The sequence below is a fragment of the Vibrio sp. Sgm 5 genome, assembly GCF_026241575.1.
In the GTDB taxonomy this organism is placed as follows: Bacteria; Pseudomonadota; Gammaproteobacteria; order Enterobacterales; family Vibrionaceae; genus Vibrio; species Vibrio jasicida.
In genome coordinates this window covers 115,343-173,013 of record NZ_JAPHPY010000004.1, presented here as the reverse complement: position 1 = coordinate 173,013, position 57,671 = coordinate 115,343, and the positions used below count along the sequence as shown (strand labels likewise).

The window sequence follows — 57,671 nt, the reverse complement described above, 5'->3', positions numbered from 1 at the left end:
TGGAGACGCTTACTGTCGATTTGATGGAGAAAGCACAGTCTGATGGTATCAAGTTGGCAAGTGAGCGTGTGGATGACGTATTGACGTATGCTTTGTTCCCTCAAGTTGGTCTCAAATTCCTTAAGAACCGTGACAACCCAGATGCGTTTGAACCTGCTCCAACGCTAGAGTCAGCGAAACCAGCAGCTCAGGTAGCGCCAGTAGCAACCGGTGGTGTTGAGACTTATAGCGTTCGTGTGGATGGCCAAGTGTACGAAGTGGAAGTCGGCCCACAAGGACAGCTGGCGTCTGTTACTCCAAATGTTTCAGCAGCTCCAGTACAACCAAGTGCTCCCGTAGCTCCAGCAAATACTTCTGCGGAAGCAGTACCGGCACCGCTTGCCGGTAACATCTTTAAAGTGAATGTTCAGCCAGGCGCTGAAGTTTCTGAAGGGGATGTTCTGCTTATCTTAGAAGCGATGAAGATGGAAACCGAAGTTCGCGCGGCTCGTGGTGGTGTAGTGCAAGAGCTGAATGTGAAAGAAGGTGATGCCGTTACTGTTGGTTCACCGCTTCTTAGCTTAGCATAAGGGAGTATCATGGACGGATTGATGACCTTATGGTCAGAAACAGGGATCGCGAACTTTGAGTTCGGCCAAATCTGTATGATGTTGGTTGGTTGTGCACTGCTGTTTTTGGCGATCAAAAAAGGCTTTGAGCCATTGTTGCTATTGCCTATTGGTTTTGGTGCCATCTTGGCTAACATTCCAAATGCAGGCTTTACTGACCCAGGTGGCTTGCTTTACTACGTGTATTACATCGGGATCGAATCAGGTGTCTTCCCACTATTGATCTTCATGGGTGTCGGTGCGATGACGGACTTTGGTGCCTTAATTGCGAACCCGAAAACGTTGTGGTTAGGGGCCGCTGCTCAGTTTGGTATTTTTGCGACACTATTTGGCGCGATTTTACTTAACTACGTTCCTGGTATGGAATTCTCCATGGCTGATGCATCGTCTATCGCCATCATTGGTGGTGCAGATGGACCTACGGCGATTTTCTTAGCAAGTAAACTGTCTCCGGACTTACTTGGTGCGATCGCCGTTGCGGCATACAGCTACATGGCGTTGGTGCCGATTATTCAGCCTCCGATCATGAAAGCACTTACGACCAAAGAAGAGCGTCAAATTAAAATGGCTCAACTGCGTCATGTCGGTAAGTGGGAAAAAGTACTGTTCCCACTTGCTGTGTTGCTGATGACAATTCTATTCCTGCCATCGGCTACACCTTTGGTTGGTATGTTCTGTTTAGGCAATTTGATGCGCGAAGCGGGTGTAGTGGATCGTTTATCCAAAACCGCTCAAAACGAGCTGATCAACATCGTGACCATCTTCTTAGGTCTTGGTGTCGGCTCTAAACTGCAAGCTGAACAGTTTTTGAATCTAGAAACACTTGGCATTCTGGGTTTAGGCGCAGTGGCATTCAGTATAGGTACTGGTGCAGGTGTTCTGATGGCAAAGCTTCTCAACAAGTTCTCGAAAGAAGACATCAACCCACTTATCGGTGCTGCGGGTGTTTCAGCGGTACCAATGGCAGCTCGTGTTGTGAACAAAGTTGGCTTAGAAGCGAACCCACAAAACTTCCTGTTGATGCATGCGATGGGGCCAAACGTAGCCGGTGTACTTGGTTCCGCAGTCGCGGCTGGTATCTTGTTAGCGCTAGTAGGCTAATCGTCTTGTTCGATTTTTGGTGGATACGCTACGACATAGAATTATCCACCAATTTACAAATTGACGATTAACTTCGGTAAACAAAATGGTTTATAGTCAAAGGGATGCTTTCGCATCCCTTTTTGTTTTCTCGCAGGGAATGGGCTATGGAACACAAACAGATAGTGATTACTAAGTTTGGCGATGCAGACGTTCTCGCCATTCAAACCGCACCAACACCCTCACCTCAAAAGGGTGAAATCCTCATAAAAGTCGCCTATTCAGGCATTAATCCTATCGACGTGAAAACGCGCGCGGGGTTAGGTTGGGCGGCCGCACAAAATAAAGATAACCTTCCTTGGGTTCCGGGGTATGACGTTTCTGGCAAAGTGGCGTCTTGTGGGGAAGGGACATCACGTTTTGAAGTCGGGGACGAGGTTGCTGGTTTCATTGGATTTCCAGCTCGTGGTGGTGGTTACAGCCAATACCTTTGTGTTCCTGAGTCAGCTCTCAGCCGTATTCCCAATTCAATAACTTTAGAAGCTGCGGCTGCACTTCCTCTGGCAGGGCAAACGGCGGCTCAAGCATTAAGAACGGCTAATGTTACTGAAGGCGACCGAGTGTTGATTCTCGCTGGTGCAGGTGGTGTTGGCCACATAGCGGTACAAATCGCCGTAGCAACCAAAGCCGAAGTCTTTACCACCTGCAGTGAGCGGAATTTAAACTACCTCGCGACGCTGGGAGCACATGCAGTGAACTATCAATTTGCGCCAGTGTCAGAACGTGTTGAAGATGTGGATGTGTTGATCGATCTTGTCGGTGGTGACGCCGCTTTAGATGCTCTGAAATGTTTGACTGATAACGCCCGAGTGATCACCGTTCCGACCATAACGGCTGAGTTGATTTGTGAGAAAGCAAAACTGCTTGGTTTTGATGCCAGTGGCATGCTGGTGGAGCCGGATCGTGAGCAGCTCGACACCTTACTTTATATGGTGGGGGTTGGTCTGCTAAAAACAGAAATTCAACATGTTTATCCGATGAACGAGGTTGTGGATGCCCACCGACAAGTTGAATCCGGACGGACACGAGGCAAGGTATTGCTTGATATGACATGCTAGAGGCATTTAATGCAGCCTTTGAAAATTTAGCACTATGGTTTTCTGACTCCGCATTATGGGTGTTGTTCATTACTGGATTTCTTAGCGCTACCCTCTTACCGGGGGGCTCTGAAGCTGGATTGATCGCGACCCTCTCGTTAAACCAGTATTCCGCTACTTCCATCATTATTGTCGCCACGATTGGTAACACGCTTGGTGGATTGACCAACTATTGGCTTGGGCTTTGGATTCCAAATAAGACAAAAGATGAAAAACACGGCCATACGGCACTTAAATGGCTGTCCAAGTATGGATATTGGGGATTGTTCTTTAGCTGGTTACCAGTGATTGGTGACCCGCTATGTTTAGCGGCAGGATGGTTAAGGATGAAATTTCTGCCGTGTATGGTTTTGATATTTTTAGGCAAAGCAGCAAGGTACTCCTTGTTAGCCGCCATCTATCTCGGTTTATTTTAAGGAAAGCGCATGAGAATGTTTTGGGTAAGCGCGTGCTCACTGTTGGTGATCACGGGCTGTGCATCAAACGCCCCAGTATCATCATTGCCTGATGGGGTTACTTTCGTCGAAGCGTCGAAAGCAGAAGAAGGCAAAGTTAAAATTCCATACCAGAAGTATCAACTAGACAACGGTTTAACGGTGATTCTGGCACCAGAGGATTCCGATCCACTTGTGCACGTTGATGTGACATACCATGTTGGTTCTGCACGAGAAGAAATTGGTAAATCTGGTTTTGCTCACTTCTTCGAACACATGATGTTTCAAGGTTCAGAGAACGTTGGTGACCAGCAACACTTTAAGATCATTACTGAAGCGGGTGGTACTTTAAATGGTACAACTAACCGTGATCGCACTAACTACTTTGAAACTGTCCCAGCTAACCAACTTGAGAAAATGCTGTGGTTAGAATCGGACCGCATGGGCTTTTTGCTTGATGCCGTTTCGCAACACAAGTTCGAGATCCAGCGCTCAACAGTAAAAAATGAACGAGCCCAGCGCTACGACAACCGTCCGTATGGTTTGATTTGGGAGCGTATGGCTGAAGCGCTTTATCCTGAAGGTCATCCATATTCATGGCAAACCATTGGCTATGTGGAAGATCTCGATCGTGTTGACGTGAACGATCTGAAAGCCTTCTTCTTGCGTTGGTACGGTCCAAACAATGCTGTGGTGACTATTGGTGGCGATATTGATGTTGAACAGACGCTTGAGTGGGTGAACAAATACTTTGGCTCTATCCCTCGCGGCCCTGAGGTCGATAATGCGCCGAAACAACCAGCGAAGCTGGCAGAGAGTAAGTTCATCACGCTGGAGGACCGAATCCAACAGCCAATGGTAATGATTGCTTGGCCAACCACTTACAGCGGTGAAGCAAGCCAAACTTCGTTAGACACACTTTCTAGCGTATTAGGCAGCGGCACCAACAGTGTGCTCTACCAAGATTTAGTGAAGACACAAAAAGCAGTGGATGCGGGTGCATTCCATGATTGTGCTGAGCTGTCTTGTAACTTCTATGTTTACGCGATGGGCGATTCTGGTGACAAAGGGGACCTGTCAAAGCTTTATGATGAATTAATGGTATCGCTGAACAAGTTTGCGAAAGATGGCGTGACAAAAGACCGTCTTGACCAACTAAAAGGTCAAGAAGAAGCGAATGCGATCTTTGCACTGGAAAGCGTTAAAGGCAAGGTGACGCAACTTGCTTCCAACCAAACGTTCTTTGGCCAGCCTGATTTGATTGAGAAACAGCTTGAGCAGATCCGTGCAGTAACACCAGAATCAGTAGAGAAAGCTTACAGTGACTTTATCCAAGGGAAGAACAAAGTTACTTTGAGTGTGGTGCCAAGAGGGAAAACAGAATTGGCAGTGAAACCTGCTACATTTGTCACCCCAAAACGCACATTACCTGAATACCAAAAGATCACGGATGACCAGTTAGCCTACCGTCGTGCGACTGACAACTTCGATCGTTCTGTTCAGCCTCCGGTTGGTGCTCCAGTCGAAGCAACCATGCCCAAGCTTTACGACATCCATTTCAATAATGGTTCAGAGTTACTTGGTACGGTGAGCAATGAAACGCCAACCATGATGATGCAGTTCAGTCTCCCGGCAGGGACGCGTTTTGTTGAAGAAGGCAAGGAAGGTCTGGCACAGCTGACCGCTGCGATGCTGCAAGAAGGCACAACGCAACACAGTGTGGAAGAGATTCAAGCTGAGCTTGATAAATTAGGTAGTGTTATCTCTGTTGATGCGACGGGCTATACGACTGACATCAGTGTGTCCACACTAGAGAAAAACCTAGCACCAACGCTCAAGATTGTTGAAGAGATGTTGTTGTCGCCTGCATTTAAAGAAGAAGACTTTGAACGAGTGAAAATGCAAGCGTTAGAAGGCTTAGTTTACGAACATCAAAAACCAAGCTGGATGGCCGCGCAAGCCAGCCGCCAAGTTTTGTACGGTGATTCAACTTTTGCTCGTCCAAAAGAAGGCACCAAGGCCGGAGTAAAGGCGCTAACACTAGACGATGTTCGAGACTTCTATGCGAAGCACTATACACCGCAAGGAGCGCAGATCATTGCGGTGGGCGATATCGATAAAGCAGACGTAGAAAAACAACTGACGTTTTGGTCTAACTGGAAAGCAGAAGCTGCACCGTTGTATTCTCCGCAAAAAGTAAACCCTTTGGGTAAGCAACAAATTCACCTAGTGGATAAGCCTGGAGCGCCACAAAGTGTCGTGATGCTCGTACGCCAAGGTATGCCTTACGATGCGACTGGTGATTTTTACCTAGGTCAGCTAGCGAACTTTAATCTGGCGGGTAACTTCAATAGCCGTATCAACCAAAACCTTCGTGAAGACAAAGGCTACACTTATGGTGCTTATGGTTATTTCTCCGGTAATGCGGAGACTGGCTCGGTTGTTTTCACTGCACAAGTGCGTGCGGATTCAACGGTTGCGTCTATTATCGAGATGGAGAATGAGTTGAACGAGTTCTCACAATCGGGCATGACTGACGATGAATTGAAATTTATGCGCCAAGCGGTCGGTCAAAAAGATGCGCTGAAATATGAGACGCCAACACAGAAAGCGAAACTCATCAGTGATATTTTGAAATACGACTTAGATAAAGACTATTTACAGCAACGAAACGCTATTGTTGAGAAAGTTGATAAGCAGACTCTCAACGCTCTAGCCGAAAAATGGTTTGACCCGAACGACTATCAAATCGTGGTTGTCGGGGATGCAAAATCCCTTCGCCCTCAACTAGAAAAGTTAGGGAAAGACGTGGAAGAGCTTGAAATCATTCGATAGAGTACACATTTAATAGCGGAGAGGAGACTCTCCGCTATTCGTTTCTAACTAGATAAATGACTTTTTGATGGGTTATTTATCTAGATGGATTATATATCAATAACTTAGCTTTCACTTGCCACGCTTGGCGAGTGTCCTGCTCCCAATATAAGCGAACCTCATTTTGACTGATTTTGCTGCGCGACTAAAACAAGTTGCATCAAACCCAGAAGTATTTAAGCAGTTTGGACGCGGTGTTGAGCGAGAAACTTTGCGCTATCGTCAGGATGGACACCTAGCAACAACACCTCATCCAGAGGGTTTGGGCTCAGCGTTCACAAACAAATGGATCACGACAGACTTTTCAGAATCTCTACTGGAATTCATTACGCCTGTATCACATGATATCCCTGAATTGATCGGGCAGTTGAAAGACATCCATCACTTCACTCAAACCAAAATGGGTGAAGAGAAAATGTGGCCACTTTCGATGCCATGTTATGTAGGCACTGAAGATGATATTCAGCTAGCTCAATATGGCTCATCAAACTCAGCAAAAATGAAAACGCTTTACCGTGAAGGTTTAAAACGCCGCTACGGTAGCTTAATGCAAATTATCTCGGGGGTGCACTTCAACTTCTCTTTCCCTGAATCGTTCTGGGATGCACTACATGGAGAGCAAGATGAAGAAGCTCGCCAAGAAACGAAATCCGCAGCGTACTTTGCTCTAATCCGTAACTACTACCGTTTTGGTTGGATGATCCCGTACTTCTTTGGAGCGTCACCAGCATTGTGTGGCTCGTTCATTCAAGGACGTGAAACTGATCTGCCATTTGAGAAAATTGGCGGGACGCTTTTCTTACCAAAAGCAACCTCTCTGCGTCTGAGTGATCTCGGTTACACCAACAGCGCGCAAAGCGTGCTTAAGATTGGCTTTAACAGCATTGAACAGTATCTTGAAGGCTTAAGTGACGCTATTCGTCGTCCATCGGATGAGTTTGCAGAGATTGGTGTGAAAGTGGATGGCGAATACCGTCAATTGAACTCAAACATTCTGCAAATTGAGAATGAGCTATACGCTCCAATTCGCCCTAAGCGTGTAACGCAAAGTGGTGAAAAACCATCTGAAGCTCTGACACGAGCGGGTGTTGAATACATTGAAGTCCGTTCTTTAGACGTAAACCCATTCAGTGCGGTTGGCGTGAGTGAGGAACAAGTTCGATTCTTGGACCTATTCCTAACATGGGCAGCGCTTTCTGACTCTGACCCTATGGATAACTGCGAGCTTGAATGCTGGCGTGATAACTGGAACAAAGTTATTGTTTCTGGTCGTGAGAAAGGTTTGATGCTGCAAATTGGTTGCCAAGGCGAACGTTTATCTCTGCAAGATTGGGCGCACAGTGTATTCGCTGATCTTCGTCAGATTGCGGTTGAAATGGACACCGCGACTGGTGGTAATGCGTACCAAGCGGTTTGCGACAAACTGGAGTCTTGGATTGACGAGCCTGAGCTTACTATCTCTGGTCAATTGCTTGAGCTGACCAAAGAGCACGGCGGTTTGGGTAAAGTGGGTTGTGCGCTTGGTATGAAGTTCCGCGAAGAAAATCTAGCACATAGCTATGAGCAATACTCGGCAGATGCGATGGAAACTGAAGTCGCGACATCGGTAGAGAAACAAAAACAAGCAGAGCAAAGTGACACGTTATCCTTTGATGACTTCTTAGAAGATTACTTTGCTTATCTAAAACAATAATCAGCAGTAAGGGCAGGGATTGGACATTAAGCCGTTAGTGGTGTCTGTGCTTGGAAGCGTAATGTTAGCCGGTTGTGCGACAGCGCCCCCAAAGCAACAAGACAACCTATGTGAAATATTCCGAGAAAAATCTGGTTGGTATGAAGATGCCAAAGACATGGAAGAAGAGTGGGGTACGCCGATAAACGTGGCGATGGCGATCATCAAGCAAGAAAGTAGCTTTCGTCATGACGCTCGACCACCAAAGGATTACGTTCTCGGCTTTATTCCATGGGGGCGCGTAAGTAGCGCTTACGGTTATGCTCAAGCTCAAGACCCTGCTTGGGAAGATTTTCAAGATGCGACGGGTCAAGGTGGTTCACGTACTAACTTCGACGACTCAATGATGTTTGTCGGTTGGTATACCCATGAGACTCGTCGTCAATTAGGCATCTCATTGTGGGATCCTTACAAGCAGTACCTTGCTTATCATGAAGGACGTGGTGGATATAAGCGCGGAACCTATAATAGCAAGCCAAGCTTGTTAAAGGTTGCAAGACGCGTTGAGCAAACCGCAAAGACTTATGGCTGGCAGCTGAAGCAATGTCGTCAGGAACTAGAAGACAACAGCAGCTGGTTCTTTTAACCCCCTAACGAATTCATTTGGACTGGGGGAATGAATAGAAATCAATGCCAATACTCTTGAGTATTGGTCGTTACAATCAGGAGAGATGTAATGCCTTTATTAGACAGTTTTACCGTAGACCACACTCGCATGAATGCACCTGCAGTACGAGTGGCTAAAACGATGCAAACCCCTAAAGGGGATACCATCACGGTATTCGACTTGCGCTTTACTGCCCCGAACAAAGACATCCTTTCTGAGCGAGGAATTCACACGCTAGAGCACCTGTATGCGGGCTTTATGCGCAATCATCTAAATGGTGAAAGTGTTGAGATTATTGATATTTCACCAATGGGCTGTCGTACAGGTTTTTACATGAGTCTAATCGGTACGCCTTCAGAGCAGCAAGTGGCTGACGCTTGGATTGCAGCAATGGAAGACGTATTGAAAGTAGAAAACCAAAACAAGATCCCTGAGCTGAACGAGTACCAATGTGGTACAGCTGCAATGCACTCTCTGGATGAAGCGAAGCAAATTGCAAAGAACATTCTAGAAGCGGGGGTTGCGGTGAATAAGAATGATGAGCTGGCACTACCAGAATCAATGCTGAAAGAGCTACGTATCGACTAACTTAGCTTTTCGTTCAGATAGCTGAAAACATAAGAGCCTGACAGTGTCAGGCTCTTTTTCTTTGCGATTTAAGGCGTGATATTTTGTTCACACTTAGCTGTTTTTCTTCAGCTTTGGATACACTTTTACAAGCTTGATACGGTTCTCTTCTACTTGAACAATTTCCATTGGGTGCCCAGAAACTTGCACACTCAAATGGCTTTGAGGAATATCTTCCAGGTGTTCAAGGATCAAGCCATTGAGGGTTCTTGGTCCGTCAGTTGGCAGTTTCCACTTCAAACCTTTGTTGATGTCTCGAATATTTGCACTGCCCTCAATTAAGAAGCTCCCATCACCTTGCGGTGTGATCTCCTCGGACAAGCTCGGTGCGATTGATGTGGTAAACTCACCGACGATCTCTTCCAGAATATCTTCTAACGTCACTAGTCCGTTAATGTCGCCATACTCATCGACAATCAAACCGATACGCTGTTTATTACGTTGAAACTTCAACATCTGTACGTTCAGTGGCGTGCCTTCAGGAATGTAGTACACCTCATCGGCTGCGCGTAGCAGTGTCTCTTTGTTGAACTCGTTCTTCTCTAGCATTAAGCGATAAGCTTCACGCAGACGCAGCATACCAACCACTTCATCAATCTGGTCACGGTACAGCACAATACGGCCATGAGGAGAGTGAGTCAGCTGACGAACGATAGATTTCCAATCGTCATTGATGTCGATGCCAGTGATCTCATTACGAGGCACCATGATGTCATTCACTGTGACGTGCTCTAGGTCCAAAATAGACACCAGCATGTCTTGGTGACGACGAGGAATGAGGCCGCCAGCTTCATTTACCACGGTACGCAACTCTTCTGAGCTAAGGTGGTCTTCTGTGGTGTGATCGGCTTTTACGCCGAGTAAACGGATAAAGCCGTTAGTAATAAAGTTCACCAACATGACGAGTGGTGACAGTACCTTCATTAAAATAGTAAGAAGGATGCTGCTCGCATAAGAGACGCGCTCCGGATAGAGCGATGCGATAGTTTTCGGTGTCACCTCTGCAAAAACCAGCACCACCATAGTGAGAGCACCAGTTGCAATTGCGACCCCTAAATCGCCATACAAACGCATACCTAAAATGGTTGCGATAGCGGAAGCGAGGATATTGACGAGGTTGTTGCCGATAAGGATCAGGCCAATAAGGCGATCTGGGCGGTCGAGAAGCTTTTCGACTCGCTTCGCCCCTTTATGCCCATTATTGGCTAAGTGCTTTAAGCGGTAACGGTTCAAAGACATCATCCCTGTTTCTGAACCGGAGAAGTAACCTGATATGACGATAAGACACGCGAGTAGCGCAAATAAGATACCCGTAGATATGTCGTCCAAAACGCAGCAGTTCCTTTTATGTGTTTGGTTAATTTATGACCGAGCTAGGTCATGAAGTCAATGGAATAAGGGGTACTCTATTTTATTTGCTCGGCAATATAAAGGATAAGGAGCACAAGGCTCCTTATTAATTGCATTTAATCGATGGAAAGTATCAACTTAAGATGATCTCTTTCACGAAGCGACTGCCAAAGTACGCCAAGGTCAACAAAGTCGCACCTGCAACCGCAAACCAAGTTACTTTTTTGCCTCGCCACCCTTTACGGTAGTGACCCCAAAGCAGAATTGAGTACACAACCCAAGCGATGAAAGAAAGGATTCCCTTGTGGGCCTTACCTTGAGCAAACATGTCTTGTACAAACACAAAACCAGTAATCAGCGTTGCCGTGAGCAACAAGTTACCAATCAAGATAATTTTGAATAGCTGACGCTCTACCATCATGAGTGGCGGTAAGTTTGGATTGATTGCGAGTGATTTTTTCGTTTTAAGCTTGTGATCAAGCCAAGCTAACTGGAGTGCGTAGAGTGCACCAATGGTCAACGTGGCGTAAGAGAAGAGTGCGAACGATATGTGAATAAGTAACTTAGGATCGTTTTCTAAATGTCTAATAAATGTGCTTGGTAAAAACGTTGCTGCAGATAAATTGATAGCAGCAAAACTGTATACCACAGGCAACAAGAACCATAAGCGATTCTTAAGCATTGCCACACTCATGACCAAAGAAATAATAAAACTTATTAGCGAAGCAACATTAAGAATACTGAGGTTTTGCCCTGAGCCGTCAAATATCAGGTCACTCAGAATCCAAGCATGAAAAACAAGCGCACATGCCGCACTGGCAAATACGGTTTTGACTTTGATTCCTGACTGCTGAGAGAGTCCAGGTATGATGGTCGCTATCGCCAAAACGTAAAGTATGGCGGCCGCGATGGCAATTAAGCTATCCATGAATCCTAAGAGTTATTGTGCACGATGCTAAAAATTATACCTTGCATTACTCTTTGGGGCTACGGTAGATCCTTCATCAATCACGAGAGATGAGATATTGAAATTAACAAGTTAGCCCTCAAGTTAATGATAAGAGCAGTGTTCGGGTATGACTGTGACGTTGGCTAAGGTATACTCACACTAATTAATCGCCATTTTAGCGAAGAGACAAAGATGTTTGAGAATTTAACGGATCGATTATCCAAAACGCTGAAAAATATCAGTGGCAAAGGTCGTCTGACCGAAGACAACATTAAAGAAACCCTACGTGAAGTGCGCATGGCGCTTTTGGAAGCGGACGTTGCCCTTCCTGTTGTGCGTGAGTTTGTTAACCGCGTTAAAGAAAAAGCGGTGGGCGTAGAAGTTTCTAAATCGCTGACTCCGGGTCAGGAATTCATCAAGATCGTTCAAGCAGAGCTTGAAGGTGTAATGGGTGAATCTAACGAAGCCCTAAATCTAGCAGCGCAGCCGCCAGCCGTTCTTTTAATGGCGGGCCTACAAGGTGCGGGTAAAACCACATCGGTAGGTAAGCTTTCTAAGCTTCTAAAAGAGCGTGATAAGAAGAAAGTCTTGGTTGTGTCGGCCGACGTTTACCGTCCTGCGGCAATCAAACAGCTAGAAACTCTAGCATCAGACATCGGCGTCGACTTCTTCCCATCGTCACCAGATCAAAAACCACTTGATATTGCGAATGCCGCGGTCGACCACGCGAAGAAGAAATTCTATGACGTGCTTATTGTCGATACCGCAGGTCGTTTGGCTATCGATGAAGAAATGATGGGTGAGATTAAAGATCTTCACTCTGCAATTAACCCGGTCGAGACACTGTTCGTTGTTGATGCAATGACAGGTCAAGATGCGGCGAACACAGCGAAAGCATTCGGTGATGCGCTACCGCTAACCGGTGTGATTCTGACTAAAGTGGATGGTGATGCACGTGGTGGTGCGGCGCTATCGGTTCGTCATATCACGGGTAAGCCAATTAAATTCCTCGGTGTGGGTGAAAAGACTGACGCACTAGAACCATTCCACCCAGATCGTATTGCATCGCGTATTCTAGGCATGGGTGATGTACTGTCACTGATTGAAGACCTACAACGCAATGTCGACCAAGACAAAGCAGAAAAACTAGCGAAAAAGTTCAAAGAGAAGAAAGGTTTTGACCTTGAAGACTTCCGTGAGCAGCTAGGTCAAATGCAAAACATGGGTGGCATGATGGGCATGCTAGACAAATTGCCAGGTATGTCTCAATTGCCGTCAGACGTGAAAGACAAAGTTGATGACAAGATGTTCAAGCAAATGGAAGCGATCATCAGCTCAATGACAATGAAAGAACGTCAACGCCCGGAAATCATCAAAGGCTCACGTAAAAAACGTATCGCAGCAGGTTCGGGTGTTCAGGTACAAGACGTTAACCGTCTGCTTAAGCAGTTTACCCAAATGCAAAAGATGATGAAGAAAATGCAAAAGGGCGGCATGAAAGGCATGATGCGCAACATGCAAGGCATGATGGGCGGCGGTATGGGTGGAGGCGGTGGCTTCAATCCATTTGGTCGTTAAACGATTGCCTAGACTTTAGTTTCAGGGTGTTAGCTACATCACAAACTTGAATTTCAATTTATGTTGGTGAAAAAGTAACTAAATACCTTGCATTGCTTCGGGATAAGAGTAAAATTCCGGAGCTTTATTTTGGCACGAGACCCCAGATTGTTCAGCTTTATGGATGATTATTGGGGTTAATTTTATTTTTGAGAAAGCAAAGAGGACGACATGGTAACCATTCGTTTGGCACGTCACGGCGCTAAAAAGCGTCCATTTTATCAAATCGTAGTAGCGGACAGCCGCAACGCTGCAACTGGCCGTTTCATCGAGAAAGTTGGTTTCTTCAACCCAACTGCTAAAGGTCAAGAAGAAGGTCTACGTCTAGACCTAGACCGCGTTAACCATTGGGTTGGTCAAGGCGCGTCTCTATCTGACCGCGTTGCTAAGCTAGTTAAAGACGCTCAAAAAGCGGCTTAATTCTTTTAAGAAGTAGAAACTAGTTTATGTCGATGAAAGGTAAAGAAACGATGAGCAACGAGAAGATTGTTGTAGGCAAGTTTGGTGCTACTTACGGCATTCGTGGTTGGCTTAAAGTTTTTTCCTACACAGACAATGCTGAAAGCATTTTCGATTACAGCCCTTGGTTTGTTAACCAAAAGGGTACGTGGGTTGAGTACAAAGTAGAAAGCTGGAAGCGTCATGGTCAAGGCTATGTATGCAAGCTAGCAGGGTTGGACGTTCGCGAAGACGCGCAGCTGATGACCAACTTTGAAATTGCTATTGACCCTGCGGTACTACCTGAATTGTCAGAAGAAGAATTCTACTGGCGTGAATTGTTTGGGATGCAAGTGGTAACCACTAAAGGTTACGATCTGGGTGTCGTTAATGACATTCTAGAAACTGGCTCAAACGATGTTCTGGTTGTTAAAGCAAATCTAAAAGATGCTTTCGGGCAGAAGGAACGATTAATCCCGTTCCTTGAAGAGCAAGTGATCATTAAAGTTGATCGCACAGCTCAACGGATCGAAGTTGACTGGGATCCTGGATTCTAATCTCCAAAACTACAGAGCGAGATAAACATGTGGGTTGGCGTTATTAGCCTTTTTCCTGAAATGTTCCGTTCTGTTACTGAATTTGGAGTAACAGGTCAAGCGGTTAAAAAAGGTCTTTTGTCAATTGAGGCTTGGAATCCTCGCGATTTCACTCACGACAAACATCGCACTGTCGATGACCGACCTTACGGTGGTGGTCCTGGTATGTTAATGATGGTTCAGCCTTTGCGCGATGCCATTCATACCGCGAAAGCAGCCTCACCGGGTAAGACGAAAGTCATTTACCTTTCTCCTCAAGGTCGCAAGCTCGACCAAAAGGGAGTGGAAGAACTGGCAACGAATGAGAATTTACTTCTGATTTGTGGCCGTTACGAAGGGGTAGATGAGCGTATCATTCAATCTGAAGTCGACGAAGAATGGTCGATTGGAGATTTTGTGATGACGGGTGGTGAAATACCAGCCATGACACTGATCGATTCAGTCTCTCGGTTTGTTCCGGGTGTACTAGGCGATTTTGCGTCAGCAGAAGAAGATTCTTTTGCAAATGGTTTGTTAGATTGCCCTCACTATACGCGTCCTGAAATGTTGGATGATAAAGAAGTGCCAGCGGTACTGATGTCAGGCAACCATAAGGATATTCGTCAATGGCGACTAAAACAGTCGCTGGGCCGAACTTGGCTAAGAAGACCAGAGCTCCTGGAAAACCTAGCTCTGACTGACGAACAGGAACAATTACTTGCTGAGTTCATTACTGAACATAACGCAAAGTAACCTAATTTATTTAGTATCAGTTTATTCTAGGAATTTAAAAAATGAGTAACATCATCAAAGCTCTTGAAGAAGAGCAAATGAAATCAGACCTGCCTAAATTTGCACCAGGTGACACTGTTGTAGTTCAGGTTAAAGTTAAAGAAGGTGAGCGTGAGCGTCTACAGGCTTTCGAAGGCGTTGTAATCGCAATCCGTAACCGTGGTCTACACTCTGCTTTCACTGTACGTAAGATCTCTAACGGTGAAGGTGTTGAGCGTACGTTCCAAACACACTCTCCAATCGTTGATAGCATCGAAGTTAAACGCCGTGGTGCAGTACGTCGTGCCAAGTTGTACTACCTACGTGAGCGTTCTGGTAAGTCTGCTCGTATCAAAGAGAAACTTGCTAAGAAGTAATGCTATAACTAGCGTTCTCATAGTAAACGGAGTCCAATTGGGCTCCGTTTTTTTATGCGAGGAAAAAGATGCTGGGTTTAGGGAGTGGACGTTGTCCTTCGAGAATCGGGAACGCTACGAGATTCGAGAGCTTCTCGCTTTAGGAACCGAGAGGTGTAGCTAGTGCAAGAAGTATGGCCTCGAAAGGTTGTTGGCAGAGCTTGTCCTTAGAAAGACAAAATGAACCGAATCCCGAAAAATAAAAAGGGCTGATGTTCCACATCAACCCCTCTCTCTATTCTCGAAGTGTAGAGTTTTCGTTTCTCGACTCTAGCCTCTCAATTCTTTAGTACTGGTCTTCAGACCATCCATCGCTGTCCGACATATCCGGTGCGCCAGCAATGGCGTTTTCTTCGTCAGCCCATTCGCCAAAATCAATCATTTGGCATTTCTTGCTACAAAAAGGGCGGTGAGGGCTTTGCTCTCCCCATTCTACGTCTGCACCGCATTGTGGGCATGGCACGATAGTAATTTTAGACATGATTAAAGAGTCCCATTATGTTGAGGTGTCAAAGGGGGTATAGAAATAATAGTGTGCGTTGGTTTTAGCTACAAACCGCGAGTTCAAACTCAACGTCTTGCGTGCAAGCTTGTCCACTTTCAAACGACATAAACTTAATCGCGAAGCGGTTCTTATGGCCTGAAATCATCGGATAGACGCCATATTCCATAGGGATGTGTAAACGAAGGATATTCGCTTCATCAGCGTCGCTTTGGAAGAAGCCTGCACGAGCGATTTGTGCTTTGAAGTGGCCTGTTTCGCGAGTCAGTTTTAGCCATAAAGCGAGTGCATCGGACAACGGCTTTAAGCTCTCTTGCCATTGGGCTGCATCGTGCTTTTTGCGTTCGATAGGAAGGTGTAACCAATAATGCAAGGCTGGCAAATCAAAACAGCAAGAACCACCAGGAAGATTAAAGCGCTGGCGAATTGAGCTTAAAAAACGATCTTCTTTCAACGCTTGGCCGAAACGTTCAGCAGTCATCAGTTGGCTATGAACCACATCGATCTCTTTTAGTAGCTCACTTAACGCTTGCTGATCGACGCCTTCAACGTTCAGCCAATTTCGGTAGGCTAAACGTTGTTTCTCAAGATCTTTTGCCAACTCACTTTTCAATTGAATCTGCTCAAAGATTTCAACCATGTCGAAAAGCGCACGGAAGAACAATTGATATTGGTGATTATCGGCAAAACCAGAGGCTAGGTGAGCCTGACGCAGCAAAGACTCAACTCTCAGATAGATGCGAGTTTTCTCATTTAACGGATGTTCAAATTTGTGCGTGGTCATCGACATAAGCCTTGGTGAGTTTCATTCCTATTTTCGCAGATTTTTCTTACACATGGCTAGGTACTTTTCGTGTAAATCTGTGATTTGAAGCAAAAGATCAGGGTCGTTTGGGTTATTTCTCACCATATCATTCGCAATCGCGAGTCTTTGCGCTTGTGTTGCTTGTGAGGCTAAGATCGCACGAGCTTGATCTTCACTTACATTATCACGTTTTACCGTTCTTGCGATTTGAGTTTCCGGTTCAACATCAACCACAAGGACTCGATCACACAGGCTATCAAGCTTGTTTTCGATTAAGAGCGGAACAACCAGTAGCGCATACTCGGACTCCACTTGCTCTAAATCTTCGATCATTTTTTCGCGGATCATCGGATGTAGTAGGGCGTTTAGCCACGCTTTCTCGTCCGGATTAGAAAAAATTTGCTCTCTTAATTTTGCTCTATCAAGGCTTTGGTCTTCTCGTACAATATCAATACCAAAATGTTCAATGATCGCATTGAGTCCAGTAGAGCCCGGTTCTACGACTTCGCGGGCTACAATATCCGCGTCAACAACGTCTATTTTGAATTGCTGTTTGAATAAGTTTGCAACGGTGGTTTTACCGCTTGCAATGCCGCCTGTTAGGCCAATAACAAAAGCCATTTACACTCCTAGAATCGACGTGAAGTACCAGTTTAGAATCTGGTTACCCCAAATAAGGCTCACCCAACCTGCAATCGCAAGGTAAGGGCCAAAGGGGAACGCTTTTTCGATACCCTGTTTTTGTAAACGCAGTTGTATCAGGCCGAAAATAACGCCCACAACCGACGACAGTAAAATGATCATCGGCAGTGATTGCCAGCCTAACCATGCACCAAGGGCAGCAAGCAGTTTGAAGTCACCATAGCCCATGCCCTCTTTGCCAGTCAGAAGCTTAAATACCCAGTAAACACTCCAAAGACACAAGTAACCAGCCATCGCGCCAATGATGGCGTCTTGTAGGTTAACAGGACTAACGCCAGACAATGCAAGTGCAATACCTGCCCACATTAATGGCAGAGTTAGTTGGTCTGGTAGCAACATAGTATCGAGGTCGATAAACGTGGCGGCAATCAGTACAAAGGTAAAGAAAACCAGCGCAACAGTGAAGTAACTAAAACCGAAGTGAAACGCGATAAAACCCGAACCAAAAGAAGTAAGCAATTCGATGAGAGGGTAGCGAGCACTGATCGAGGATTTACAGTTATGGCATTTTCCTTTCAGAAGCAGCCAGCTAATGACAGGAATGTTGTCACGAATGCGGATCGGCGTTCCGCACTGTTGACAGGAAGAACGAGGGACACTTAAGGTCAGTGTTTCCTTCGGTGCTTCAATTTTGTATTCAGGGAATGATTCAGCGCACTCGCGTCGCCATTCTAGTTCCATGATCTTGGGTAAGCGGTAAATAACCACGTTGAGGAAACTACCCACGATCAAACCAAAAATTGTGGCAAATACAACGAATAGCCATGGGTAGTACTGGAATACTTCCATATCTGTCTCTTGAACGATGAATCAAATAGCAAAGTGCTGTTTTGATGGGATTAATTTGCTAAAGCAACATTCTATCCCAATACGCTCATTAAGTTAAAGATTGGTAAGTACATTGCTGTGACCAATCCGCCAACGACGACCCCAAGAAAAACAATGATCAACGGTTCTAAAATTTTACTCAGATTGTCGACGGTGTTATCCACTTCAAACTCATAGATCGCGGCAATTTTGTTGAGCATATCGTCTAAACGTCCGGATTCTTCACCGATCATTACCATTTGCAGCACCAATTCTGGGAATACGTTGCAATTGCGCATTGCGATGTACATTGGCATACCCGCAGCGGTATCTCGGTAGACCTCTTCGATGGCAAGTTGATAATGCATATTACCGGATGTTTTAGAGGTGGTTTTTAAGCTTGTCAAAATGGGGATACCGGCGGTAAAACTGGTTGCAAGAGTACGGCTGAATTTCGCAATCGCTGCTTTGGATAAGACGGGGCCGAGTATCGGAAATCTTAAGCTCGATCGAGCCAACAATAATCGGAAAGAGTCCGAACGTTTAGCCAAGATACGGGAGGAAATAAATAAGCTTAATGCACTGAGCCCAATAAAAGGCCCCCAATTTTGTGTCCATGCCGAAAGATTTAAGACCATTTGAGTAAATGCAGGCAGGTCGGCGCCAAAGCCAACAAACATCTTTTCGAACTCAGGTATCACTTTGGTGAGCATGAGGTAGGAGACCCCTAGCGCGACCAAAACTACCATCGCCGGATAGATGAGTGCTTTGATAACTTTTGCTTTTAATTGTTCGCTTTTTTCTCGGTAAGTCGCCAGACGTTCAAATACCTGAGGTAAGTTACCTGACTGCTCACCGGTTGCGATTAAATCAGTATAGAGTGGATCAAAATGCGTGCTGGCGGTTCGCATGGCTTTGGACATCGGCGTACCTGCTTCTACTGCTCGTGTTACGCTCATCAGTATTGATTTCATCTCAGCTTTTCTATGGTTTTCTGAGACAAGCTTCAGAGCTTGAACGATGGGAACGCCGGTCATTAACATGGTAGCGATTTGACGGGTAAATACCGTAATGTCTTTGCCTTTGACTCGATGACTCAGCTTCGTGATAAAAGAAATACTGCCTTTCTTAAGCTTCTTAATTTTGATGTGTTGAGCATCTAGGCGTTCTCGCACTTCAATTTCCGTCATGGCTAACACTTGTCCGGAGGTTTTCTTCCCTGAGCTGTTCGTACCTTTCCAGCGGAAACTTTTAAGTTGTGGGGCGTTAGTTTTCATAGAATCGATGACTGCCTAATAAACGTAAAGATCAGAAGTAGAGAACGCGTTGTAATTCGCTAATGCTGGTGATGCCTTGTTTAAGTTTTTCTATACCGGACATTTGTAAAGTGTGCATGCCGTTTTTGATAGCAAGTTTTTCTAACTCATGAACGGATGCGCCTTTGATTAGTGCTTCGGAAAGCGTCTCGTCAAAGCGCATCACTTCATAAATGCCGGTTCGACCAGAATAACCTTGGGTACATTCGTTACAGCCATCTGGGTTCGCTTGAAAGATGTTTTCCGTGGAGTGGATGCCAATATGTTGCAGTTGTGCATTCGGTTCTTGAGGTTGTTTGCACTGAGGGCATAGCTTTCTTGCCAAGCGTTGAGCGATGATCAAGCTCAATGATGAAGCAAGGTTAAAGCTCTCAACCCCCATATTGGATAAGCGAATCACGGTTTCAGCGGCAGAGTTGGTGTGCAGAGTAGACAGAACTAAGTGGCCAGTTTGTGAGGCTTTAATGGCGATTTCTGCCGTATCTAGATCGCGGATCTCACCCACCATGACCACATCAGGATCCTGACGTAAGAAAGAACGAAGTGCTTCAGAAAAACCAAGACCAATTTTGGGCTGGACTTGCACTTGGTTGATGCCAGGCAGGTTAATTTCAACGGGGTCTTCCGCAGTAGAGATATTGATCTCTGTTTTGTTTAGAAGACTTAACCCTGTATAGAGCGAGACGGTTTTGCCACTCCCCGTCGGGCCTGTCATTAAAATCATGCCTTGTGGCCGTTTTAGCGCATCCAGATAAAGTTGCTTCTGCTCATCGCTGTAACCCAAGCGGTCAATATTTAGTGAGGCGGAGCTGCTGTCGAGCAAACGTAATACGATTTTTTCGCCAAATAGCGTTGGTAGTGTCGATACGCGCATATCAATCGCAGTATCTTGGTTTAGCTTAAGCTTGATACGACCATCTTGCGGTAAGCGTCGTTCGGCGATATCAAGTTTGGATAAGATTTTAATACGCGCTGATAAGCGACGACTTAAATGACTCGGTGGTTGTTGGCTTTCAACGAGAATACCATCGCAACGTAAGCGCACTCGATACATGTTTTCGTAGGGTTCAAAGTGAATATCCGAAGCGCCTTTACGCACGGCATCCAACAAAATCTGATTAATGTAACGACTGACAGGCGCTTCGTCTTGGCTGAGATCTTCGATGTTGTCGATTTCATCTGCACCAATATCAACCAGACCTGCTAGTTCATCTTGGTTGATCTCTTTTAATCCGGACTTTTCCTGTCCTAGTGCTCGACCATATAAGCGCCTAATTGCCGCACTGAGTTCACGAAAATCCGCAAGAACAAGCTCAACCTGTAGTCCTGTCGCAAAACGAAAGTCATCTTCAGCTTGGAGATTAGTCGGATCAGCTACCGCCAAGATCAGAGTCGAAGAACTGCGATTGAGCGGCAGAGCATTATGGCGAGTGATCAGATCACGTAAGCCCAACGTTTGGCAAAGCGAAGCGTATTCGTACTGATTGAGAGAGGTGCAAGAAAGCCCAAAAACAGAGCTTAGGTGCTCCGTCAATTCATGGGATTGGAAAAAGCCAGAATTGAGCAAAGCCTCCGGCATCGAAATACCAGAAGCTTTAGCTTGCTCAAGCAACAGTTCTTCTTGGGAAAAGGTCAGTAATCCTGCTTGGCGAAGAACTGTTGAGAGGTTGGTTAGCACTTACGAGCAACCTTTTGGTGCATCAACCCCAGTTGGTTGTCCTGTCAAAGCACATGTCCAACCGGAACTAGTACCTCTGCTATATGTGAAAGCCGCACCAGATACAGCCCCATTGTTGTGAGTAAATACAACGGCATTGCCGCTGATAGATAGTGTTCCTAGGCTGTTGGCACCAGCAGATACTCCTAGGTCACTAGGGCTTGCACCAGATATAGCGCCATTTTCTTGTATATATAATTCGGCAGGAGTGATTACTGATTTTATGGTAGCAAAACCAGATGCTAACTCACTTTTTGATACATAATCTTTATATGCTGGGACTGCAATTGCGGACAGTACACCAATAATTGCCACCACAATCATCAATTCAATCAGCGTAAAACCTTGCTGCTTCTTCTGTTTATTCGTTTTCATTTTGTTTCCTTAAGAGAAATTTAGTTAATGCTTATGCATGGAGCAGAAGAGTAAAAAGAGTAGAAACAAGTGGAAACTAGCAAGGGGATGCCTTCCGAGTGAGGTAAAAATCTTTAGGTTGAAGTTGCATATTGCATGCAAGGTTTTGCGAGGGGTGTTATTTTTTTAGTGGATAAAAATAAAGAGCCTTGCGGCCCTCTATTTAGTGAATCAGATTACAACATGCTGACTTTTCGGAAGTTAATATTGTTGTCGGTACTCTATTTACTTAAAGCGCATCGAAAGGTCCATCGCTTTTAGGTGCTTAGTCAGAGCACCTACCGAGATGTAATTGACGCCAGTTTCTGCATATTCAGCGATGGTTTCTAGAGTGACGTTACCTGAGTTTTCTAACGCCGCACGACCAGCGTTGATCGCTACCGCTTCACGCATCATGTCGGTAGTGAAGTTGTCGAGCATGATGATGTCGGCACCCGCTTCAATCGCTTCATTTAACTCATCCAAGCTTTCGGTTTCTACTTCAACTGGTTTACCAGGGTTCAACTCTTTTGCTGTCGTGATCGCTTGAGTAATACCACCACAAGCGATGATGTGGTTTTCTTTAATAAGGTAGGCATCGAACACACCGATACGATGGTTGAAACCACCGCCACAAGCTACTGCGTATTTAAGCGCACTACGTAAACCTGGAATCGTTTTACGTGTATCTAATAGACGGCATTCAGTGTGAGCAATTTTCTCTGCGTATTCAGCGGTAATGGTCGCGCAACCTGAAAGGGTTTGAATAAAGTTCATTGCGTTGCGCTCGCCAGTGAGCAAATCACGAGCAGAACCCGTCAGTGTGCAAAGTGTTTGGTTTGGTTTAACCTTGTCGCCATCTTTTACATGCCACTCGATGGTCACTTTGCTACCTAGCTGTTTAAATACTTCATCTGCCCATGCTTGACCACAAAACACACCGTGTTCACGAGTGATGATGGTTGCCGTGTTAATAGCGTCAGCTGGGATAAGCGATGCGGTGATGTCTTTGTCTGCATCCAATGTGCCACCTAGATCTTCTTTTAGGGTATCGGCTACGGCGCGAGTGATTTCTAATGGAAGTTGTTGCTTAAGGTATTCTAGGCGTTCTTGGCTGTTGTGTGTGTTCTTCATCGCAAATCTAGTCTTGAAAGGGAGATGGCAACGAATGATACTCTCCGGTGTCAATAATTTCAGCAGTTAATTTGCAAAGTAGAGAGGTTGATATGTGCCTAAAAATCGAGAATGGTTGGTTGACGCAAGCGAAGCATGTCCCTTCGCCATTTTTTGATGCTCGTTCAGACAAAGAAGATATCTCTCTGCTGGTGGTGCACAACATCAGCTTGCCACCGGGTCAATTTGGTGGATGTTATATAGAGGACTTTTTTACCGGCAATCTTGACCCCAATGCCCATCCATTTTTTGAAGTAATTCACAAAATGGGCGTTTCGGCACATTGTTTAATTAAGCGTGATGGCGAGATTGTTCAGTTTGTTTCTTTTTTAGACAGAGCTTGGCATGCCGGACAATCTAGCTTCGCTGGCCGTGAACGTTGTAATGACTATTCAATTGGTATTGAGTTGGAAGGCACCGAGTTTGTTGCGTACACAGAAGAGCAATATCAATCACTTACTGCATTGACCCAATCCGTTATGCATTCCTACCCAAAAATTACCTTGCCGAGAATTACGGGGCATCAGTATATCGCTCCCTTGAGAAAAGCCGATCCTGGGCTAAGCTTTGACTGGGCCAAGTTCAGACAACAAGTACAAAGTTAACTTGTAGCAGAAGTGTAAATTCAAAAAACAGAAATAAATAAGGCATACACTCAGGTATGCCTTTTTTTGATACAAGAAATATGAAGGCTTGTTAAAAGTTAACGACATTTTGGGGCGTTAAAACGGTTCGTGACGAAAAAATGACCCGGTTTTTTTGTCATTTTTTGTTTTTGTTGATCAAATTTACTAGCACGAAGACTTCCCATCTGTTTTGTTTATGTAATTGGTCATACCAATTTTATTGCTGTTTTAATGGTCGATTGTTATCAAAGTGTTGGTTGTAAGTCCATTCTATGATTTAGGTCAACTTTTGGCTGGACAGTCACGTTTTAATTATGTTAATTTCTGCACCAACTTAAAATTGGTATTACCAATTACCTGCAAGAGTAGAAGAACAATAAATTATGGCTTATCAAAGGATTCGTCAGCCAAAACTCTCTGATGTTATTGAACAAGAGTTAGAAAGGTTGATTGTGGAAGGAACACTCTCTCCGGGGCAGCAATTGCCACCAGAGCGCGAACTCGCAAAGCAGTTCGATGTGTCTCGTCCATCTGTCCGTGAAGCCATTCAGCGTTTGGAAGCGAAACGTCTGCTTACTCGTCGTCAAGGCGGTGGCACATTCGTAAGTGAAAACATCTGGAAGAGTTTCTCAGACCCTTTGCTGAATTTGTTATCTACCCACTCAGAGACGCAATTGGACTTGCTTGAATCGCGCCATGCGATGGAAGGCATTTCAGCGTACTTTGCAGCATTACGTGGTACCGATGAAGATTTTGCTCGTATTCAGGCATGCTTGAATCAAATCAGCGAAGAGCAAAAAGGCGGCAACGTTGAAGCAGAAGCGGCAGCAGTAATGCAATTTTTGATTGCATTAACCGAAGCAGCGCACAACGTCGTTCTCCTTCATATTGTTCGTAGCCTTGCGCCTTTGCTTGAGCAGAATGTTCTACAGAATCTAAAGCTCTTACATCGCCGCGATGAAGTGGTCGATAAAGTAAGTAAACACAGAGCTAATATCGTGGATGCGATTGTTTCTGGTCAGCCTGAAAAGGCGCGTGAAATGTCTCACTCACATTTAGCTTATATCGAAGAAACATTGTTGGATTTGACTCGAGAAGAGTCTCGACGAGAGCGTTCTCTGCGTCGAATTCAGCAAGGTAACGATTCTTAATACAAGAACCGCTTACTTAAATAAGTAGATCCAACCAACAGAAGGATAGATCGCCATGTCTGACATGAAGCATGACGTAGATGCACTGGAAACTCAAGATTGGCTACAAGCCCTTGAATCAGTTGTTCGTGAAGAAGGTGTAGAACGTGCACAGTTTCTACTAGAAACCGTTCTAGAAAAAGCACGTCTAGACGGCGTTGATATGCCAACTGGCATCAACACAAACTACATCAACACTATTCCAGCAGCACAAGAACCAGCTTACCCTGGTGATGTAACTCTTGAGCGTCGTATTCGTTCGATTATTCGCTGGAACGCAATCATGATCGTATTGCGTGCTTCTAAGAAAGACCTAGACCTTGGTGGTCACATGGCTTCTTACCAGTCAGCAGCAGCGTTCTACGAAGTTTGTTTCAACCACTTCTTCCGTGCTCCAAACGAGACGGACGGTGGCGATCTAGTTTACTACCAAGGCCACATCTCACCGGGTATCTACTCTCGTGCGTTCGTTGAAGGCCGTCTAACTGAAGAGCAGCTAGACAACTTCCGTCAAGAAGTAGACGGTAAAGGTGTACCTTCATACCCACACCCTAAGTTGATGCCTGAGTTCTGGCAGTTCCCAACAGTATCTATGGGTCTTGGTCCTATCTCTGCTATTTACCAAGCACGTTTCCTTAAGTACCTAAACGGCCGTGGCCTTAAAGATACTTCTGCTCAACGTGTATACGCTTTCCTAGGCGACGGTGAGATGGATGAGCCAGAATCACGTGGTGCAATTTCTTTCGCTGCGCGTGAGAAGCTAGACAACCTATGTTTCCTAATCAACTGTAACCTTCAGCGTCTAGATGGCCCTGTAATGGGTAACGGTAAGATCATTCAAGAACTTGAAGGTCTATTCAAAGGTGCAGGTTGGAACGTAGTTAAAGTTATCTGGGGTAACAACTGGGATGCACTACTAGCTAAAGATACGACTGGTAAGCTACTACAGCTTATGAACGAAACGATCGATGGCGACTACCAAACATTCAAATCTAAAGATGGCGCATACGTACGTGAGCACTTCTTTGGTAAGTACCCTGAGACTGCTGCACTAGTTGCAGACATGACTGATGACCAAATCTTCGAACTGAAGCGTGGTGGTCACGATTCTTCTAAACTGTTTGCTGCATTCAACAATGCAAAAGAGACAGGTGGTAAGCCAACGGTAATCCTAGCTAAGACTGTTAAAGGTTACGGCATGGGTGAAGCGGCTGAAGGTAAGAACATCGCTCACGGTGTTAAGAAGATGGACATGACTCACGTACAATACCTACGTGATCGTCTAGGTCTACAAGACATCCTTTCTGATGAGAAAGTAGCTGAACTGCCTTACCTAAAACTGGAAGAAGGTTCTGCTGAGTACGAATACCTACATGCTCGTCGTAAAGCACTGAAAGGTTACACGCCACAGCGTCTACCTAAGTTCACACAAGAGTTCAAAGTACCAGAGCTAGAAGAGTTTGCTCCTCTACTTGGTGCTCAGAAGCGTGAAATCTCAACGACTATGGCTTACGTACGTACGTTGAACATCCTGCTTAAAGACAAGAACATCGGTAAGAACATCGTTCCTATCATCTGTGATGAAGCGCGTACGTTCGGTATGGAAGGTCTATTCCGTCAAGTGGGTATCTACAACCCAGACGGTCAAGAATACACACCTGAAGATAAAGGCATCGTTTCTTACTACAAAGAAGCAACGTCAGGTCAAGTTCTTCAAGAAGGTATCAACGAACTAGGTTCAATGGCATCTTGGGTTGCTGCTGCTACTTCTTACAGCACAAACGATCTGCCAATGATCCCGTTCTACATCTACTACTCAATGTTCGGTTTCCAACGTATTGGTGACATGGCATGGCTAGCAGGTGACCAACAAGCTCGTGGCTTCCTACTAGGTGCTACAGCTGGTCGTACAACACTAAACGGTGAAGGTCTACAGCACGAAGATGGTCACTCGCACATTCAAGCGAACACTATCCCGAACTGTATCTCTTACGACCCAACATTCGCTTACGAGCTAGCAGTAATCATGCAAGATGGTATCCGTCGTATGTACGGTCCTGAGCAAGAAAACATTTACTACTACCTAACAGTAATGAATGAAAACTACTCAATGCCAGCAATGCCAGAAGGCGCTGAAGAAGGCATCCGTAAAGGTATTTACAAGCTTGAGTCTCACGAAGGTGCTAAGGGTAAAGTTCAGCTAATGAGCTCTGGTACTATCATGAACGAAGTACGTAAAGCAGCGACTATCCTAAGTGAAGAGTACGGCGTAGCATCTGACGTGTTCTCTGTAACTTCATTCAACGAGCTAACTCGTGATGGTCAAAATGCAGAGCGTTACAACATGCTTCACCCAGAAGCTGAAGCGAAAGTGCCTTACATCACTACTGTTCTTGGTAACGAACCAGCAATCGCTGCGACGGATTACATGAAGAACTACGCTGAGCAAGTACGTGCATTCATGCCAACTGAGTCTTACAAAGTTCTTGGTACTGACGGCTTCGGTCGCTCAGACAGCCGTGAGAACCTACGTCGTCACTTCGAAGTTAATGCAGGCTACGTGGTAGTTGCAGCACTAACTGAACTAGCGAAACGTGGTGATGTTGAGAAGTCTGTTGTTTCTGAAGCAATTGCTAAGTTCAACATCGACACTGAAAAAACAAACCCACTTTACGCTTAATACAGCGCTTAACTAGAAGGTAAATAAGCAATGGCAATCGAAATTAATGTACCTGACATCGGTGCGGATGAGGTTGAAGTTACTGAGATTCTTGTAAGCGTTGGCGACAAGGTTGAAGAAGAACAGTCTCTGATCACTGTAGAAGGCGACAAAGCTTCTATGGAAGTTCCAGCGTCTCAAGCAGGTATCGTAAAAGAAATCAAAGTTGCAGAAGGCGATTCAGTAACAACTGGTTCTCTTATCATGATTTTCGAAGCCGAGGGTGCAGCTGACGCTGCACCTGCTCCTGCGGCTGAAGCGGCTCCAGCAGCAGCTCCAGCTCCAGCAGCAGCGGCTGCGGCAGCAGAACTAAAAGAAGTTCACGTTCCTGATATCGGTGGCGACGAAGTAGAAGTTACTGAGATCATGGTTAAAGTTGGCGATGCAGTAGAAGAAGAGCAATCACTTCTAACTGTAGAAGGCGACAAAGCTTCTATGGAAGTACCAGCACCATTTGCAGGTACGGTTAAAGAGATCAAGATTGCTGAAGGCGATTCAGTAACAACTGGCTCTCTTGTGATGGTATTTGAGGTGGCTGGCTCAGGCGCAGCGGCTCCAGCTCCTGCTGCGGTTGAAGCGCCAGCAGCACCTGCTGCGGCTCCTGCGGTAGCTGCGGACAAAGAAGTTAACGTTCCAGATATCGGTGGTGACGAAGTAGAAGTTACTGAGATCATGGTTAAAGTTGGCGATACAGTAGAAGAAGAGCAATCTCTAATTACTGTAGAAGGCGACAAAGCTTCTATGGAAGTACCTGCACCATTCGCAGGTACAGTTAAAGAGATCAAGATTGCTGAAGGCGACAAAGTAACGACTGGCTCTCTAATCATGACTTTCGTTGTTGAAGGCGCAGCACCTGCTCAAGCGGCAGCACCTGCTCAAGCGGCAGCACCTGCTCCAGCAGCAGCTCCTGCACCAAAAGCTGAAGCTCCAGCGGCGGCACCTGCAGCGAACGATTTCCAAGAAAACAACGAATACGCGCATGCGTCTCCAGTTGTTCGTCGTCTAGCTCGTGAGTTTGGCGTAAACCTATCTAAGGTTAAAGGTTCTGGTCGTAAGAGCCGTATCCTAAAAGAAGACGTTCAAAACTACGTGAAAGATGCGCTTAAGCGTCTTGAGTCTGGCGCAGGTGCAGCAGCATCTGGCAAAGGCGACGGTGCAGCACTTGGTCTACTACCTTGGCCAAAAGTTGACTTCAGCAAGTTCGGCGAAACTGAAGTTCAGAAGCTGTCTAAGATCAAGAAGATCTCTGGTGCAAACCTACACCGTAACTGGGTAATGATCCCTCACGTTACACAGTGGGATAACGCAGACATCACTGAGCTAGAAGCATTCCGTAAAGAACAGAACGCAATCGAAGCGAAGAAAGACACTGGTATGAAGATCACTCCTCTTGTGTTCATCATGAAAGCGGTAGCGAAAGCACTAGAAGCATTCCCAGCGTTTAACTCTTCACTTTCTGAAGATGGCGAAAGCATCATTCTTAAGAAGTACGTGAACGTAGGTATCGCAGTCGATACGCCAAACGGCCTTGTTGTTCCTGTATTTAAAGACGTGAACAAGAAAGGCATCTACGAGCTATCTGAAGAATTGATGGTAGTATCGAAGAAAGCACGTGCTGGTAAGCTAACTGCAGCTGATATGCAAGGCGGTTGTTTCACAATCTCTAGCCTTGGCGGTATCGGTGGTACAGCATTTACGCCAATCGTAAATGCTCCAGAAGTTGGTATCCTAGGTGTATCTAAATCTGAAATGAAGCCAGTGTGGAACGGTAAAGAGTTCGAACCACGTCTACAGCTTCCACTGTCTCTATCGTACGATCACCGTGTGATTGATGGTGCGGAAGGTGCGCGCTTCATTACTTTCCTAAACGGTGCACTATCAGACATTCGTCGTCTAGTACTGTAATTGAGAAAGTAATAGTTAAGGTGACTTTCGGGTCACCTTAATTCTTTATATAAAAGACTATTTTTAGACGACAATTTCTTCCATCGTTCAGAAACTGAAAGATGAATTGTTGTCTAGCTCACAGGCTAACTTAAAGCTGCTTTCACACTGTTAACATCTCTGTAAAATATTGACCGTTTGAAAGCCTAATAATTTAAGAACATCTACTCAGCCTGTTAGGGATAATGACTACAAGAGGTCACAATGAGCAAAGAAATTAAAGCCCAAGTTGTTGTACTTGGTTCTGGTCCTGCTGGTTACTCAGCTGCATTCCGTTGTGCGGATTTAGGTCTAGAAACAGTACTAGTTGAACGTTACAGCACTCTTGGCGGTGTATGTCTAAACGTTGGTTGTATTCCATCTAAAGCACTTCTTCACGTTTCAAAAGTTATCGAAGAAGCGAAAGCGATGGCTGAGCACGGTGTTGTGTTTGGCGAACCACAAACAGACATCAGCAAAATCCGTATCTGGAAAGAGAAAGTTGTAAACCAACTGACAGGTGGTCTTAGCGGTATGGCTAAGATGCGTAACGTAACGGTTGTTAACGGTTTCGGTAAGTTCACTGGTCCTAACAGCATCCTAGTTGAGGGCGAAGGTGAAGCAACAACAGTTAACTTCGACAACGCAATCATCGCTGCGGGTTCTCGTCCAATCAAACTACCATTCATCCCTCATGAAGACCCACGTATTTGGGATTCAACGGATGCGCTAGAGCTGAAAGAAGTACCAGAAAAACTGCTTATCATGGGCGGTGGTATCATCGGTCTAGAAATGGGTACGGTTTACCACTCTCTAGGTTCTAAAGTAGACGTAGTAGAGATGTTTGACCAAGTTATCCCAGCGGCGGATAAAGACATCGTTAAAGTCTTCACTAAGCGTATTAAAGACAAGTTCAAGCTAATGCTTGAGACGAAAGTAACTGCAGTTGAAGCGAAAGAAGACGGTATCTACGTTTCAATGGAAGGCAAAAAAGCACCAGCAGAAGCTGAGCGCTACGATGCCGTTCTTGTTGCTATCGGTCGTGTACCAAACGGTGCTCTTATCGATGCTGAAAAAGCGGGTATTGAAGTGGACGAGCGTGGCTTTATCAACGTTGATAAGCAAATGCGTACTAACGTTCCTCATATCCACGCGATCGGTGATGTTGTTGGTCAACCAATGCTTGCTCACAAAGGTGTGCATGAAGGCCACGTAGCCGCAGAAGTTATCTCTGGTAAGAAGCACTACTTCGATCCTAAAGTTATTCCTTCAATCGCTTACACTGAGCCAGAAGTTGCATGGGTTGGTAAGACAGAGAAAGAAGCGAAAGCAGAAGGCATCAACTACGAAGTGGCAACATTCCCATGGGCAGCATCAGGTCGTGCAATCGCGTCTGACTGTGCAGACGGTATGACTAAGCTAATCTTCGATAAAGAAACTCACCGCGTAATCGGTGGTGCTATCGTTGGTACTAACGGTGGTGAACTACTTGGTGAAATCGGCCTAGCGATCGAGATGGGTTGTGATGCGGAAGATATCGCACTTACTATCCACGCTCACCCAACTCTACACGAGTCTGTGGGTCTAGCTGCTGAAGTATTTGAAGGTTCAATCACTGACCTGCCAAACAAAAAAGCAGTTAAAAAGAAAAAGTAATTTTTCTTGAACGTTGAATGATAAAAACCGCTGATTCGTCAGCGGTTTTTTTGTGCGCGGAGCTTGAGAGGTGTTCGTTAGAAGGTTAGTCGAAGACAATTGGCTCTAAACCGAGTTGGCAGAGTTTGTTCCCAGAAAGATAAAATATTTCCCGTTTCCCGAAAACAAAAAAGGCCAATACCTAAGTATCAGCCTTTGCTTTTTTAAGCCTAATTATTTTTTAGTGATGTTCACGGTTGTAGATGCATAGCATATCTAAATATGCGCTTACTAGGTTCGTTAGCTCTGCTTCGCTCTTAGAGCGGTTTGCTTGAACGAAAATAGAGTAACAAATACCGTGGAACAGATTCGCCAAGTGTTCCGGTTCATGTTGGTCACAAACTTCCCCACGTTCAATTGCTTTAATGAACATGTTTTGCACCAACAGTTGGTTAGTGCGGTTAGTTGTCACGAACAATGGCCATACTTCATCACGTGTTGATGCGCTCCATTCGAACCATACTTTTAGCCAGTGACAATCTTGGCTAACAAGTTCGATCATTGCGTTTGTGATGTTGGCGATGTTTTCACGTGCGTGAAGGTCTAAGTCGATGTTATCCGATAGGAAGTTTGAGAACTGACGTACAACGTGGTTCAGTACTTCATCAACCAAATCTTCACGAGTTGGGAAGTAATTAAATACTGTTGCAACAGAAACTTGTGCAATCTCAGCAATGTCTGCGTGACCACCACGGCCAATGCCGCGACGAGCAAACACTTCAAGAGCGATTTCCATTAGTTGCTGTTTACGTTTTAAAGGGGAAAGCCTAGTGCGAGGTCTCTTAGCTATTGAGTCCATATTCTTTTCCTTGCCATTGAGTTGATATTATTTGGGGGTAACCCCCTAATTGATTATTTTAATAGTTGCTTAAAGCATTGATGAGTGTAATGGTGCATATGTGCAAGGTCAACATCTGATGCCCAATTTATAGACAGTAATGTCATTATTGATGATTCATTCAACTAGATAAATCCGAAAACTAAGACTTTCATCCAAGAATTCAATGGAATGGGATGCGACTTTCCACCTACTGAGTGGGGTGTTACACTACACGCCGCAAGATAAGGTGATCGTTTGCGTACGACCAACCTCAACCCACAAAGAAAATTGAGCACAGTATGAAACATACAATAGAAGTGATGATTTCTGAGCAAGAAGTTCAGGATCGAATTCGTGAATTAGGTAAGCAAATTACAGAACATTACCAAGGCAGTGAAGATTTGGTATTGGTTGGTTTGCTACGTGGTTCATTTGTATTTATGGCTGACTTAGCACGTGCTATCGAACTGACTCACCAAGTCGATTTTATGACCGCTTCTAGCTACGGTAACACGATGGAAAGCTCACGTGATGTACGTATCTTGAAAGACCTTGATGACGACATTAAAGGCAAAGATGTACTGATCGTAGAAGACATCATTGATACAGGTAACACGTTAAACAAAATCAGTGAAATCCTGTCTCTACGTGAACCAAAATCTATCGCTATCTGTACGCTGCTTGATAAGCCATCTCGCCGTGAAGTAGAAGTTCCGGTTGATTGGGCTGGTTTCTCTATTCCAGATGAGTTTGTTGTTGGTGTTGGTATTGATTACGCTCAGAAATATCGTCACCTACCATTTATTGGTAAAGTGGTTCCGCAGGAATAATTTCTGTCGCCAGTTTTAGAATTAAAAAAAACGCCCATCTGAAATGGGCGTTTTTTATTTATCTTGTTGACGATTTATTTGTGATGATTAATCGCGACATAACAATTTGTTGTCATCGTTAAGAATGGTCGAGAGCGCTTTTTGGTAAGACGCTTCCACGGTCTCTTTTGAATTTGAACGAATCCCTAAGTACTCAAGACGACCATCTTCAATGCCGTACACCACTCCATGAATTTCAACATCCTGACCGCGTTCCCATGCGTTTTGCATGATGGTTGAGTTACCCAAGTTATATACTTGCTCGGCTACGTTGATTTCACCTAGTTTATCGGCGCGATCGTCAAGGGGCATTTGGTCAAGGTAAGCGCGGTGCTTAAAGTAAAGATCACGGATGTGAAGTAACCAGTTGTTGATAAGGCCGAGTTGAGGGTTATCAATTGCGGCATTCACACCACCACAACCATAATGACCACAAACGATGATGTGCTTTACTTTGAGTACGTCGACGGCGTATTGCACGACAGAGAGGCAGTTTAGGTCGGTGTGGATGACCTGGTTAGCAACGTTTCGGTGAACAAATAACTCGCCTGAGAAAAGTCCCGTTAGTCGCTCTGCTGGAACGCGACTGTCTGAACAACCAATCCAAAGAAAGTCTGGTTTCTGACCTTCCGCTAGTTTTGCGAAATATTCTGGACGATCAGATTTTATTTCTTCTGACCATTTCGAGTTATTTTCGAATAATTGTTTAATTTCCGGCATCTGACATCTACTTCCCTAAAATTAAAAAAACCAACCACTCCCTAGTGCTTACTAAGCGATCAGCGCTGTAACTATACACAATGTTACAATTTCGATCCCGTTAAATATTCATTCAAGATGACTCATCTGACTAGTTCTCGCTGTGAAAATCATAAAATATGCAGCCATCATTCAGTAAGCAAATAAGCCCAATTTGGTCGTGGCTTTTTTTCGTTTATTTCTTTAGCGAAATATTTGTTAGATTGATGGCATTTTGTCTTTTTAATGCAGGGAGCAAATTCGTGTTCGGTAGTCGCTTTAAGGATATCAACCTCAAAGGGGATCTGTTTGGTGGTGTCACAACGGCCATCATTTCACTTCCTCTCGCATTAGCATTTGGTGTGGCTTCAGGAGCTGGTGCAGAAGCTGGTTTATGGGGCGCGATCATGGTGGGGTTATTTGCTTCACTGTTTGGTGGCTCCAATACACTTATTTCTGAGCCAACCGGTCCCATGACGGTGATCATGACAGCGGTATTAACCAGTATGATGGCCAAATACCCAGAAACGGGCATGGCCATGACCTTTACCGTGGTGATGATGGCGGGCGCGTTCCAAATTGTGCTCGGTACATTAAAGCTTGGTAAATACGTAACGTTAATGCCATACAGTGTTATCTCCGGCTTTATGTCGGGTATTGGTGTCATTCTCATTATCTTGCAGTTGTCGCCTTTACTTGGCCATGCTGCGCCATCTGGCGGTGTGATAGGGACACTATCGGCTCTGCCAGATACGATTTCTAATCTTAAGTTCAGCGAACTGTTTTTAGGTTTGTTGACGTTGGGTATCTTGTTCTTCTTCCCTAAGCAATATCGCAGATACGTGCCAGCGCAGCTGGTGGCTCTTGTGGCGGTAACGTTACTTTCTGTCCTTGTCTTTGATGCCGATGATATTCGCCGAATTGGTGAAATCCCAGCAGGTTTACCTTCTTTGGTGGTGCCATATATCGATCCTGCGATGTTTACCGAAATGGTTATCGATGCATTGGTATTGGGTACGTTAGGTTGTATTGATACCTTGTTGACAGCGGTTATTGGTGACTCACTCACGCGTAAAGAGCATGATTCAGACAAGGAACTGCGTGGCCAAGGTTTGGCGAACATGATTTCTGGGCTGTTTGGCGCTCTGCCAGGTGCGGGGGCGACGATGGGAACGGTGACCAACATCCAAGTTGGCGCTCGCTCACCGTTATCCGGTGTGATTCGTGCTTTGATTCTCGCTTTAGTCGTGCTTGTCGCTAGCGGGTTGACTGAACCCATTCCGATGGCGGTATTGGCCGGTATTGCGGTTTATGTTGGCTTTAATATTCTGGATTGGAGTTTTATCCAACGTGCCCATAAGGTGAGCTTTCCGGGTATGGCGGTCATGTATGGCGTCATGCTGCTGACAGTATTTGTCGATTTGATTGTTGCTGTAGGGCTAGGAGTCTTTATTTCTAATATCATCATCATTGAACGCTTGAGTCGTGAGCAAGCACGCCAAGTTAAAGCCATCAGTGATGCTGATGAAGACGATGTACCACTAACCGATAGCGAAAGAGGCTTGTTGGACAGAGCTAATGGTAAAGTGTTGTTCTTCTATCTGTCCGGTCCGATGATCTTTAGTGTTTCTAAAGCGATCTCTCGTCAACACTCGAGCATTTCTGACTATGAAGTCATAATCCTCGACTTAACAGATGTCCCTATGATTGATGTGACGGTCGGCTTGGCTTTGGAAAACGCCATTAAAGATGCTTTAGACGCGAACTGTGAAGTGTACTTGTTGTGTCCTAACCAACGTACTCGTGAGCAACTAGAGAAATTCCATGTGATTGATTTAGTGCCGGATGCGAATACATACAAGTTCCGCTATGAAGCGCTCAATGCGGCTATCAGGCATGTTGAAACTGATGAGCATCAAATGCTGACGCTTTAATCAACAGTCTCTATTAACTAAGCGCTGCTGGGGTTCTGGGAGCGCTTTTTTATTGTTTTTAGATTGAGTGATTAAGAATCATAAAAGATAGGTATTTCTAATTTTATAGAAAGGTTTATTTGTATTCATCGTTATTCAACGATAAACTAATTCAACTTTAGTGCAATACCGATAGTCGGTTATGACGCCGACAGCAGTTTCCCCATTTGGTATTGGCATTCACGATTCATCAACAGATGGCAAGTATTACGCAATGTACGCATTAGAAATTGAACAGCTTCGCAAGACCTATGCGGGCGGATTTGAAGCGTTGAAGGGCATCAGCTTACAAGTAAAGAAAGGTGACTTTTACGCACTTCTTGGGCCGAATGGGGCTGGTAAATCAACCACCATTGGCATTATCTCTTCTTTAGTCAACAAGACATCTGGCACCACCAAGGTGTTTGGGTATGACATTGATACGCATCTTGAATTGGCGAAGCAAAACCTAGGTTTGGTTCCTCAAGAATTCAACTTCAACCAATTTGAAACCGTTGAACAGATTGTCATGCAGCAAGCGGGGTATTATGGGGTTTCAAAAGCGCTAGCTAAAGAGCGTGCAGAAAAGTACCTGACCAAACTCGACTTATGGGAGAAACGTAAGGAACGTGCGCGTAACTTGTCTGGTGGTATGAAGCGTCGTTTGATGATTGCACGAGCTCTAATGCACGAGCCTCAATTGCTGATCCTTGATGAACCAACCGCAGGGGTGGATATTGAACTGCGTCGTTCAATGTGGGACTTCTTAAAGGAGATCAACCAAGAGCAGGGCATTACCATCATTTTGACCACGCATTACTTGGAAGAAGCAGAAATGCTGTGTCGTAATATCGGTATCATTAACAAAGGTGAACTGATTGAAAATACGACCATGAAGGCGCTGTTGGGTAAATTGACGGTAGAAACTTTTATCCTAGATATTGAGTTCGACGGTGAAGTGCCAGCACTTCAAGGGGTAAGTAGCCAATCGATGGTCAATGGTTCATTGGAAATCGAATTAGATAAGAGCCAAGGGTTGAACTCGGTGTTTAACCAATTATCTGATCTAGGTGTAAAAGTGCTGTCTATGCGAAACAAAGCGAACCGTTTGGAAGAGTTGTTTGTCAGTATCGTACGTGGAGGTAACCAATAATGTACCAATTGTATTGGACGGCTTTTTGTAGCCTAGTTACAAAAGAAGTGAACCGTTTTACGCGTATTTGGGTGCAAACTTTGGTACCACCTGCGATTACGATGACGTTGTATTTCATTATTTTCGGTAACTTGATTGGCTCTCGCATCGGTGACATGAACGGCTTTAGTTATATGGAATACATTGTTCCGGGTTTGATCATGATGTCGGTGATCACGAACTCATACTCGAATGTGGCTTCCTCTTTCTTTAGTTCCAAATTCCAAAGAAACATCGAGGAATTGTTAGTGGCGCCAGTGCCGAACTACATCATCATTCTCGGCTTTGTGATGGGCGGCGTCGTACGTGGCCTATTAGTCGGAACGATTGTCACGTTTGTTTCGCTCTTCTTTGTTGATTTGCAAGTCGATCACTGGGGCATCATCATTGCGACCGTCTTTATGACGTCAGTGGTATTTTCACTTGGTGGCTTAATTAATGCGGTTTATGCGAAAACGTTTGATGATATCTCGATTATCCCTACGTTCGTTCTGACTCCGCTGACTTATCTTGGCGGTGTTTTTTACTCCATCAGTCTATTGCCTGAATTTTGGCAAGGAGTCTCTAAGCTAAATCCAATCGTCTACATGGTGAACGCTTTCCGTTATGGTTTCCTTGGTGTGTCTGATGTGGGTATCGTTACGTCGTTTAGCGTATTGATCGTCTTTGTGGTTGCGCTCTACGCGCTGGCTCACTATCTAGTGACTAAGGGGATTGGGTTAAGAAGTTAACCTTAACAACACATTCAAAGGGCAGCCATGAGAGCTGCCCTTTCTTAATGCACACCAATACATTCCCATACAATTTTTCGACTTTTAACATGCTAGGTTTGATTCATTTGTTGTAAATGCATTTGCTGTAAATGAGTGAAGCCATGAATATTGTCCCCTCTCCATCTTTCTCTTTTAAATTGCTTCTTCCTAAATATTGGTCTGTTTGGTTCGCCTTTGGTCTGTTGGCGCTGATTGTCAATCTGCTTCCATACTCAGCCTTACGTTTGTTAGGTAGGGGCATTGGTTCGCTTGCGATGCTGGCCATGAAGCGCCGTAAAGGCATTGCAAAGCAAAATTTAAAACTCTGCTTTCCCGAATACAGCGCTCAAGAATGCGATGTACTGGTAAAGACAAACTTTAAATACACAGGGATGGCGCTGATCGAGACCGGAATGGCTTGGTTTTGGCCTGAGTGGCGAGTGAAGCGTCTAGCCAAGGTGGTTGGAAAAGAGCGTTTACTGGAACAAGAGAAAAATGGGCGTGGTGTACTGGTGGTTTGCAGTCATCACCTAAATTTGGAAATGACGGCGCGTATTTTTAGTCAATTTGCCAAAGGCTATGGTGTTTATCGACCGAATTCAAACCCTGTTTATGAGTTTGTTCAGCATCGAGGACGCACGCGTTGCGGCCATCAAATGATTGATCGGAAAGACGTTAAATCAATGCTTAAAGTGCTGAAAAACGGTCAGCGACTGTGGTACTTACCTGACCATGATTACGGTGTTAAAAATTCGGTCTTCGCCCCGTTTTTCGCTGTTGAGCAAGCCGCGAGTACTGCAGGATCAAGTGTGCTTATTGATGCGACAAAATGTGCAGTGATGTCAGGGGTTACGGTCAGTGAACATTCTCACTACACGCTCTATATTGGTGAAGATCTCAGTGGACGTTTCGAGCGCCGTAATCCAGTCAAAGCGGCAAGTATTTTAAATCAAGAACTTGAAGGCATGATAAGAAGAGACGTGCCAGCTTGGATGTGGCTGCATAAGCGGTTTAAAACTCGTCCGGAAGGTTTGAGTGGCGTTTATGCGTAAGAGGGATACAAAAAAGGTCGGCTTAGTGCCGACCTTTTTATTTGCGAATTTCGTTTATTCAGCGTTTGCTGAATTCGCTTCGCTAGATTCTTCTTCTTTAGCTTCTACCGCCATATCAACAGTTTGGTTGTCGATGAGGCGTGCTTTACCTAAGAAGGCAGACATCAAGATCACGGCTTGAGTGGTCTCTGTTGTGATTGCTTGAAGTGTGCGAGCATCACGAATGAAGATTTCATCTGGCTGCAAACCGGCAGCGCGTAATTGATCATTTGCATCTTCAATCACTGAAGCGTAATCGTCACGACCACCACGCATCGCGCTACTGATCCAGCGCATAGTACGTGCTAAAACAGGTGCGCGTTGACGCTCATCAATCGTTAGCAGGCCATTGCGAGAGCTCATTGCAAGGCCGTCCATTTCACGAACGGTTGCGACACCTACGATTTCGATGTCCATTGCTAGATCATCAACCATCTTACGAATAACAGCAAGCTGTTGGAAATCTTTCTCACCAAAGCAAGCTACATCAGGTTGAACGATGTTGAATAACTTATTTACGATAGTCGTCACGCCACGGAAATGGCCCGGACGAGAAGCGCCTTCAAGAATCGTAGAAAGCCCAGGCACATCGACAAAAGTCTGTTTATCTAAGCCTTCAGGGTAAATGATCTCTGGTGTCGGTGTGAATACCAACTCGACGCCTTCACCGCTTAGCTTGTTAAGATCTTCTTCAAGTGTACGAGGGTAGTTATTTAAATCGTCTGCACGTTCAAACTGCATCGGGTTGACAAAGATGCTTACCACAACGACATCGGCGTACTCGCGTGCTTTACGAACCAGTGTTAGATGGCCTTCGTGTAGGTTGCCCATGGTTGGGACAAACGCAACTTTACGACCTTCACGTTTGAACGTCTTGATCTGTTCACGAATGGCTGAGATTTCTGCAAAAGTGTGCATGCATTTATCCTCTAGGCAATAGTATGAGCGTCGTCTGGGAACACTGCACTTTCAACGTCTGCCATGTATTTTGCCACAGCTGTACGCATATCGCCTGTTTCAGCAAGGAAGTTTTTCGAGAACTTTGGCATGTAGTTCGCCGAAATTCCGAACATATCGTGCATAACTAGGATTTGACCGTCCGTTACGTTACCTGCACCGATGCCAATTACTGGTACATCAAGTACTTGAGTAATACGAGCTGCCAATTCAGCTGGAACACACTCGAGTAAAACAATTTGAGCGCCGGCTTCTTGCAGTGCTAATGCATCTTTTACCATACGATCGGCTTTTTCTTGATCGCGACCTTGCACTTTGTAACCACCAAAGATGTTTACAGATTGTGGTGTTAGGCCCAAGTGTGCACAGACTGGTACCGCGCGTTCCGTTAGCATTTTTACGGTATCTACTAACCAGTCGCCGCCTTCAATTTTTACCATATTTGCGCCAGCACGCATGAGTACTGCTGCGTTCTCACACGCTTGCTCTGGCGTTGCATAGCTCATGAATGGCATATCAGCCATCAAAAGACAATTCGGGCTACCAGCGCGTACACAGCGAGTGTGATAAGCAATATCTTCAACAGTAACAGGTAACGTGTCGGTCTTACCTTGCAGAACCATGCCTAGAGAGTCACCTACCAGTAAAACTGGCATTTCTTGGCTTTCGAAAAGTTGGGCAAAGCTTGCATCGTATGCAGTTGAAGTAGCAAATTTACGACCTTCTTGCTTCCACTTAATCAGGTCGTTAATGGTCATTTTTTTCATTGTTTTATCCTCACTAGGAGTTGGCTATGACTGCCAAATATTGAGGCCGTTGCGATCTACTTTTTCAAGTAGTGACGACACCTCGATCCCGTCTGGGAGTTGTAAACTTGGTGCAATTTCCGCAAGAGGGTAGAGTACGAACTCGCGCTCTCTCATTCCATAATGTGGAACTGTCAGTCTTTCGGAATCAATCACCTCATTGCCATATAACACGATGTCGAGATCCAAGGTTCTTGGTCCCCAACGCTCGTCTTTACGGACACGCCCTTGCTCTTGCTCTATTGCTTGGGTGCAATCGAGCAGTTCAAGTGGCGTCAAATTGGTTTTAATTGCCACAACCGCATTGATGTAATCCGGCTGGTTTTGCGGACCCATTGGTGTGCTGCTGTATAGCGAAGAAGCTTGAATAAACTCTGTTTTAGGCAGGGTCTTCAGTGCTTCAATCGCTAATTTAGCTTGGCTGACGGGATCAGCCAAGTTACTGCCTACCGCAATGTACGCTGTGATCATGAGTTTGGTTTACTCTTTTTCTTGCGATAGGTTTTACGACGTCGTTGGCCTGTTTTTGGTGCTTGGCCATCTAGGTCTGCCGCCATGGCTTGGCGCATTTCTCGGCCAGCATTTTGGAAAGTTTCCCACCACTTAGCAAGCTTCTGAGTGTCGCCGCCTTCAATTTCACCGCGCATTTCAAGAAAATCAAAGCCAGCTCTAAATTTATTGAGCTCCATCAGGCGGAAAGCACGCTTACCATTGCGACGTGGAAGACGTAATTGCAGCTGCCAAATCTCGCGTATGGTCGCGGTATGACGGCGCGGAATGGCGATTGAACGTACTTGGTCATCAAGAATGATGTTGCTTGCTTCCATGATGGCATCGTAATGGCACAGATTACGCTGTTCCATGAGTTTGTCTGCCATTGCACACAGTGGGTACCACAGCATTGCAGCAAACATAAAGGCAGGGTTAATACGCTTACCTTCTTCGATGCGCATATCGGTTGAATCCAACACTAAATCAAGCATTTGCTCAGTGTGAGATTCATAATCTTCAGTGAAGTGCTCTGAAATTGCAGGGAACAACTGTTGGAATAAGTTGTATTCACGCAATAAATGGTAGGTTTCTAGCCCATACCCAGACTGAAGCAGTTTCAGTGATTCCTCGAACAGACGTGCCGATGGAATATCACGTAGTAGTGGTGCCATCTCTTCGATTGGTGCCGCGGTATCTTCTTCGATATCGAAGTCCAATTTCACCGCAAAGCGAACTGCACGCAGCATACGTACTGGGTCTTCGCGGTAACGGGTTTCTGGGTCACCGATCAGGCGAATAAGGCGATCTTCTAGATCTTCAATACCACGCGCATAATCGTGAATTGAGTAGTCTGCGATGTTGTAGTACATCGAGTTAATCGTGAAGTCGCGACGTTCGGCATCTTCATCTACGGTGCCGTATACGTTGTCGCGAAGTAGCATCCCTTCTTTCGATTGCTGGGAGATACTTTTGTTCTGTTGCTCTTGGTGGTGACCACGGAACGTTGCAACTTCGATGATGTCTCGACCAAACATAATGTGTGCGAGACGGAAGCGACGACCGATCAAACGGCAGTTTCTAAATAACTGTTTGATCTGCTCTGGTGTCGCGTTCGTTGCAATATCAAAGTCTTTTGGTTTTTGTCCAAGCAGTAAGTCTCGAACCCCGCCACCTACAAGATAAGCATCGAAACCGGCACCGTTCAGTCGGTATAGCACTTTCAGTGCATTGTCACTGATATGCTTACGCGAGATATTGTGCTCTTCACGAGTAATTACATTAAGAGCGAGTTCTGGGATCATGGCAGATTCGCTTGGTGTATAGTCGTTTGTATTCATGTGCATCTGGCAATAACTGGGTTTAATCCAATCTTGCTTTGGTTAGTTTCTACGCCTCGAGGGCCAATTTTGCGGCTAATGATAGCCTACGCAGTGCCATTTGAGAATCACGGTGTGATCTCGATCTCTGCTGGAAGCTGTTCTAAGTGCCAATTTTCGCAACCCCAACGCAGTATTTCTTCAAGGTTTGCGCCTTTTACATCGTCAGGTATATCAAAGCCTAAAAATGTCATGGCATGCAGCAGAGCTGGCTTCGGATTGTCGACATCAATAGCCGTCGCATGGTTTTGTTTTGACAGCTTATTACCGTTTGAATCCATCGCTAACGGTAAGTGTAAATAGCTTACTTCTGGTTGCCCAAGTATTTGGTACAAGCTGATTTGACGACCTGTGGGCTCAATTAAATCCGCACCACGAACGACTTCGGTAACCCCTTGGTCGATGTCATCTAATACTACCGCAAGATTATAGGCAAATAATCCATCTCGACGCTTAATAATGAAATCTTCATTTACTAGAGCTTCTGGAATCGTCATGGTGCCTTGTTTCTTATCGAGAAAATCAGCGATAGGTTTGGTCATTTTTAGGCGAATTGCGCCTTCTTTCAAGCCTTTATCTCGACATGTTCCCAGATAATAGCCGCCGTGTTCTTTAATTTGCTTGCGAGTACATTGGCAATAATAAGCGTCGCCATTCTTTAACCAAGCATCGATTTGTGTTTGGTATAAGTGATGACGTTCGCTTTGGTATACGACGTTGCCGTCCCAGTGCAAATGGTAAGCGCGTAGTGCACTTAGAATCTCGTCAGAAGCTCCCGGCATTTCTCTGGGTGGATCAAGGTCTTCGATACGTACCAACCAATCTCCGTGATTGGCTTTCGCTTGAAAGTAGCTGCCGAGCGCAGCTACTAACGATCCAAAATGTAATGGCCCAGAAGGGGATGGTGCGAATCGACCTACATAGCGTGTCATGCGTGTATCTCGAAATTATTCTAATAAAGCTAAGCCAAAACAAAAAGGGAGCCTGAGCTCCCTTTCAATAATCATCATGCTTGGTTGATTAACCTTGCATTTGTTTCTCTTTGATCTCTGCAAGTGTTTTACAGTCGATACAAAGGTCTGCGGTTGGACGCGCTTCAAGGCGACGAACACCAATTTCAACACCACATGATTCACAGAAGCCGAAATCTTCTTCAGTGATTTTATCAAGTGTTTTTTCGATCTTCTTGATCAGGCGACGCTCACGGTCACGGTTACGCAGTTCTAAGCTGAACTCTTCCTCTTGAGAAGCACGGTCAACTGGATCTGGGAAGTTTGCTGCTTCGTCCTGCATATGGTGTACAGTGCGATCGACTTCTTCCCTGAGCTGATTACGCCAAGCTGTTAAGATTTTCGTAAAGTGTTCAACCTGTTCTGGTGACATGTACTCTTCACCAGGCTTTTCCTGATATGGCTCCACGCCGGCAATGGCTAGGATGCCTATCGTTTTCTTCTTTGATTCTGGCATACAGCATCTCCTACTTACACCTAGTCAACTGCTTTGCAGTCAATTTAAGGCGGGTATCTATAGCAAAAAGAGGCGGTGCAGGCAATTACTGAATTGCAAACTTATCGTCATTGTGAAGATAACATCATTTTTTCTCTTAATTGATAAATTCAATAGCAGAGATTAGCTTGACTTCAGTATTGCTCAGTTCAGCTTTGTAGCAGAGAACTTCCACTCCAGCGTCTTGTGCTTGTTTTAGTAAAGTTGAATATTTCGCGTCTATATGGTGCGCCGCAGATACTTTTTCAATACCTGAATGTAAAACAGTGAATAAAAGTATGGCTCTACTTCCAGTTTGTGCCATTTCTGTGAGCTCTCGCAGGTGCTTTTGTCCTCGAGTAGTCACGGCATCAGGGAAATAGCCTTGGCCGGATGCGCTTTCTTCATCCAACAGCGTGACGCTTTTCACTTCTATATAACACTTTGATTTGTCACTTGCGCTGAGCAAGATATCAATTCGACTATTTTCATTGCCATATTTCACTTCAGTTTGAAGTTTGTCATACCCACACAGTTCTGAAATGACATTATTTTCAATTGCTTCTACGGCAAGTTGGTTAGCTCGAGCGGTGTTAATACAGATTTTATGGCCCTGTTGTGTTTCACTGAGCTCCCAACTATTGGGATATTTGCGCTTAGGGTTATCAGAAGTGGAGTACCAAACTTTGTTGCCTGGTGTGGCGCAGCCTGTCATTGCACCAGTATTGGCACAGTGGATAGTGCGAACTTCGCCGTTATCCAATTCGATATCGGCAAGAAAGCGTTTGTAGCGTTTGAGCAGAGTCGCTGACTCTAGAGTAGGTTCGAAATGCATTTTGCTTCTTTAGGGGGGACTGTTTTTATGTACAATGTTGCCAACATTACAACACAAGGTATTTCCTTTGTCACAATTGCCGATTGAAGCCGTGATGCCGCAATTACTTGCTGCGGTTAATCATCAACATCAAGTGATCTTAAAAGCTGCGCCGGGTGCCGGTAAGTCGACATTCTTTCCTCTAAAGCTTCTTCAAAGCCAAACCGTCACGGGCAAAATCATCATGCTAGAACCAAGACGTTTAGCGGCTCGTAATATTGCGCGTTATCTAGCACAGCAGTTGGGGGAACAAGTTGGAGATCGAGTTGGTTATCGTGTACGTGGTGAGACGAAGGTAAGTAAAAATACGCAACTTGAAATTGTAACGGAAGGGATCATGACTCGGATGATCCAAAATGACCCAGAGTTAGATGGCATCGACCTGCTGATCTTTGATGAGTTTCATGAGCGAAGTATTCATGCTGATACGGCATTGGCCTTTAGTTTAGAGGTTCAAGAAGCGTTGAGAGACGACCTCAAGCTGGTAGTGATGTCAGCTACGCTTGACCAAGATGCCTTACAAACCTTGTTGCCAGAGGCTGAATATATTGAGTCTGAAGGGCGAAGTTTTGAGGTGGAAACGCGTTATTTACCTCTGGGTACAAATGATCATTTGCCCACATCAATGGCAAGGACGATTGAAAGCCTAATTCAGAAAGAAACAGGGTCGTTGCTCGCCTTTCTGCCTGGCGTTGGGGCAATTAAGCAGGTCGCGGAACGTTTGTCACATCTTCCTAATTCTGTGGAAGTTTGCCCTTTATATGGTCAATTGAGCTTTGCCGAGCAACAAAAAGCCATTGCTCCCGCTTTTGGAGGTAAACGCAAAGTCGTGCTCGCGACTAATATTGCTGAAACTTCTTTGACCATTGAAGGCATTCGATTGGTCGTCGATTCTGGATTAGAACGTGTGGCGCGTTTTGATTTGAAGAATGGACTTACGCGCTTGGAGCAAGTGCGAGTGGCACAATCGTCTGCGATTCAACGTGCTGGTCGTGCAGGGCGTATTGAAGAGGGCATTTGCGTCCGGTTGTATTCGGAAAGCCAATTCAAGCAGCAACCGCAAGTTCCCCAACCAGAAATCCTGCACTCAGATTTAGCAAGCTTGGTCATGGAACTATCATTCTGGGGAGCAGGGGATATCGCAGAGCTTAAATGGTTGAATATTCCTTCTTCAGCATCGCTTGCTCAGGCTAAACAGCTGTTGATTTCTTTAGGGTTACTTACCGAGCAAGGCCAACTTACTTCTGCAGGTAAAACGGCCCACGCTCTTGGTGTAGAGCCGCGCTCAGCAGCAATGCTGATTCAAGCACAGCAGCGCAGTGAAAAAATGCTAAATACCGCTTTGGCTGCGGTCGCCCTAATTGAAGAGCCCGAGCGCAATGTGACTAACATCGCGCATAGCCTACATCGCTGGGTAAGTGGTACACATGCAAAGAAAGCTATATTGCACAAGCGATCTCAAGCGCTGGCGCACAAACTGGATACAGTATACAGCCTACCTGATGTTGATGAGCGAGTGCTAGCGTTAGTATTGAGCTTAGCTTTCCCCGATCGCATTGCGCAGCAGCGTGTTAACCAATATGGTCGTTTTACTTTGTCTAACGGGCATGGTGCTGAGTGTCGACCAGAAGAGACACTCGGTGGTTGTGATTACTTAGTTGCGATTGATTTGATGCGCTCGCATTCTAACTCAAGCCAAATTAACCTAGCTTGTGACTTAGATATCAACGCATTACAAGAAATGTTCGAGCACCTTTTCACGACGGCTGATTTGGTTGATTGGGATGAGAAAAAAGGCCGTTTGATTGCCGAACGCCAAATCAAACTTGGTCAACTGGTGATTAAGCGTGAAGCCTTGCCGAGTCCGGGTAAAGAAAAAATGACACAAGCTTTACTCACTTATGTCCGCCGTCAGGGCTTACTGAGTCTAAACTGGACGTCGGCAGCGGAAAATTTGTTAGAACGTATTCGCTGCGCAGTGGAATGGTTACCTGAGCAAGCTTGGCCAAGTTTTGATGAGACCAGTTTGCTTAATGGCCTAGAAGAGTGGCTAGAGCCGTACATGAGCACGGTTTCATCGGCGAAAGATTTGGCGAAAGTGAACCTAGTGGAAGCGTTGAACGCTCGATTAGGTTGGCCGTTGAATCAACAGATTGATGAGTGGTTGCCAGAAGATTATCGCTTACCAACAGGTTCGAAAAAGCGCATTCGTTACCAATTTGGTCATGAGCCTGTGCTGTCAGTGCGTATGCAAGAAGTGTTTGGAGAGAGCACTTCTCCAACGGTGGCACAAGGTCGCAAGCGATTGGTGTTAGAGTTACTTTCTCCAGCACAACGGCCTCTTCAGGTGACAACGGATTTAGCTGCCTTTTGGGCAGGAAGCTACAAAGAAGTGCAAAAAGAGATGAAAGGCCGATATCCAAAACACGTTTGGCCTGATGATCCTGCCACTCATGTAGCGACAACAAAAACAAAAAGACAATTGAATAATGACTGATACAAAAAAGCCCAGTGCAAAAAGAGCACCAGCGAAGAAAACAACGTCAAGTAAAACGACTGCCGCTAAGAAAAGCGGTGCGAAGCGACCGAGAAAATCGCCATCGAAGAAGCCAAGTAATGGCAAGCAGTCTTGGCTTAAAATCATTTGGTCATTTAGCTGGAAAGCGGGTGTAGCGTTGGCCGCAGTATTGCTTTTCGTCGGGATTTATTTAGATAGTGTAGTGAAAGATCGTTTCGATGGGCAGTTGTTTGATTTGCCAACGGTCGTGTACGCTCGCATTCTCAATTTGAATCCTGGTGAAAACATAACCATCAAAGAAATGCGTAACGAGCTAGATGTTTTGAATTACCGTAAGGTTAGTCAACCGCGTTATCCTGGCGAATACTCTTCCTCTTCCACTCGTATTGAGCTCATCCGTCGTCCTTTTGAATTTGCTGATGGCCCTGAGCCTGATCGTCACGTGATGTTGCATTTCTCAAGCAGCGGCTTAACGCGCATTCAATCTCTCGAATCAAAAGGAGATTTAGGTTACTTGCGTATTGAACCTAAGATGTTGGGTATGCTGGAGAAAGATCAAAACGAACAACGATTGTTCCTACGTCGTGATCAATTCCCTGAAATTCTTGTCGATGCACTTCTTGCGACCGAAGATCGTGATTTCTACCAGCATGATGGAGTCTCTCCTTTGGCGATTGGTCGTGCACTTGTTGCCAACATCAAGGCAGGCCGTACCGTACAAGGTGGCAGTACGCTGACCCAGCAGTTAGCAAAAAACTTATTCTTAACTCGCGATAAAACGTTATGGCGTAAAGTTCGTGAAGCGTATATCGCACTGATTTTGGATTATCGATACAGCAAAGATCGAATTCTTGAGGCTTACCTCAACGAAGTTTATCTCGGTCAAAGTGGCGGGGATGCGATTCATGGCTTTGCTTTGGCATCACGATACTACTTTGGACAACCAATCCAGGAGCTTCGTATCGACCAACTTGCGATGCTGGTGGGTATGGTTAAAGGGCCATCTTACTACAATCCAATTCGTTACCCTGAGCGCACGAAAACACGTCGTGATCTAGTTTTACGCCTCTTGATGCAACAAGACATGCTGACTTCTGAACAGTATGAACAAGCAGTCAATCGTCCGTTAGATACGCAAAGTAAACCTCGTATAGCAAGCCGTCAGCCCGCTTATTTCCAGCAACTGAATATTGAGCTGAAAGAAAAAGTGGGTGATAACTTCAAAGCTGAAACGGGGTTACGTTTGTTTACGTCTCTCGATCCTGTTTCGCAAAGTAAGCTAGAACAAGCGATTGCGAAAAAGGTACCTGAGTTGGCTAAGCGAGCAGGTAAAGAACTTGAAGCTGCAGCGGTTGCGGTTGACCGTCATAGTGGCGAGATTCGTGCCATGGTTGGTGGTAAGCGTGTCGGCTACGAGGGCTTTAACCGAGCATTGAATGCGAGTCGTCCAATTGGTTCGTTAGTGAAGCCTGCAATTTACTTGACGGCATTAGAGCAACCAGAGAAATACAACCTCGCTACCACGCTTCACGATACGCCGTTAAGTTTGAAAGGCAGTAAGGGTAGCGTTTGGTCGCCACGTAATTTCGACCGTAAATTCCGTGGTGATGTGCCTCTATACCTAGCACTAGCGAAATCTCTTAATGTGCCAACCGTTCGTTTGGGGATGGAACTCGGTATTCCTGAGGTTTCTGATACGCTAGAACGTCTCGGCGTTGATAAAAATGAGATCCGCCCAGTGCCATCTATGTTCTTAGGTTCTTTCTCTCTGACGCCATTTGAAGTCGCACAGATGTACCAGACGGTAACAAACTCGGGTAAACGCGCGAAACTGTCAGCATTGCGTTCGGTTATCGATATGGATGGTAATGTGATTTATCAATCACTGCCTCGTTCGGCTCAGGCTGTTGATCAGCAAGCGGCATGGCTAACTACATACGCAATGAAGCAAGGTGTTGCACAAGGAACTGGCCGTTTCTTACAAAGCCAATTCTCATGGGCGGCGTTAGCAGGTAAAACGGGCACCAGTAATGACAGCCGTGATAGTTGGTTTGTCGGTGTTGATGGTCGGGAAGTGACAACCGTTTGGCTGGGGCGCGATGATAATAAATCTACCAAGTTGACGGGTTCAAGCGGTGCTCTGCGTGTTTACGCCGAATATTTGCAGCAACGTATCCCTGAGCGACTGGAATTGCCATGGCCAAAAGAAGTGACGACATTGGGTTTCCAAAAAGCGGCGAATGGTGCGTTGGAACTGAACTGTCGTAGCGAATATAAGTTGCCAGTGTGGGATAAAACAGGCCAAATAAAACAGCAGTGCGAGAAAAAATCGAACTGGTTGAATAATTTATTTGATTGGTAAGGCTACCAAAAACGCTATCACTGACTTGTTTCATTGGTCGATTCTTAGTAAAAGTAGTTGATCAATATTCAGTAAAGGAAGATGTGAATGTTCAAAAAGATGTCCAATAGCCCGTTAGTGCATGGTTTTGCGCTTTGGGTCTGCTCCTTTTTGATTGCCACACCTTCCTTTGCTAAACATCTCGAAGAGGACGGCTCTCGTCCTAAAATTGCGGTGGTTCTCGCTGGTGGTGGTGCGAAAGGCGCTGCGCATATTGGTGTGCTTAAAGCCCTTGAAGAGATGAACATTCCCGTTGATATCATTACCGGTACAAGCATGGGCGCTTATGTCGGAGGTTTGTACGCGACGGGTATGAGTGCTGATGAAATTGAGAGTTTTATCTACAGCGTGGATTGGAACAGCGGTTACCGAGATCGCGTTGATCGCAGCCAACGTCGCGTTCGCGACAAAGAATACGAAGACCGCTACCAAATAACGACAGATCTTGGTCTGAGGTTTGGTGAGGTGCGTTCCCCAACTGGTGTTGTGCAAGGGCAGAACATGTTGCGCATTCTGCGCGAAACGACGGGCAATCTAGGACGCTTTGACTCTTTTGACCAACTTGCTATCCCTTATCGTTCTGTCGCGACTGACATCGTCGAGCTTGATGAAGTCGTGCTCGATAACGGTTACTTAGTTGATGCGATGATGGCGAGCATGTCGGTACCGGGCGCGCTTCCTCCATACGAGCTCAACGGTCATATGCTGGTGGATGGTGGCGTTGTCAATAACATGCCTGTCGACGTAGCGCGCGCGATGGGAGCGGATATAGTCATTGCGGTCGACATCAGTACAGATTATAAAAACAAAGAAGACTTCACCGGCTTGTTTGCGGTTGCGGATCAGTTGTCGAATTATTTGGTGCGTCGTAGCACTCAAGAGCAAGCGGAAACTCTGAAAGATGATGATGTTTACATTCGTCCAGATGTTGGGCAAATGGAAACCGTAGAATTTGAAAAGATGCCGAGCGCATTTCAAGCTGGCTACGACATCACTAAAAAACTCAAATCCAAGCTTGAATCCTTGAGTGTCTCTAACGCGGAATACCAAAAATATATCGAGCACAAACAAGACGTTCGTAAAGGATTAGAATATGGTGATGAGCGGGTTGTTGATCAAATTGTTATTGTCAATAACACCCACTATAGTGACGTCTTACTGACCAACCGACTCGAGCTTGATACTGGTCGTCCTCTCAAAACGGCTGAAATCGAAAAAGCAGTCGAAAATCTTTATGCCTTAGATCGTTTTGAACTGATTACTTACCATTTCGAAGAGATTGAAGGTGTTAACCTACTTGTCTTTGAAGTGAATGAGAAGTCTTGGGGACCAAACTACCTGAACTTCCGCTTTTTCTTAGAAGATGACTTTAATACTGACAGCCAATATGGCATTGGTATCTCGTCGAACTTCACTAATCTAAATTCACATGGTGCCGAGCTAACGCTGAATGTTGACATGGGTACAGATAAGTTGATTGAAGCCGAGCTTTATTCACCGGTACTGTCGAGTCAGGAGTTGTTTGTTTCGGGTAAGTTGAATTACAACAACGAAAACCGAAACTGGCCTTTTAGTGATTTAGAAAACCCGGATATAGGTTCGGTTTACGATTTTCTTCCTGTCTCGTATACCGAGTTCATAACGGAACTTGCTGCGGGTGTGCAACCGACGTTATGGCAAGAGTTCCGTGTTGGTGGGCGTTATACCAAAGGGCAAATAGAGGCCTCAACGCTCGCATCTGCTGGGACTTTTGATTACGAGCGTTTGGGGGTGTTTGCTAACTACCGTCTAGATACCTTAGACGACTTTGCTTTTCCCACGCATGGTATGTTGATTGATTTGGATTACCTGGTGTCTCATGACAAGAGCCCTGAAGATTTTCGTCAAACCAATACTAATGGTGATATCGAAGATACTGTGTATGAGATCACGGCACGTTTCAAAGGCGCAGTGACGCACAGTCGTCATACTTTAGTCGGACAGGCGGAATACAGCTTTGTAGAAAGCAAAAACTCCTCGATCCCGTTAGACCCACGTGAACTTGGTGGTTTCTTAAATCTATCTGGTATCCCACGTAATAGCTTGATTGGGCAGAACTTATTCTATACCAGCTTGGTGTATCGTTATAAATGGATGGATAACGACTTCGGGCTGTTTGAAGCGCCAGTGTACCTAGGCGCATCACTTGAACACGGTGGTGTTTGGTCAGACAACGATCTGAAGCTTAATGAAGCGCCACTGTATAATGCCGCATCGATTTTCTTTGGTGTTGATTCACCAGTAGGACCAATCATGTTGGCGTACGGTCGTACCGAGCAAGATTTAGATGCTGTGTACTTGATCGTTGGAACATCATTTAAATAACCGGGAAAAGGACAGCAATATCTCCGCATATTTAGCCAAAATAAACAGGACTTTAGTCGTAAGTTGCTATGTTGGTCAAAATGATGATATTTTAATTTAAGGTTAAATTTGCTATCCTTTCGCCCACAGTTTGGCCTCTGCGGCGCTGTTTCTCAATCAAGAATTGAATGAAAACAAGGGCAATGGAGAGCCAAGTTTCCAAGGATGTTCACTCCTTTACTTTTAAAAACAGTAATAAGAAGGAGGAACCGCAATGAGAGGAAAAAGTCGTGCTTGAAGCCTACCGTAAACACGTCGAAGAGCGTGCTGCCGAAGGAGTTGTTCCTAAACCGCTAGACGCAGAACAAGTTGCTGGACTTGTTGAACTTCTGAAAAATCCCCCGCAAGGTGAAAAAGCCTTTATTCTTGACCTGTTAGAGAACCGTATCCCACCGGGCGTAGACGAAGCGGCTTATGTTAAAGCTGGCTTTTTGACTGCGGTTGCTAAAGGCGAAGTATCGTCTCCACTTGTTAGCCGTGAAATGGCAGCAGAATTACTAGGTACGATGCAAGGTGGTTATAACATCGCTCCGCTCGTCGAGTTTTTAGATGATGATGTTCTTGCGGCTATCGCAGCAAAAGCACTGTCTCATACCCTGTTAATGTTTGATGCTTTCTATGATGTTGAAGAAAAAGCGAAAGCGGGCAACACGTTCGCTCAACAAGTCCTTCAATCTTGGGCGGAAGCCGAGTGGTTTACAACGAAAGAGAAAGTAGCGGAAAAAATCACGGTTAAAGTCTTTAAGGTAACCGGTGAAACTAACACCGATGACCTGTCTCCAGCTCCAGATGCTTGGTCTCGTCCAGATATTCCAGTACACGCGAAAGCGATGCTTAAGATGGAACGTGATGGCATCAACCCGGATCAACCTGGCAGCGTTGGTCCAATCAACCAAATTGAAGAACTGCAAAAAGACGGCATTCCACTAGCATACGTAGGTGATGTTGTTGGTACGGGTTCTTCGCGTAAATCAGCGACCAACTCAGTATTATGGTTTATGGGCGAAGATATCCCATTTGTACCAAACAAGCGTACTGGTGGTATCTGTCTAGGCGGTAAGATTGCGCCTATCTTCTACAATACGATGGAAGATTCAGGAGCGTTACCAATTGAACTAAACGTACAAGACATGAATATGGGCGATGTGATCGACATTTACCCGTACGAAGGTGTGGTTCGTAAAGAAGGTTCTGAGATCTCAAGCTTTGAACTGAGTAAAGTGCTGCTTGATGAGGTACGTGCTGGTGGTCGTATTCCATTGATCATCGGTCGTGGTCTAACGAGCCGTGCTCGAGTAGCACTTGGTCTTGAAGAGACAGATTTGTTTGCTAAACCCGTTGATCCAACTGCTTCTGACAAAGGTTATACATTAGCTCAGAAGATGGTAGGTAAAGCATGTGGCGTAGAAGGTGTGCGTGCTGGTCAATATTGTGAGCCTAAGATGACAACGGTAGGTTCTCAGGATACGACTGGCCCTATGACGCGTGATGAGCTAAAAGATCTTGCGTGTCTTGGTTTCTCAGCGGATCTCGTGATGCAGTCATTCTGTCATACGTCAGCATATCCGAAACCAGTCGACGTGAACACGCACCACACACTACCTGATTTCATTATGAACCGTGGCGGTGTATCGCTTCGTCCAGGCGATGGTGTTATCCACTCATGGCTGAACCGTATGCTTCTGCCAGATACTGTTGGTACTGGTGGTGATTCGCATACTCGTTTCCCTCTGGGTATTTCATTCCCAGCAGGTTCTGGTCTAGTGGCATTTGCAGCAGCAACAGGCGTTATGCCTCTTGATATGCCTGAATCAATCTTGGTTCGTTTTAAAGGTGAGATGCAGCCAGGTATCACGCTACGTGATCTTGTACACGCCATTCCTCTATACGGTATCAAGCAAGGTCTGCTAACAGTAGAGAAAGCGGGTAAGATCAACGAATTCTCAGGCCGTGTCCTAGAAATTGAAGGTGTTGAGCACCTATCTGTGGAACAAGCATTTGAACTTTCAGATGCATCGGCAGAGCGCTCAGCAGCGGGTTGTACTGTGAAGCTTTCTCAAGAGTCGATTGATGAATACCTAAACTCGAACATCACTATGCTTAAATGGATGATTTCGGAAGGTTACGGTGACCGTCGTACAATTGAACGTCGTATTACTGCGATGGAAGAGTGGTTAGCAAACCCAGAGCTGATGGAAGCAGATTCAGACGCTGAATACGCACATGTGATTGAAATCGATCTAGCGGAAATCAACGAACCAATTCTTTGTGCGCCAAACGATCCAGATGACGCTCGTCTTCTGTCTGACGTTCAAGGTACACAGATTGATGAAGTATTTATCGGTTCTTGTATGACGAACATTGGTCACTTCCGTGCAGCAGGTAAATTGCTCGATAAGTTTAACGGCCAGCTTGATACTCGCTTATGGGTAGCACCACCAACCAAGATGGACCGTGACCAACTAACTGAAGAAGGTTACTACGGTATTTATGGCCGCGCTGGTGTTCGTATTGAAACTCCAGGTTGTTCGCTATGTATGGGTAACCAGGCTCGTGTTGCGGATAAAGCAACGGTAATGTCGACGTCTACTCGTAACTTCCCGAATCGTCTAGGTACTGGTGCGAACGTTTATCTATCCTCGGCTGAACTTGCAGCGGTTGGTGCGATTCTGGGTAAGATTCCAACTAAGGAAGAATACCTGTCTTACATGGACCAGATTGATGCGACAGCAGCAGACACATACCGCTACTTGAATTTCCACAAGATGGAACAGTACACCAAGAAAGCAGATGATGTGATCTTCCAAGAGCCTGCATAATCTTAGCAAGTTTTGTTAATACTTGAATAAGCGCTCACCGATTGGTGGGCGCTTTTTTTGTGGAACGCTGCGCTTCGAAAAGAGAGAATGCTTCGCTCTAGGAATCGGGAAGTAAGCGCTGGAATATTAAAGATAAACGTGTGAGCTCAAAACACGTTGATAGTCTTTGTCCCTCAAAAGATAAAATGAAACCGTATCTCGTATCTCGTATCTCGTATCTCGTATCTCGTATCTCGTATCTCGTCTCCCGCTTCTCCCATCCAACATCTCCCTGTATACTCCGCACCAAATTGATACGAAAAGGCGATCACGATGGAATTTGAATTCATCCGCAATACATTGATGGGCGAATACTATGTCAAATGCAGCATGGGGCATGAGATTGTGGGTCGTTGGTTGCAAGAAGAAATAGGCAAAGACCCAGCAAAAATTGCTCAGGTAGAAGCTTTAATTAATCAGGCATTTTCTTCGCCATCTCAAGAGCATAGATTAACCGGTGCAGAGATCAGTTTGATGATCCACGGTGATGAGGTGCTAGTGCAAGAAAACGCGCTGGGCCATGAGTATGAAGTGGAAATGGAAAGCGAGTTTGATTTCTACGATGCAGAGAGTACGGCCAGTTGTGGTATTGAGGATTTTTGTACCTTGATAGAGCAGTGGAAAGACTTTCTGAACATGTAATGCACAATTTTGGTTAGTCTAATTAGGATTGCCTTATATTTGTGAAAAGGGCGCACCGATATGGTGCGCCCTTTTTGTTTATAAGTTTGTTAATTTTACTAATTCTATATAAATCAATGGGATAAAAAGTTGGCACGCCGCTTGGATTAATATGAATGTTTCAGGATGAAAGCTGCGGAGAAGATTCAATGAAAATCATTAATGCCATTATAAAACCTTTTAAGTTAGACGATGTACGCGAAGCATTGGCTGATGTCGGTATTGAAGGGATGACAGTATCAGAGGTTAAAGGTTTTGGTCGTCAGAAAGGCCACACGGAGCTATACCGTGGCGCCGAGTATCAAGTCGACTTTCTACCAAAAGTAAAACTAGAAATCGCTACCCATGCAGACAATGTGGAGCGCGTGGTAGAAGCCATCACTAAAGCGGCGCAAACCGGCAAGATTGGTGACGGTAAGATTTTTGTCTACGACTTAAACCAAGCGGTGCGTATACGTACTGGCGAAATGGACGCAGAAGCACTTTAAGAATTCAAGGGATTGGAGAACTATCATGGAATTAACAACAACGGTAACTGAATTACGTTACGCACTCGACACCTTTTTCTTCCTCATTTCCGGTGCGTTGGTCATGTGGATGGCAGCAGGTTTTGCCATGCTAGAAGCGGGCTTAGTTCGCTCTAAAAACACAACAGAAATTCTAACTAAAAACATCTGTCTTTACGCGATCGCTTGTACCATGTTCCTATTGGTCGGCTACAACATTATGTATGTTGATAACGGTGAAGGCGGTTGGTTACCATCATTTGGTGCACTAATTGGCACACAAGGTGAAGGTGCAGACCACTCTCTAGAGTCGGACTTCTTCTTCCAAGTCGTATTTGTAGCAACAGCAATGTCAGTGGTTTCTGGCGCGGTTGCAGAGCGTATGAAGCTTTGGTCTTTCCTAATTTTCTCAGCGGTACTGACTGCATTTATCTACCCAATGGAAGGTTACTGGACTTGGGGTGGTGGCTTCCTATCAGAAGCAGGTTTTAGTGACTTTGCGGGCTCAGGTATCGTACACATGGCGGGTGCTTCAGCAGCATTAGCAGGCGTACTATTACTGGGTGCACGTAAAGGTAAATACGGTAAAAATGGCGAAATCTACCCAATCCCAGGTTCAAACATGCCTCTTGCTACATTGGGTACGTTTATCCTTTGGTTCGGTTGGTTCGGTTTCAACGGCGGTTCTCAACTTATGGTTTCGGATTTTGAGAACGCGACTGCAGTTGGTCAAATTTTCCTAAACACCAACGCTGCAGCTGCAGCAGGTGCAATTGCCGCACTATTTGTATGTAAAACAACTTGGGGTAAAGCAGACCTGACTATGATTTTGAACGGTGCGTTAGCTGGTCTTGTTGCTATCACGGCTGACCCTCTATCACCATCACCGCTTTATGCTGTGGCGATTGGTGCGGTATCAGGCGCGCTAGTAGTATTCAGCATCATCGGTTTGGATAAGATTAAGATTGATGATCCAGTAGGTGCTATCTCAGTTCACGGTGTGTGTGGTTTCTTCGGCCTAATGGTTGTGCCACTGAGCAACGGTGATGCAACGTTTGGTGCACAGCTTCTAGGTGCGGCAGTTATCTTTGCTTGGGTATTTGGCGCAAGCCTAGTGGTATGGGCAATCCTGAAAGCGACAATCGGTATCCGCGTATCGGAAGACGAAGAGTTAGAAGGTATGGATATGCACGACTGTGGTGTTGGTGCTTACCCAGAATTCGTGACTGTGAAATAACACTCACAATGTAATAAATAGTTACAAACTTAACATTAAAAAACCTGCTCCAATGAGCAGGTTTTTTTATTGATTAATTGTTTTCTTATTGAACATGCATATAATAACACAACTGATAAACGTTATCATTAGCATGGTAAAGGATTAAACAATGAAAAAACTGCTAACTCTTTCAGCGATTACTTGCGCTACTCTGGCTCCAACGGCAATGGCTGCTGAAGAAGTGAACGTGTACTCTTACCGTCAACCTTTCCTAGTTGAACCTATGTTCAATGAGTTCACTAAAGAAACTGGCATTAAAGTAAACGTGAAGTTTGCGAAAAAAGGTCTAGCAGAGAAGTTGGCTCAAGAAGGCGAATACAGCCCAGCTGACGTAATCCTTACTACAGATATCAGCCGTCTAGCTGAACTGACAAACAAAGGTCTGGTTCAAAAGGTAGACAGCAAAATCATCGAAGAAAACGTACCAGCACAGTACCAAGACAAAGAAAACGAGTGGTTTGCTCTGACTCTACGTACTCGTAACGTTTACTCTTCACGTGACCGTGTTGGCAAACTAGGTGACGACTTCAACTACGCTGACCTAGCAAAGCCTGAGTTCAAAGGCAAAATCTGTACTCGTAGCGGTAAGCACCCTTACAACGTATCTCTAGTATCTTCTATGATCGCTCACCACGGTGAAGCTGAGACTAAAGAGTGGCTAGAAGGCGTAAAAGCGAACCTAGCTCGTAAGCCTCAAGGTAACGACCGTGCTCAAGTTAAAGCAATCAAAGAAGGTCTATGTGACGTTTCTCTAGGTAACAGCTACTACCTAGGTAAGATGGTTAACGACAAAGAGCAAAAAGCTTGGGCAGACGCGG

The 57,671-nt window shown here is 45.3% G+C and carries 50 protein-coding genes (2 of these 50 running past the window's edge); 31 read left to right on the top strand and 19 right to left on the bottom strand.

All coding sequences use genetic code 11. The features are described from left to right. The 8 genes from oadA to luxS form a co-directional block, all read left to right on the top strand. On the top strand, positions 1 to 569 hold the 3' portion of the coding sequence (gene oadA, locus OQJ86_RS03985; RefSeq protein WP_045420936.1) for a sodium-extruding oxaloacetate decarboxylase subunit alpha. Its footprint begins 1,222 nt before the window's first position; 569 of the gene's 1,791 nt are visible here — the last part of the coding sequence; its start codon lies off the left edge, out of view; it ends in the stop codon at positions 567 to 569. 9 nt (positions 570 to 578) lie between these two features. After that, a complete protein-coding gene (locus OQJ86_RS03980; RefSeq protein WP_038870452.1) occupies positions 579 to 1,709 on the top strand; it encodes a sodium ion-translocating decarboxylase subunit beta in 1,131 nt (376 codons plus the stop codon). A gap of 146 nt (positions 1,710 to 1,855) precedes the next feature. Next, the gene (locus OQJ86_RS03975) at positions 1,856 to 2,806 is read left to right on the top strand and encodes an NADP-dependent oxidoreductase (RefSeq protein ID WP_265986582.1); all 951 of its coding nucleotides are present in this window, start codon (positions 1,856 to 1,858) and stop codon (positions 2,804 to 2,806) included. Beyond that, positions 2,800 to 3,261 (top strand): YqaA family protein, encoded by a 462-nt coding sequence (locus OQJ86_RS03970; RefSeq protein ID WP_038870456.1) that lies wholly within the window; start codon positions 2,800 to 2,802, stop codon positions 3,259 to 3,261. Before OQJ86_RS03975 ends, OQJ86_RS03970 begins: the two co-directional genes overlap by 7 nt. A gap of 9 nt (positions 3,262 to 3,270) precedes the next feature. Beyond that, entirely contained in the window at positions 3,271 to 6,114 is a 2,844-nt protein-coding gene (locus OQJ86_RS03965; RefSeq protein ID WP_038870458.1) for a M16 family metallopeptidase, read from the top strand. A gap of 163 nt (positions 6,115 to 6,277) precedes the next feature. After that, the gene (gene gshA / locus OQJ86_RS03960) at positions 6,278 to 7,846 is read left to right on the top strand and encodes a glutamate--cysteine ligase (protein WP_038878898.1); all 1,569 of its coding nucleotides are present in this window, start codon (positions 6,278 to 6,280) and stop codon (positions 7,844 to 7,846) included. A gap of 19 nt (positions 7,847 to 7,865) precedes the next feature. Further along, a complete protein-coding gene (locus tag OQJ86_RS03955) occupies positions 7,866 to 8,471 on the top strand; it encodes a hypothetical protein (RefSeq protein ID WP_164492027.1) in 606 nt (201 codons plus the stop codon). Between the two features lie 90 nt (positions 8,472 to 8,561). Continuing rightward, on the top strand, positions 8,562 to 9,080 hold the full coding sequence (gene luxS / locus OQJ86_RS03950; RefSeq protein WP_038870464.1) for an S-ribosylhomocysteine lyase: 519 nt from the start codon (positions 8,562 to 8,564) through the stop codon (positions 9,078 to 9,080). A gap of 93 nt (positions 9,081 to 9,173) precedes the next feature. On the opposite strand, the gene OQJ86_RS03945 is transcribed toward luxS, so the two are convergent. Both OQJ86_RS03945 and OQJ86_RS03940 read right to left on the bottom strand, forming a co-directional pair. Beyond that, positions 9,174 to 10,448, bottom strand: coding sequence for an HlyC/CorC family transporter (locus OQJ86_RS03945; RefSeq protein ID WP_038870466.1), 1,275 nt, complete (start codon positions 10,446 to 10,448; stop codon positions 9,174 to 9,176). 154 nt (positions 10,449 to 10,602) lie between these two features. Then, on the bottom strand, positions 10,603 to 11,397 hold the full coding sequence (locus OQJ86_RS03940) for a cytochrome C assembly family protein (protein WP_045403765.1): 795 nt from the start codon (positions 11,395 to 11,397) through the stop codon (positions 10,603 to 10,605). A gap of 213 nt (positions 11,398 to 11,610) precedes the next feature. Between OQJ86_RS03940 and ffh the strand changes: the two genes are divergently transcribed. The 5 genes from ffh to rplS all read left to right on the top strand — a co-directional run bounded on the left by ffh (position 11,611) and on the right by rplS (position 15,196). Then, entirely contained in the window at positions 11,611 to 12,996 is a 1,386-nt protein-coding gene (gene ffh, locus OQJ86_RS03935; protein ID WP_265986579.1) for a signal recognition particle protein, read from the top strand. A gap of 210 nt (positions 12,997 to 13,206) precedes the next feature. Beyond that, entirely contained in the window at positions 13,207 to 13,455 is a 249-nt protein-coding gene (gene rpsP, locus OQJ86_RS03930) for a 30S ribosomal protein S16 (RefSeq protein WP_005438039.1), read from the top strand. Between the two features lie 26 nt (positions 13,456 to 13,481). Then, positions 13,482 to 14,030, top strand: a complete 549-nt coding sequence (gene rimM, locus OQJ86_RS03925; RefSeq protein ID WP_038870471.1) for a ribosome maturation factor RimM — start codon at positions 13,482 to 13,484, stop codon at positions 14,028 to 14,030. A 27-nt stretch (positions 14,031 to 14,057) separates the two neighbouring features. Beyond that, entirely contained in the window at positions 14,058 to 14,801 is a 744-nt protein-coding gene (gene trmD, locus OQJ86_RS03920) for a tRNA (guanosine(37)-N1)-methyltransferase TrmD (protein ID WP_265986578.1), read from the top strand. Positions 14,802 to 14,842: 41 nt separating this feature from the next. Beyond that, complete coding sequence (gene rplS / locus OQJ86_RS03915; protein ID WP_038870475.1) at positions 14,843 to 15,196, top strand: 50S ribosomal protein L19; 354 nt, start codon at positions 14,843 to 14,845, stop codon at positions 15,194 to 15,196. Between the two features lie 325 nt (positions 15,197 to 15,521). On the opposite strand, the gene yacG is transcribed toward rplS, so the two are convergent. The 8 genes from yacG to nadC form a co-directional block, all read right to left on the bottom strand. Then, positions 15,522 to 15,716, bottom strand: a complete 195-nt coding sequence (yacG, locus tag OQJ86_RS03910; protein WP_038870477.1) for a DNA gyrase inhibitor YacG — start codon at positions 15,714 to 15,716, stop codon at positions 15,522 to 15,524. 64 nt (positions 15,717 to 15,780) lie between these two features. Beyond that, positions 15,781 to 16,521, bottom strand: a complete 741-nt coding sequence (gene zapD / locus OQJ86_RS03905) for a cell division protein ZapD (protein WP_038870479.1) — start codon at positions 16,519 to 16,521, stop codon at positions 15,781 to 15,783. A gap of 27 nt (positions 16,522 to 16,548) precedes the next feature. After that, entirely contained in the window at positions 16,549 to 17,163 is a 615-nt protein-coding gene (gene coaE / locus OQJ86_RS03900) for a dephospho-CoA kinase (protein WP_265986577.1), read from the bottom strand. Further along, on the bottom strand, positions 17,164 to 18,033 hold the full coding sequence (locus tag OQJ86_RS03895) for a prepilin peptidase (protein ID WP_265986576.1): 870 nt from the start codon (positions 18,031 to 18,033) through the stop codon (positions 17,164 to 17,166). A 71-nt stretch (positions 18,034 to 18,104) separates the two neighbouring features. Further along, positions 18,105 to 19,328, bottom strand: coding sequence for a type II secretion system F family protein (locus tag OQJ86_RS03890; protein WP_265986575.1), 1,224 nt, complete (start codon positions 19,326 to 19,328; stop codon positions 18,105 to 18,107). Between the two features lie 31 nt (positions 19,329 to 19,359). Beyond that, positions 19,360 to 21,045 carry a type IV-A pilus assembly ATPase PilB gene (pilB, locus tag OQJ86_RS03885; protein ID WP_265986574.1) on the bottom strand — a complete coding sequence of 562 codons (1,686 nt, stop codon included), beginning with the start codon at positions 21,043 to 21,045 and terminating at the stop codon, positions 19,360 to 19,362. Beyond that, entirely contained in the window at positions 21,046 to 21,459 is a 414-nt protein-coding gene (locus OQJ86_RS03880) for a pilin (protein WP_039987783.1), read from the bottom strand. It lies immediately after the preceding gene. A 264-nt stretch (positions 21,460 to 21,723) separates the two neighbouring features. Next, on the bottom strand, positions 21,724 to 22,611 hold the full coding sequence (gene nadC, locus OQJ86_RS03875) for a carboxylating nicotinate-nucleotide diphosphorylase (RefSeq protein ID WP_265986573.1): 888 nt from the start codon (positions 22,609 to 22,611) through the stop codon (positions 21,724 to 21,726). 92 nt (positions 22,612 to 22,703) lie between these two features. Here nadC and ampD point away from each other — a divergent pair, with 92 nt between their 5' ends. The 5 genes from ampD to lpdA all read left to right on the top strand — a co-directional run bounded on the left by ampD (position 22,704) and on the right by lpdA (position 30,764). Further along, the gene (gene ampD / locus OQJ86_RS03870) at positions 22,704 to 23,255 is read left to right on the top strand and encodes a 1,6-anhydro-N-acetylmuramyl-L-alanine amidase AmpD (protein WP_038870491.1); all 552 of its coding nucleotides are present in this window, start codon (positions 22,704 to 22,706) and stop codon (positions 23,253 to 23,255) included. A 404-nt stretch (positions 23,256 to 23,659) separates the two neighbouring features. Further along, entirely contained in the window at positions 23,660 to 24,427 is a 768-nt protein-coding gene (pdhR, locus tag OQJ86_RS03865; RefSeq protein ID WP_038870493.1) for a pyruvate dehydrogenase complex transcriptional repressor PdhR, read from the top strand. 55 nt (positions 24,428 to 24,482) lie between these two features. After that, positions 24,483 to 27,146: a pyruvate dehydrogenase (acetyl-transferring), homodimeric type gene (aceE, locus tag OQJ86_RS03860; protein WP_265986571.1), complete on the top strand. Its 2,664-nt coding sequence runs from the start codon at positions 24,483 to 24,485 to the stop codon at positions 27,144 to 27,146. 30 nt (positions 27,147 to 27,176) lie between these two features. After that, a complete protein-coding gene (gene aceF / locus OQJ86_RS03855) occupies positions 27,177 to 29,090 on the top strand; it encodes a pyruvate dehydrogenase complex dihydrolipoyllysine-residue acetyltransferase (RefSeq protein WP_265986570.1) in 1,914 nt (637 codons plus the stop codon). Between the two features lie 243 nt (positions 29,091 to 29,333). Continuing rightward, positions 29,334 to 30,764: a dihydrolipoyl dehydrogenase gene (lpdA, locus tag OQJ86_RS03850; RefSeq protein ID WP_038870499.1), complete on the top strand. Its 1,431-nt coding sequence runs from the start codon at positions 29,334 to 29,336 to the stop codon at positions 30,762 to 30,764. A 220-nt stretch (positions 30,765 to 30,984) separates the two neighbouring features. On the opposite strand, the gene opaR is transcribed toward lpdA, so the two are convergent. After that, on the bottom strand, positions 30,985 to 31,602 hold the full coding sequence (gene opaR, locus OQJ86_RS03845) for a transcriptional regulator OpaR (RefSeq protein ID WP_038870500.1): 618 nt from the start codon (positions 31,600 to 31,602) through the stop codon (positions 30,985 to 30,987). A 320-nt stretch (positions 31,603 to 31,922) separates the two neighbouring features. Between opaR and hpt the strand changes: the two genes are divergently transcribed. Beyond that, positions 31,923 to 32,453, top strand: coding sequence for a hypoxanthine phosphoribosyltransferase (gene hpt, locus OQJ86_RS03840; protein ID WP_038870502.1), 531 nt, complete (start codon positions 31,923 to 31,925; stop codon positions 32,451 to 32,453). Positions 32,454 to 32,540: 87 nt separating this feature from the next. On the opposite strand, the gene can is transcribed toward hpt, so the two are convergent. After that, a complete protein-coding gene (can, locus tag OQJ86_RS03835) occupies positions 32,541 to 33,212 on the bottom strand; it encodes a carbonate dehydratase (RefSeq protein ID WP_038870504.1) in 672 nt (223 codons plus the stop codon). Between the two features lie 281 nt (positions 33,213 to 33,493). On the opposite strand from can, the gene OQJ86_RS03830 reads away from it, so the two are divergent. The 4 genes from OQJ86_RS03830 to OQJ86_RS03815 all read left to right on the top strand — a co-directional run bounded on the left by OQJ86_RS03830 (position 33,494) and on the right by OQJ86_RS03815 (position 38,178). After that, positions 33,494 to 35,164, top strand: a complete 1,671-nt coding sequence (locus OQJ86_RS03830) for a SulP family inorganic anion transporter (protein WP_265986567.1) — start codon at positions 33,494 to 33,496, stop codon at positions 35,162 to 35,164. A gap of 253 nt (positions 35,165 to 35,417) precedes the next feature. Further along, a complete protein-coding gene (locus OQJ86_RS03825) occupies positions 35,418 to 36,335 on the top strand; it encodes an ABC transporter ATP-binding protein (protein ID WP_038879226.1) in 918 nt (305 codons plus the stop codon). Next, complete coding sequence (locus OQJ86_RS03820) at positions 36,335 to 37,105, top strand: ABC transporter permease (RefSeq protein WP_265986565.1); 771 nt, start codon at positions 36,335 to 36,337, stop codon at positions 37,103 to 37,105. Before OQJ86_RS03825 ends, OQJ86_RS03820 begins: the two co-directional genes overlap by 1 nt. A gap of 143 nt (positions 37,106 to 37,248) precedes the next feature. Next, positions 37,249 to 38,178 (top strand): Kdo(2)-lipid IV(A) acyltransferase, encoded by a 930-nt coding sequence (locus tag OQJ86_RS03815; protein WP_039976914.1) that lies wholly within the window; start codon positions 37,249 to 37,251, stop codon positions 38,176 to 38,178. Between the two features lie 54 nt (positions 38,179 to 38,232). Here OQJ86_RS03815 and panC read toward each other — a convergent pair whose 3' ends face one another. The 7 genes from panC to sfsA all read right to left on the bottom strand — a co-directional run bounded on the left by panC (position 38,233) and on the right by sfsA (position 44,168). Then, positions 38,233 to 39,135, bottom strand: coding sequence for a pantoate--beta-alanine ligase (gene panC, locus OQJ86_RS03810; RefSeq protein ID WP_042603137.1), 903 nt, complete (start codon positions 39,133 to 39,135; stop codon positions 38,233 to 38,235). An 11-nt stretch (positions 39,136 to 39,146) separates the two neighbouring features. Continuing rightward, positions 39,147 to 39,941, bottom strand: a complete 795-nt coding sequence (panB, locus tag OQJ86_RS03805) for a 3-methyl-2-oxobutanoate hydroxymethyltransferase (protein ID WP_038870513.1) — start codon at positions 39,939 to 39,941, stop codon at positions 39,147 to 39,149. A gap of 24 nt (positions 39,942 to 39,965) precedes the next feature. Then, the gene (gene folK / locus OQJ86_RS03800) at positions 39,966 to 40,451 is read right to left on the bottom strand and encodes a 2-amino-4-hydroxy-6-hydroxymethyldihydropteridine diphosphokinase (protein WP_038870514.1); all 486 of its coding nucleotides are present in this window, start codon (positions 40,449 to 40,451) and stop codon (positions 39,966 to 39,968) included. Beyond that, positions 40,448 to 41,815 (bottom strand): polynucleotide adenylyltransferase PcnB, encoded by a 1,368-nt coding sequence (gene pcnB, locus OQJ86_RS03795; protein ID WP_038870516.1) that lies wholly within the window; start codon positions 41,813 to 41,815, stop codon positions 40,448 to 40,450. Before pcnB ends, folK begins: the two co-directional genes overlap by 4 nt. A 101-nt stretch (positions 41,816 to 41,916) precedes the next feature. After that, complete coding sequence (gene gluQRS / locus OQJ86_RS03790; protein ID WP_104028306.1) at positions 41,917 to 42,780, bottom strand: tRNA glutamyl-Q(34) synthetase GluQRS; 864 nt, start codon at positions 42,778 to 42,780, stop codon at positions 41,917 to 41,919. Between the two features lie 88 nt (positions 42,781 to 42,868). Beyond that, positions 42,869 to 43,315, bottom strand: a complete 447-nt coding sequence (gene dksA, locus OQJ86_RS03785; RefSeq protein ID WP_010450149.1) for an RNA polymerase-binding protein DksA — start codon at positions 43,313 to 43,315, stop codon at positions 42,869 to 42,871. Positions 43,316 to 43,451: 136 nt separating this feature from the next. Next, a complete protein-coding gene (gene sfsA / locus OQJ86_RS03780; RefSeq protein WP_038870521.1) occupies positions 43,452 to 44,168 on the bottom strand; it encodes a DNA/RNA nuclease SfsA in 717 nt (238 codons plus the stop codon). Between the two features lie 67 nt (positions 44,169 to 44,235). On the opposite strand from sfsA, the gene hrpB reads away from it, so the two are divergent. The 8 genes from hrpB to OQJ86_RS03740 all read left to right on the top strand — a co-directional run. Further along, complete coding sequence (hrpB, locus tag OQJ86_RS03775) at positions 44,236 to 46,704, top strand: ATP-dependent helicase HrpB (RefSeq protein ID WP_265986555.1); 2,469 nt, start codon at positions 44,236 to 44,238, stop codon at positions 46,702 to 46,704. After that, positions 46,697 to 49,087: a penicillin-binding protein 1B gene (gene mrcB, locus OQJ86_RS03770; RefSeq protein WP_102388494.1), complete on the top strand. Its 2,391-nt coding sequence runs from the start codon at positions 46,697 to 46,699 to the stop codon at positions 49,085 to 49,087. Before hrpB ends, mrcB begins: the two co-directional genes overlap by 8 nt. 87 nt (positions 49,088 to 49,174) lie before the next feature. Next, positions 49,175 to 51,490: a patatin-like phospholipase family protein gene (locus OQJ86_RS03765; protein WP_038878927.1), complete on the top strand. Its 2,316-nt coding sequence runs from the start codon at positions 49,175 to 49,177 to the stop codon at positions 51,488 to 51,490. 269 nt (positions 51,491 to 51,759) lie between these two features. After that, the gene (gene acnB / locus OQJ86_RS03760) at positions 51,760 to 54,348 is read left to right on the top strand and encodes a bifunctional aconitate hydratase 2/2-methylisocitrate dehydratase (protein WP_265986550.1); all 2,589 of its coding nucleotides are present in this window, start codon (positions 51,760 to 51,762) and stop codon (positions 54,346 to 54,348) included. Positions 54,349 to 54,660: 312 nt separating this feature from the next. Then, positions 54,661 to 55,029, top strand: coding sequence for a YacL family protein (locus OQJ86_RS03755; RefSeq protein ID WP_265986548.1), 369 nt, complete (start codon positions 54,661 to 54,663; stop codon positions 55,027 to 55,029). Between the two features lie 188 nt (positions 55,030 to 55,217). Next, on the top strand, positions 55,218 to 55,556 hold the full coding sequence (locus tag OQJ86_RS03750) for a P-II family nitrogen regulator (RefSeq protein ID WP_005439398.1): 339 nt from the start codon (positions 55,218 to 55,220) through the stop codon (positions 55,554 to 55,556). 25 nt (positions 55,557 to 55,581) lie between these two features. Next, positions 55,582 to 56,811 carry an ammonium transporter gene (locus OQJ86_RS03745; protein WP_005439399.1) on the top strand — a complete coding sequence of 410 codons (1,230 nt, stop codon included), beginning with the start codon at positions 55,582 to 55,584 and terminating at the stop codon, positions 56,809 to 56,811. Between the two features lie 151 nt (positions 56,812 to 56,962). After that, positions 56,963 to 57,671: the 5' portion of a Fe(3+) ABC transporter substrate-binding protein gene (locus tag OQJ86_RS03740; protein ID WP_038878931.1), read on the top strand. 305 nt of this gene lie beyond the right edge of the window; the window shows 709 of its 1,014 coding nt (coding positions 1–709); its start codon is at positions 56,963 to 56,965; its stop codon lies beyond the right edge, outside the window.

What these genes read in the sequence shown, in the direction of transcription:
- OQJ86_RS03980 (WP_038870452.1), top strand. Translation starts at nt 579, where the DNA reads ATGGACGGATTGATGACCTTATGGTCAGAAACAGGGATCGCGAACTTT.
- OQJ86_RS03975 (WP_265986582.1), top strand. Translation starts at nt 1,856, where the DNA reads ATGGAACACAAACAGATAGTGATTACTAAGTTTGGCGATGCAGACGTT.
- OQJ86_RS03970 (WP_038870456.1), top strand. Translation starts at nt 2,800, where the DNA reads ATGCTAGAGGCATTTAATGCAGCCTTTGAAAATTTAGCACTATGGTTT.
- OQJ86_RS03965 (WP_038870458.1), top strand. Translation starts at nt 3,271, where the DNA reads ATGAGAATGTTTTGGGTAAGCGCGTGCTCACTGTTGGTGATCACGGGC.
- luxS (WP_038870464.1), top strand. Translation starts at nt 8,562, where the DNA reads ATGCCTTTATTAGACAGTTTTACCGTAGACCACACTCGCATGAATGCA.
- OQJ86_RS03940 (WP_045403765.1), bottom strand. Translation starts at nt 11,397, where the DNA reads ATGGATAGCTTAATTGCCATCGCGGCCGCCATACTTTACGTTTTGGCG.
- ffh (WP_265986579.1), top strand. Translation starts at nt 11,611, where the DNA reads ATGTTTGAGAATTTAACGGATCGATTATCCAAAACGCTGAAAAATATC.
- rpsP (WP_005438039.1), top strand. Translation starts at nt 13,207, where the DNA reads ATGGTAACCATTCGTTTGGCACGTCACGGCGCTAAAAAGCGTCCATTT.
- rimM (WP_038870471.1), top strand. Translation starts at nt 13,482, where the DNA reads ATGTCGATGAAAGGTAAAGAAACGATGAGCAACGAGAAGATTGTTGTA.
- trmD (WP_265986578.1), top strand. Translation starts at nt 14,058, where the DNA reads ATGTGGGTTGGCGTTATTAGCCTTTTTCCTGAAATGTTCCGTTCTGTT.
- rplS (WP_038870475.1), top strand. Translation starts at nt 14,843, where the DNA reads ATGAGTAACATCATCAAAGCTCTTGAAGAAGAGCAAATGAAATCAGAC.
- yacG (WP_038870477.1), bottom strand. Translation starts at nt 15,716, where the DNA reads ATGTCTAAAATTACTATCGTGCCATGCCCACAATGCGGTGCAGACGTA.
- zapD (WP_038870479.1), bottom strand. Translation starts at nt 16,521, where the DNA reads ATGACCACGCACAAATTTGAACATCCGTTAAATGAGAAAACTCGCATC.
- coaE (WP_265986577.1), bottom strand. Translation starts at nt 17,163, where the DNA reads ATGGCTTTTGTTATTGGCCTAACAGGCGGCATTGCAAGCGGTAAAACC.
- OQJ86_RS03895 (WP_265986576.1), bottom strand. Translation starts at nt 18,033, where the DNA reads ATGGAAGTATTCCAGTACTACCCATGGCTATTCGTTGTATTTGCCACA.
- OQJ86_RS03890 (WP_265986575.1), bottom strand. Translation starts at nt 19,328, where the DNA reads ATGAAAACTAACGCCCCACAACTTAAAAGTTTCCGCTGGAAAGGTACG.
- OQJ86_RS03880 (WP_039987783.1), bottom strand. Translation starts at nt 21,459, where the DNA reads ATGAAAACGAATAAACAGAAGAAGCAGCAAGGTTTTACGCTGATTGAA.
- nadC (WP_265986573.1), bottom strand. Translation starts at nt 22,611, where the DNA reads ATGAAGAACACACACAACAGCCAAGAACGCCTAGAATACCTTAAGCAA.
- ampD (WP_038870491.1), top strand. Translation starts at nt 22,704, where the DNA reads ATGTGCCTAAAAATCGAGAATGGTTGGTTGACGCAAGCGAAGCATGTC.
- pdhR (WP_038870493.1), top strand. Translation starts at nt 23,660, where the DNA reads ATGGCTTATCAAAGGATTCGTCAGCCAAAACTCTCTGATGTTATTGAA.
- aceE (WP_265986571.1), top strand. Translation starts at nt 24,483, where the DNA reads ATGTCTGACATGAAGCATGACGTAGATGCACTGGAAACTCAAGATTGG.
- aceF (WP_265986570.1), top strand. Translation starts at nt 27,177, where the DNA reads ATGGCAATCGAAATTAATGTACCTGACATCGGTGCGGATGAGGTTGAA.
- lpdA (WP_038870499.1), top strand. Translation starts at nt 29,334, where the DNA reads ATGAGCAAAGAAATTAAAGCCCAAGTTGTTGTACTTGGTTCTGGTCCT.
- opaR (WP_038870500.1), bottom strand. Translation starts at nt 31,602, where the DNA reads ATGGACTCAATAGCTAAGAGACCTCGCACTAGGCTTTCCCCTTTAAAA.
- hpt (WP_038870502.1), top strand. Translation starts at nt 31,923, where the DNA reads ATGAAACATACAATAGAAGTGATGATTTCTGAGCAAGAAGTTCAGGAT.
- can (WP_038870504.1), bottom strand. Translation starts at nt 33,212, where the DNA reads ATGCCGGAAATTAAACAATTATTCGAAAATAACTCGAAATGGTCAGAA.
- OQJ86_RS03825 (WP_038879226.1), top strand. Translation starts at nt 35,418, where the DNA reads ATGTACGCATTAGAAATTGAACAGCTTCGCAAGACCTATGCGGGCGGA.
- OQJ86_RS03820 (WP_265986565.1), top strand. Translation starts at nt 36,335, where the DNA reads ATGTACCAATTGTATTGGACGGCTTTTTGTAGCCTAGTTACAAAAGAA.
- OQJ86_RS03815 (WP_039976914.1), top strand. Translation starts at nt 37,249, where the DNA reads ATGAATATTGTCCCCTCTCCATCTTTCTCTTTTAAATTGCTTCTTCCT.
- panC (WP_042603137.1), bottom strand. Translation starts at nt 39,135, where the DNA reads ATGCACACTTTTGCAGAAATCTCAGCCATTCGTGAACAGATCAAGACG.
- panB (WP_038870513.1), bottom strand. Translation starts at nt 39,941, where the DNA reads ATGAAAAAAATGACCATTAACGACCTGATTAAGTGGAAGCAAGAAGGT.
- folK (WP_038870514.1), bottom strand. Translation starts at nt 40,451, where the DNA reads ATGATCACAGCGTACATTGCGGTAGGCAGTAACTTGGCTGATCCCGTC.
- pcnB (WP_038870516.1), bottom strand. Translation starts at nt 41,815, where the DNA reads ATGCACATGAATACAAACGACTATACACCAAGCGAATCTGCCATGATC.
- gluQRS (WP_104028306.1), bottom strand. Translation starts at nt 42,780, where the DNA reads ATGACACGCTATGTAGGTCGATTCGCACCATCCCCTTCTGGGCCATTA.
- dksA (WP_010450149.1), bottom strand. Translation starts at nt 43,315, where the DNA reads ATGCCAGAATCAAAGAAGAAAACGATAGGCATCCTAGCCATTGCCGGC.
- sfsA (WP_038870521.1), bottom strand. Translation starts at nt 44,168, where the DNA reads ATGCATTTCGAACCTACTCTAGAGTCAGCGACTCTGCTCAAACGCTAC.
- mrcB (WP_102388494.1), top strand. Translation starts at nt 46,697, where the DNA reads ATGACTGATACAAAAAAGCCCAGTGCAAAAAGAGCACCAGCGAAGAAA.
- OQJ86_RS03765 (WP_038878927.1), top strand. Translation starts at nt 49,175, where the DNA reads ATGTTCAAAAAGATGTCCAATAGCCCGTTAGTGCATGGTTTTGCGCTT.
- OQJ86_RS03755 (WP_265986548.1), top strand. Translation starts at nt 54,661, where the DNA reads ATGGAATTTGAATTCATCCGCAATACATTGATGGGCGAATACTATGTC.
- OQJ86_RS03750 (WP_005439398.1), top strand. Translation starts at nt 55,218, where the DNA reads ATGAAAATCATTAATGCCATTATAAAACCTTTTAAGTTAGACGATGTA.
- OQJ86_RS03745 (WP_005439399.1), top strand. Translation starts at nt 55,582, where the DNA reads ATGGAATTAACAACAACGGTAACTGAATTACGTTACGCACTCGACACC.